This window comes from Candidatus Ozemobacteraceae bacterium, from assembly GCA_035373905.1.
Classification (GTDB): Bacteria; Muiribacteriota; Ozemobacteria; order Ozemobacterales; family Ozemobacteraceae; genus MWAR01.
Map to the genome: position 1 here is coordinate 1 of DAOSOK010000035.1, position 52576 is coordinate 52576.

A 52576-nucleotide genomic window follows, 5' to 3' on the forward strand; every position below is an offset into this window, starting at 1 on the left:
CTTGCCGACCAGGTCGGCGCCGACGTCCGCGGCCTTGGTGAAGATGCCGCCGCCGACGCGGGCGAACAGCGCCTGGGAGCTCGCGCCCATGCCGAAGGTCAGCATGATCGTGGTGATCTCGATGTAGTCATGCACGACGAAGATCGACATCCAGGAGTCTTTCAGGCTGTCCTTGATCGACATGACGTAGTTCAGGATCTTCCACCAGATCGAGATGTCGAGGAGGCCGAGACCGACGACCACGAAGCCCATGACGGCGCCGCTGCGGAACGCGACGGTCAGGCCTTGGTTCAGCGACTTTGCCGCAGCGGCGGTGGTTCTGCTGCTGGCGTTCGTCGCGGTCTTCATGCCGAGGTAGCCCGATAGGCCGCTGAAGAAGCCGCCGGTCAGGAAGGCGATCGGCGTCCAGGGGCTCTGCACCTTCAGAACGAAGGCCAGGAACGCGAAAAAGGCGAACGCCACGACGAAGAACATGGCGACGATCCGGTACTGCTGCCACAGGTAGGACATGGCGCCTTCGCGAACGTAACCGGCGATTTCCTGCGACCGCTCGGACCCTGAATCAGACGCCATCATCTGCGAATAGAAAATGTAGGCGAACGTCAGGGCCAGAACCGCTCCGACAGGAGCAAACCAGAACAACAATTGGATGTCCACAGAACCTCCTCAGATATTCCCCGGATTCGGGGAGATGCGTTTACCCTCTGATCACGAAAGCAAAGAATTATCCCAAAGCTATCGATACTTGTCAATTTTCCCGTGTCGGAGGTAGCATCCCGTACCATGCCGCTATCGACAGAAATCAAGCCCGCGTCGTTTCTTCGCGATGCCGTGATGGCCGGCGTCATGCTCGCTCTCGCCCTGGCGCTGCAGAACCTGCGGCTTCCCAACCTTGTGACCGGGGCCCTAGTCAATGCCATTTTCACCGTGACCCTGTCGGTTGCCGGCCTCAGGAGCGCCCTGCTGCTCGCGGGACTGACCCCCGTCGGGGCGTTCCTCACCGGTCATCTTCCCCCGCCCCTGATCCTCTTGATGCCCGTCATCATTCCTGGAAATATTGTGTATGTTATAATTACAGGAATGCTGCGGAGGCGAACGCTCGCGGGAGAGGCCGTCTGCGCCGCCGCCGCGAAGGCTCTCTTCATCGGGGTGGGGGGGGGGCTCCTGGCCCGCTGGACGGCCATGCCGCACGAAACGCAGGCCCTTCTCTGGGGAATCGTCGGGATCCAGTTCTTCACGGCCGTCGCCGGAACGCTTCTCGGGGAAGTCGTCGTCTCGCGCGTGACCCGCGAAAATCAGCCGGCCTGATCGCTGGCGTCTTCCTTCCGGTGATCGCCGCGCGCCTCGATGGCGAGTTCCTCGATCCGTCCGGTCACGGCGTAGGAAAGGCTGAAGGCGACGAACAGGGCGATGAGAAGGAACGCCAGTCCGAGGCAGAAGTTCAGGATCAGCAGCTTGCGGATATTCTCGAACTCGCGCTGCAGAGGAAATCCGAGCCTGATCGAGCCGAAACGTTCCTCGCCGATGATAATGGGAACGGCCGCTTCGTAGATCTGCTCTCCGCGATACAGGGCGCGTCGCATCATCAGGTCCGTCGCCGTCAGGCTCTCGAAACTCCACTTGTCGTTCAGATACTTGCCGTTGAGGCCGCTGTCGGTTCCGGCGATGATCTTGCCCGTTTTCGACGTGATGACGCAGTACCGCAGAAGGCCCATGCCGGCGTATTCCCTGAGGGCGAACTCGATGCCCTGGAAGTTGTTCCGCGCGAGCTGTTCGGCCATGCCGACCGCGATGACCTTGCCGAGCATCCGTCCTTCGCCTTTCGCTCGCTCCAGGCCTGCGTCCCACTCGACCCGGGTGATGATGTAGATGCTCAGCAGCATCAACAGGATGATCAGCAGACCGAAGGCCGCCGCAAGCTTCTGACGGATTTCCCGGGCTTCGGTCTGCATCTGGATCGCGGATTGTCCGTTATTCTCCACTGTCGATCGCCTCTTCGAGGATGTCGTAGTCGGAAGGATTCGGCGTTTTCACCTGGAAAAGCCCCGCCAGCGGCTCGGTTGCCAGAACCGTCTCCCCGTATCGGCGAAACTCGGCGAGGAAAGCCGGCAGGATCGCCGGTTGCGACGCGGCGGCGGCAATGTACACCCCGCCCGGGATCGGCTTCGAGGCGTGAATGATTTTCAACTTTTGCCGCCGCTCCTCATCGAGCTCTTCGTAAAACGTGTTCGACAGGACGATGACGTCGAATTCGTCGCTGAGCAGCCCCAGCGTCGAATTCGTCAGATTGTCGTTGTAGCTGATCTGACGGAAGAACAGGCTGGGATCCTCGACCCCGGCAGCCTTCAGCTCCTGCAGGGGAACGAAGTATCCGCTCATCGAGTCTTTCGCCCGGAAGCAGATGCGCGTATCCCGAAGGTCCGCGATGGAAGATGCGACGCTGTTGGCACGAACGACGAACAGCGACGTCTTCGGCGTCGCCCCGGCCCGCTCGAAGACCGCGGTGATCGGGTATTGCCTGCGGAGCTTGGCGTAGGCCACGGCCGAGATCGAGCCCATCACCGCTTTGCCCGTCAGCACCCGCTGAATGACGTCGGATGCGTCGGATCCGATGTCCAGCTTTGCCTGGGACGCGAGGCGCGAGGCGATTTTCTGGAGCCGGGGCCCGACCAGGACGAAGAACCGGAACAGATCTCCCTGCGGAATCGTGAAACAGACCGGAATTTCCCGGCGGTTCCCGATCGCGGCGTTCGAAAACACCTCGTTCTGGGTGTTCGACAGGTTGGAAAAAACTTCGTCAAGCCCCTGGGGAGTGGTGAAAAAGATGAAATCCTTCCAGAGAATGCCGCTCATGGCGAGAACACCCGCCAGCAGCAGCAGGAGGATTCCCGAAAAAATCGAATTGCGCTTCGATGTGCTCATAGCCCGATGTCGCCACTATACCATGAACGACAACGCCCCCCGCAACCGGGCAACGCAAAAACCCGTCCGACGGCATCCCGAAAAAACGCAGGGGCGGGTTCGAAACCCGCCCCGCGACGCGCATGCGATGAAAATATATCTGTTGTTATATGAGCAAAAACGTCAGTTCCCGTGCAGGGTGTTGAAGGAATCCTGCGCGTCGAGATTCTTCTCGATGCTCAGGAACGCCTCGGTGCCGGCCGAGTTCTTCTTGAAGCTGTCGCGCAGCTGCGGGTTGTCCCGAAGCAGGTTCGTGATCGACGTTTCGGTGCTTTCGACGAACATCATCAGCGAGTCGTCCGAGGCGGCCCGCAGTCTCCGGTCGGCCGACCGAAGATCGGACATCATCGCGTTGAGGCGCGCGGCGGGGGTCGAAGCGGCGGGCGAGAGGATCCATTTCACGGTGTTGCGCGCCAGCACGTCGTGCTGGAACTTCGGGTTGGTGAATCCGTTGTGGAGCTTATCGCGGGGATCGCCGGTGCCGTCGTCGTAGGGCGAGCTGTCACCCATCGCGACGACCCGGCCGCCCTTCGTGCCGACGATGGCGGTCGCTATGAATGCTCCGCCGCCGTTCTTCGCGCTGAAGAAAATGTGGCCTTCGGCGCTGCCGCTGAGGCAGCGGACGGAGGTGCCGCCCCACGTGCCGACGGCCCTGACGCCTTGGGTGAGCGGGGTCTTGCGATACTCGCCGCCCGCCGGCGCTTCGGTGAAATACCGGATCTCGAGCTCGAGGCCGAGCTTGGGAAGGAACCGGTTCAGCACGCCGACCGAGTCGATGCCGTCGCCGTTCCGGTCGGAGTTGTTATGGTCGCCGATGGCGTAGAGGGCGCCGCCGTTGTTCACGAAATCGACGATCGCCTTTTCCTCGGTCGGGGTGTAGGCCGAATTGGGCTCGGGGAGCACGATGACGGAGGCCCCGCGCAGGACGTCGGGAGTGAGCGCCTTGACGCTCTTCACGGTGCAGCCGGCGCTCTTGAAGGTGTCGGCGAAATCGGAAAAGCCTCCATCGATGGTCCAGTCGGCATTGCCGGCGGTCTGGGCATGGCCTTCGTCGAACAGCACCAGCGGCCCGGCGAGCGCGGAAGAGGTGATGCCGGCGGCCAGCACGAGGCTCAGAAGCGTTCTCAATCGTGTCGGGATGATCATACTCGTTCCTTTTCTACGTTTTCCCATCAAAGCCGTGCGATCGGTGTCGAAAAAGGGTGAAAACGGCAGAGAACCATACTCACATACACTGAAATTATACGTGTTCTCCGTCGGAACTGTCAAATTCCGAGTCCCGCCGGAAGGGTACGCTGCCGGAAACCCCTTCGCGATGGAATTTTCCCTGCTCCCCGTCTTCATCTGATATACTTTTGAAAGTTCAGCGACTCCATGGCGGTCGAGTGCCGCCTTGATAAACGAAGGGACGTCACCATGGTTCTCCACGACAGACGCGGAATCGTCGGATTCATGCTCACCGTGGCTCTCGGCGTCGCGATCGGCGCCGCAACGCTCGTCGTCGGTACCGAAGTTGCCAAGGGCGTGAAGGAGAAGTTGTCGAAAGACGGCAAGACGACGAAGGGCGCGATGTCCGATCCCGTCGTCGCCGGGGCCTGGGATTCCTACCAGAAGGCGAAAAAGGCGTATGACGAGGCCGTCGCGGCGAAGAAATCCGACGTCCGGCAGCTGAAGGAGGAAATGGACCGCCGCCGCGAAACCTGGAAGCAGGCCGTGCTCGAGCGCACCGGCAAAACCGGCGACAGCCCGTCGACCGGTTCCCGGAAAAATCCCTTCACCGGCGGAAACGTGCAGGTCGAACCGACTGGGGGCTCGAAGGGCAAAGCCGAGGCCCTGCCGACGGCTCCCGCGATGAACCAGACGTCGGGAGGCTCTTCCTCCGGCACCGCTTCGGACAAGGTCAGCCTCCAGTATTACACGGTCAAGGCGGGCGACTCGCTGTCCGCCATCTGCCAGCGCTATTACGGCGACAAGGGCATGTGGACCCACATCCTGCAATATCAGATTCCCAGCATCGCCGCGACGCCGAACCTGATTTTCCCCGGCCAGATCATTGCCCTGCCGCGCAATCTCACGACATCCTCCACGAACCCCTCCGCCACCCGCACGACGGGAACGACGACTCCGCCGGCATCGACGGGGAAATACCCGATCGAGCCCGCGGGCGACGAGTCATGGGATGACACCTTCCAGAAGGACTACGTGATCTCGGATCATACGCTGACCGACACAAACACGATGACGGTGGCCCAGATCCAGAGCTTCCTCGATGCGAAGGGCTCCTGCCTGGCCAAGCCCTACAACGGATCGACGCCCGCGCAGATGATCTATAACGCCGCGAAGAAATACGGCATCAACCCGCAAGTGCTGCTGACCCGTCTCCAGTGCGAACAGGGCCTGATTTCGAAAAAGACGGCCACCCAGAAAGAGCTCGACTGGGCCCTCGGCGTCGGCTGTTACGACTCGGGCAACTGGAACCAGAACTACAAGGGGTTCGACAAGCAGATCGAAGGCGCGGCCCAGACCTATCGCCGCCATTACGACAAGGCCAAAGCCGAGCTCGCCAAAGGCGAAAAGGTCTCCATGACCATCGACGGCGAATCTGTCACCATGAAGAACGCCGCGACCTACGCGTTCTACAAATACTGCCCGCATTTTCAGGGAAACAAGCTGTTCTTCGACGTCTGGCGCGGATACAAAAAATACTGGCCCTGACCGTTCGCGTATCCTGTCGATCCCTGCGAAATGAAAGCCAACCGTTCGCCCTGAGCTTGTCGAAGAGCGCGAGGCCTTTCGTGCTCGACCAGGCTCAGCACGAATGAATGTGACGAATTCAGGCAGACTCTGAGACCGCGAGCCGCTCCTCGTCGATGATCTGCGACAGGATTTTTCCGTCCCGGGAAAGCGCGTTCGGATCCGTTCCGGTCAGCAGGGCTGCCGCATACCGGCCGACCGAGGCATACCGGTTCGTGCCGATCTTTGCCGCCGAGGCGGGAAGAGTCTCCGGAAACCGCGACGTTTTGTCGGGATTCCGGAAAAACTGGAGGCGCCCGATGACTTCCGGCGGCTTGACGGGCGCAGGCGCCGGTGGTGTGAAAAGATGCCGTGCCAGGGGCTGGACCCCCGCCGATTCGCACCAGCCGGGATAATACTCGATGCGGTTGGCGCAGCAGCTGACCGAGAGCAGGACCGCCCGCTTGTCCTCCGTCAGGGCGATCGTGAAGCGGAGCAGGGTTCCCTTGCGGTTCAGCATGGGGGCGAAGGCCGTGAGGATGTTCTCCACGCCGGCTTTGTAGGCCTGGGGAAGCCTGAGGGGAAACATGCGCCAGGACCAGCGCGCCGACAGCGTTCGGTCGAGGCCGACCTGGGTCATCAGCGTCAGACCGCTTCCGGCGACGCTCACTTCGATCAGCGCCCGGGGTTCGATCCACTCCTCGACGAGAACCGGACCGGCTTCGAACGCCTGGATTTTTTCGTAGAACCCTGTCAGTTCCCTGAACCCCTCCATGCGGAAGATGCCGGCGCCGTTCGATGCGTTCCGGCAGCTTTTCAGAGCCAGCGGGAACTTTTGCCGCCGGACGATCCAAGCGCTGAGCTGATCGAACGTGGCGGCCGCCGCGCCTTCGGGAGTCGGCAGGTTTTTCGACCGCGTGAAGGCGCGGAGGCTCGACCGGTCGGTCAGGCAGGCGAGCAGGTCGCCGCCCAGGGAAAGCCAGGGGGAGCCTGGCTCGCCCGTTTCCCGGTCGTCGAGCAGGAGCGTTTCCTCGCCGTCGTCTCCCATGGCCGCCTGCATGACGGGGAGAAAAGGATCATCGCCTGTGAAGTGCGCCATCAGCCTCTATATCGGGCGAAGGGGCGGATGTACAAAGGGGTGTTGACGGAAAAGAGGGATTCTGCGTACCCTGAGGCGGTTTGAATATAATCACGAAAGGGAGAGAGACGCATGACTCTGATCCGACCCGACATCCACTGGGTGGGCGCCATCGAATGGGGCCTCGAGCATTTTCACGGCCACGAACTGTCGATCCGCAAGGGCTCCAGCTACAACGCCTACCTGATCAGGGACGAAAAGACCGTCCTGATCGACTCGGTGAAATACACGCATGCCAATGCCTTCATCGCCGACGTCGAGAAGATCGTTCCGATAGATAAAATTGACTATATCATCGTGAACCACGCCGAACCCGATCATGGAAGCGCGCTTCCGATCCTGCTCGCGAAGAATCCGAACGCCACCGTCGTCTGCAGCAAGGGCGGCGAGATCTCGATCAAACGGTTCTATCCGGGCAACTGGAACCTGAAGGTCGTCAAGACCGGCGAGACCCTGAATATCGGAAAGCGCAGTCTGAAGTTCTTCGAGGCACAGATGCTCCACTGGCCCGACTCGATGTTCACCTACTGCCCCGAGGAGAAGATCCTCTTCCCGAACGACGCGTTCGGCCAGCATTACGCCCATTCGTCGCGGTTCGCCGACGAGGCCGACCAATGCTCGCTCTGGCAGGAGGCGGAAAAGTATTTCGCCAACATCCTCACGCCGTATTCCGGCCAGATCACCCGCAAGGTGAACGAATTCCTCGCCCTGAACTGGCCGATCGAGATGATCTGCCCGAGTCATGGCCTGATCTGGCGGAAGGATCCGGTCCAGATCGTGAAAAAATACATGGAGTGGTCGTCAGGCAACTGCGAAAAATCCGCCATCGTATTGTATGACTCGATATGGAAAAACACCGAGAAGATGGCTCTGGCGGTCTGCGAAGGTCTCGCGCAGGAAGGCGTCACCTATCGGCTCTTCTCGGCCGGCGTATCCGACTTCAACGACGTCATGACAGAGATTCTTCGGTCGAAAGCTCTGATCGTCGGCTCGCCGACCTTGAACAACGGGCTGATGCCGACGATCATGCCGCACCTCGAGATGATCCGGGGCCTCCGGTTCCAGAAAAAGCTGTGCGCCGCGTTCGGCACCTACGGCTGGAGCGGCGAAGCCGTGAAGCGGATCGAGGAAATTCTCGGCGGCGCCGGATTCACGGTCGCCGCGCCGGCGGTCCGCGCCCAGTTCGCCCCGCACGCGGCCGAGCTCGATGCCTGCCGCGCGCTCGGCCGGGAAATCGCCGCGAAGATCAAGGCCGCCGGCTGATCGCGAACGCCTCTCTCGCAGGCGGCCGTCTCCGACGGCCGCCTGTCCGGCGTCCGGCGATCATATATCGGATCGTATGTGCGGCCGTGCTCATCGCTGCGCTCGCCTCGGCGGAAACGTGGCATGGCCCGTTTCCGACGGTCCCGCAGCCGCCCGTGCGGGCCGTCGCCGTGGCGGACAGCCTGGACCTCGGCGACGGCCGCTTCATCGTCCGCGAGTATCTCGACGTTCATAACGACGATTTCCGCCTGCCCCTCGTCGTGAGCAACGTGACGGCCGACACCTGGACCGGCCACCGACTCGACGCGGCCGGCGAGAAATGGCTGGAGAACGACGAGCCGCTCGTGATTCCTCCCGGCCAGGCGCGCAGGTGCGCCGAACGCCAGCGCCAGGTTGCCGGCAGGCACGTCCGCAACTGGCGGGTGCGCTGGATCCGGTTTCGGATCGAGACAGACCGCGGCGAATTCCTCTCGAACTTCGTCTCGTCCCCTCAGCGTCCGTCCTGCGCCGTCGAAGAAATCAGGCTGCAGCCGAGAATCGATTCCCTCTCCGCGCCGGCAAAAACACAGCCGCAGCCGTCTCCCCGAGAAAAGCCGGTCAGCGGATTCGGTGGACGCTGAACTCTCGGTAGGGGGCCGAGACCTCGAAGCCCAGCTTGCGGTAGCAGGCGACGGCGGCGTGGTTGTCGGCCGCGACGTTCAGACCGACGTAATCGACCTTTCGCATGAGCGAAAGGCAGAGTTCGCGGGTGACGGCCGTGGCCAGACCCTGCTTGCGATGGGATGACGCGGTGGTGATGTTGCCGAGGGCCGCGACCTTGAGAACGGGCGAATAGACATGGATTCCCGCGATGCTCACGAGGCGTCCTTCCTCGCGGATACCGAAATACTCACGGGTTTCCAGCATGCGCGGGTCGAACCAGTTGCCCGGATAGCTTTCGCGATACAACTGGAGGATTTCGGGGAGGTGCTCGGGGCCCAACCGCTCCGAGCGCGGAGGAGAGGTGTCCAGGAGCTTCGTCGGGTAGTTCAGGCTCATCTTCAGATGGTCTCCGTGAGGCTCGAGCTGGAACGCCCCGTCGAACGCGGCTTCGACGCCGGGTGAGACGTGGGCGTAGAACCACCCGGGAAGCAGATCGGAGATGTCCCGGAGAAGCGTGACGAGCGGAGGAACGTCGCCGAGGGCAAGCAGGGTGGGCTGTGACTGGCCGAGATACAGCAGGCAGATGGCCGACAGAGGGGGCGCCTTCGCATCCGCGAACCAGATCGTGCGCGGCCAGAAAAAATCGTCCAGGTCGCCGAGCTCGTAGAGGTGCAGCTCCGTCTTCCGGCGCAGGAATCCTTCGATCACCGCTTTGTCGTGAAGACTGTAATAATTCGACGCCATATCGCCCCTCCTTCGATGAACCGTGAATCGCGTCAATGGTATACTGAAACCCGATGATCGATCAGCATAACCATACCCGATTTTCATCGGACGGGACAGCCCACCCGGAAACCATGCTCGAAGCCGCGGGGGCGGTCGGTATCCGCTATCTCGCCATCACGGATCACGCCGATTTCGCTCCCTCCGACCCCTGTATCGATCCCGCCGCGTATCTGCCCGCTCTCGAGCGATATCGCGACAACCCATGGGGCATCCGCCTCGGCATCGGCGTCGAGCTCGGGATTCAGGTCTGCCATGCGCCGCAGGTGGCCGCGTTTCTCCGGGGCCGGAACTTCGACTTCGTGATCGCCTCGATGCACCGCGCCTGCGGGCTCGACATCGCCGACGGCTCGTTTCACCGCGGTCGAAGTGTCGAAACGGCCTGGAGCGATTTTCTCGACGATACGCTCGCGAGCATGAACGCGTGCCCCGATTTCGACACGCTCGGCCATTTCGACATCCTTTCCCGATACGACGCCACGCGCGGCACGGCGCCGTCCGAAGCCCATGCGGAAAAACTCGATGCGGTGCTGGCCTGGCTGATCGCGCACGGCAAATGCCTCGAGCTCAACACCTCGGCGAGGCGATACGAGGTGGGCCACATGCACCCCTCGGAGAAGATTCTGAAACGGTACGTCGAACTTGGCGGAACGCGGGTGACGATCGGCTCGGACGCCCATCGTCCAAACAGCGTCGGAACGGGCGTCTTCGAGATGCTCCGGCTCCTGCGAGACAGCGGAATCGAGACGCTTCCGTTTTTCCTGCAACGTCGGGCGACGATGATTCCTATCGGGAAACTCATGGATGAAGCCGGTCGAGACGGCCGGCGCCGGGAAGGAGCGGACTCATGACATCGGGCGTGTGCAGCGGGCCCCATCCGCCGGACTTTCTCGCGGGCCGGTCGATCTTCGACCTGACCATGCCGACACCGCCCGAGGAGCCGAAGATCGATGGATACCGGTTCCCGGCCCTGATCGACCTGCATATCCACGGCGGGTTCGGCTGGGATTTCAGTTTCGGCGATCCCGACCGCATCGACGCTATGCTCGACGCGTTCATTCCCACGGGCCTGACCGGCGTCGTCGCGACGCTGATCACGTGTTCCGAGGAACAGCGGATGAAAGCGCTCGCCGACATCGCGACCGTCGCGGCCAGCCGGAAAAAGCCGCCTGCAATCCTGGGAATCTACCTCGAAGGCCCATTTCTCTCGCCCGCCCGCCGCGGCTCGCATCCGGAAAGCCTTTTGATGAAACCGGACATCGACGCCGTGCGTCGATGGCAGCGACAGGCATGCGGGCTGATCCGGCTCGTGACGATCGCCCCCGAACTGCCCGGCGCGGCCGAGCTGATCTCGGAGCTGCCCCGGCACGGCATTCGCGCGGCGCTCGGCCACACCGACGCCGACCACCGGACGGCGCTCTGGGCTCTCGAGGCGGGCGTCGACCACGTCACGCACCTGTTCAACGCGATGAAACCCTTCACCCATCGCGATCCATCGCCCGTATCGGCGGTGTTCACCTATCGCGACGTCATGGCCGAGTTGATCGCAGACGGGATTCACGTGTCGCCCGATATCGTCGCCATGACCAGCAGTATTCTCGGCCCCGAACGCCTCGTCTTCGTCTCCGACGGCGTCTGCCCGCTCGGACTCCCGAACGGGGAATACGACGCCTACGGCACGCGCCTGGAGATTCGGGACGGCCGCTGCACCTACGTCGGCGGCCATCTGTTCGGCGGCGGAAGGAGCCTCGTCGACTGCATTCCCGTCCTGTACGAGAAGGCGCACCTCCCGCTCGACGAGATCGCCGACGGCGTCGGAGCAAACCCCTGCCGCGTGCTTCGCACCGATCTGCCGTCCGGCGACGTCATCCTGGATCGGAATCTCCGGTGGATGGCGACCCGTTTCAACGACGCCTGGTACTGGAACCCGGACGATTCATAGGAATACCCCCCGGAAAAGATCGTTTGCATGAGGAAAACATGAGTGGAAGATATATATTCATAATGATATATCTATTGATCTCTTTTAGTTCGGCGATTCCCGCCGTCGCCGAGGTCGCCACCTTGGCCGAAGAAGTCGAGACGGCGGGCGGTTGCGCATCGGATACGCCGTGGTACCGGACCTGGAACGTCGCTTCTTTCACCGACGAATGGGGGACGCAGACGGCCTCGGCATCGACGATGTCCCGGTGGGGCGAGCGGATCGCCTCGTGGGCGCTTCCCGTGAAGGACGGAATCGCCTCGGGAGCCGGCGGGATTCAGGACTGGGCGAGCCGTACCTGGACGGACCTCGGAGAAAGCGTTCGGAACGGGCGTTGTCGGGAGTGCGGCGCGCCGACCCTGCTGGGCCGTGACCGCTGCTTCCATTGCATGCAGAAGGAAAAATCCGATCAGTTCGTGAATTGGATCGACCGAAGCGGCCAGTCGGCCCGGGAGATGCTGAAGGGGTTGCGCGACCCGAAACTGACCGCGCCCGTCATCGAGCGACTCGTTCAGGCGCGAGACTATTTCCGGAGCCGCCAGAAACGGGACCCGGCCATGGAGCGCGAAGGGCATCGCCAGATGATCGAGATGCTCGGCCGGATGCGGCTCGCGAACGACGGGCGCACGATCAACGAGATCGCGAGAGACGCCTTGAAGACGTATGCGCCGGCCCTCGAAGGGACGGATTACATCGAAGACCCGGCCCGGGCCATCTCGTATTTTCTCATCCTCGACGCGAAAGGATTTCTCGAAAAGGTGAAATGCATCCGGCTGAAGGACGGCCGGATCCTCACCCCCATCGAAGCCTATCAGGAGTATACGCAGACCGACCCTGCGAAGGCGAAGGACATGCTTGAGATCATCGAGGACATCCGCCAGCTCTCGAGCCCCCTCGAATCCGACGAGAACCGCATTCCCGCGGCTCTTGACGCTCTCGCCCGCCTTCTGCGCCTCACGACGCAATGATCCGGAAGAGGAGGAGTGGATAAATGAATATCATTAGATATATTGCGGCGCTCGTTCTCGTTCTCTGCTCGCTGATCGCGCAGGCCCAGGAGCCTGCCGGGGACGGCATCGATCCGAAACGGCAGAAGACCCGGCGGGGATTGACGTGGGTGCTGAAAAAGAAGGACGGCGATCTGTCGTGCGTCGGCATCCACGATGCGTCCAACGCCTACAAGGGCGATACGCCCTGTACTGCTTCTCTCCCCATTCTCGCCATCAAGCGCAAGAAGCTGCCCAAACCCGAGAAGCTGACGATCGAAAGCGAGTATTACCAATGGTCGGGCGGCGTGATCGCCCTGACGAAGCCCGTTGAGGGAACGAGGCTGACGTCTCTCGAGGAAGCCATTCGGATCATCCAGGCCCAGCTCGGGCCGGGCTGGGAAATGGCCGAGTTCCACGACGGCTGGGGCTGGAACTTCTGGGCCTACGGCGACATTCCGCCCGATCAGCATTTCTGGGTCTTCATCAACGACAAACCCGCCAACCCCTGGAACTCAGAGCCGGAATAACCTCTCTCCTCATCCCAGGCGCGTGTCGGGCGCATCGTGGTACGTCCGGGAGCCCCCCTGCGACTCGGGGCTCCTATGATGAGGCGATCGGGGGAGGGGAGGCTTCTCGAAGAAACCGGGCGCTGGTTTCCGGGATGCTCGGGTTCACATACATCCCCGTGCCGAGCTCGAAACCGGCGGCTTTGCCGACGCGCGGAATGATCGATATATACCAGTGAAAATAGGTGGCGCCGGCGTCCTTCACGGCGAGAGATCGGACGACGAAGTTGAACGACGGGTTGTTGAGCGACGTGTAGATCTTGCCGAGGATCGTCTGGAGGATCTGCGTGAGCGGCCGCAGATGGGCGTCTTCGAGGGTCGCGAAACAGGCCGCGTGCGCTTTCGGAAAGATCCAGATGTGAAAGGGGGAGAGGGCTGCGAAGGGAATGAAGGCGGTGAATACGTCATTTTCCTCGACCATGCGCGAGCCGGCGCGCTGCTCCTCGGCGATCATGCGGCAGACCAGACAGTCGCCGTTCGCCATCTGGTAATGCAGGGCCGCGTCGGCCCGCTCGTGGACCTGGCCGGGAACGATCGGCAGACCGACCACCTGCGAGTGCGGGTGCTGGAGCGACGCGCCGGATTCGTCGCCGTGGTTCTTGAACAGGATCACGTGGCGGATCCTCGGGTCGGCGTAAAAGGCCCGGAAGCGTTCCCGATACGTCCAGATCAGCTTTTCCGCGTGCTCGGGCGGGAACAGGGCCAAGGGCCGGTTGTGCAGCGGCGTCTCGATGATCACCTCGTGAAGGCCGACGCCGCTCACGGTCTCTCCCAGCGGCTCGTTGCGCGGGGCGACCTCTCCGACCGGCGACAGCACGGAAAACTTGTTCGGCACCGACCGAACCAGCCAGTTCCCGTCGTCGGAACACAGCCTGAACCGCTCTTCCGTCGTCAGGTGCTCGTTGCCCCGGCAGAACGGGCACGACTCCTGATAGGCCGGGATCTCCGCCTGCTGTTTCGGCTTCGCCAGATCGCCCGGCCGCTTCGCCCGCTCGGGGGCGATCACCGCCCACTCCCCCGTCAACAGATTATGCCGAATCTCCGACATGCGCCTGCTCCTCTCAAACGTGCATACGCTCTTTTTTCAAGCTCATTTCTCCGTGTTGCGATGGAGGGGCGGGGTTCAAACCCGCACCTGTGCCCTATTTTACATAACTATACTACCACGGGCAGGGTGGGGCAAATGCAGAACCTCTGTTTTGCCGGGCACTTGGAGTTTTGGCATGCGGAAGGGATTTCGGGTATACTGGGGTCAGAGATAAGCCGTCGTTGCGGGCGGTTATTGTGTGAGAAGGGTTTTTCAGACGGGTTTCACCCACCGGCCGGCGCTGAAATCGTTCATGCGTCCATGCGCCGTTGGCTGGGGCGTCGGGATGTTCGCCTGAAAATCCGCATCTGGTCGGGAGGATCGTATGTGGGAAAAATTGACGCAGGCCATCGAACACGGGGATGTCGAGGCTGTCCGGATGTATCTTACGCAGGATCCGGAGTGCGCCAAAAAGCGCAATTATCACGATGAGAGCCTGCTTCATTTTGCCGCGAACGTCGGCTCGTTCGAGATCGCTGTCGAACTGCTTCGGCGAGGAGCCAGAGCCGATGTTCCCGACGAGTTCGGCTGGACGCCCCTGCACCAGGCCTGCGCGCGCGGGGACGTCGATATCGTGAAGCTGTTCATCGATTCCGGCGCCAATATCGAGGGAATTTCCAAGAAGCATGAAACGCCCCTGCACCTGGCGGCGCACGACGGCAAAGAGGACGTCGTCAAACTCCTGCTGGAAGCCGGAGCGAACCGGGAAGCTCGAAACGAACATGGCGAAACCCCCCTCCACATGGCGGCCGCCGACGGCCACACGGCGATCATGCGGCTGCTCATCGAGGCGAAAGCCGATGTGAATGCGAAAACCCTTGCCGGAGAAACCCCGCTGCACCTGGCCGCCCGGGAAGGCGATATCGAAGTTGCCGACCTGTGCCTGGCCCATGGAGCCAACCCGGAAATCGAAGACAATCAGGGCAACAATTTCCTCGAAATCGCGGTTCGGGCGGGAAAACGTGATTTTCTCGAGCATTTTTCGGGGCTCGAACTCCACGGCCCCGAATCCCGGGACCCATCACCCCAGGCCGGGAAAGACGTTCGGCGGACGACGGCCATGCCGGCGGTCGATCTCCGGGATGCACGACGGTGCCAGGGAGGCCGTTCGCAGCCTGTCAAGCCCGAGGCCTACAAAAAGCCCGAGGCGAACCTGGAAGACCATGTCTGGACGAAGCTGGTCCAGGCGATCGAGCGCAACGATCTCGAGGCCGTGCAGCTGCTGCTGTCCCAGGAGCCCGACTCGGCCCTGAGACACAATTATCATCACGAGACCCTTCTGCATTTTGCGGCCGGCATCGGCTCGCTCGGGATCGTAAACGCGTTCCTCGAACATGGCGCGAAAGCCGATGCGCCCGACGATTACGGCTGGACGCCCTTGCACGAGGCCTGTGCCCAAGGCCATGCCGAGATCGTGGCGCGCTTCATCGCGACGCATGCCAATCTCGAAGCGGTTTCCAAAAAGCATGAGACGGCATTGCATCTGGCGGCCAGACATGAGGTGGAACCCGTCGTGAAGCTTCTCCTGGAAGCCGGTGCGAATCTCGAGGCGCGGAACGACCGCGGCGAAACCCCTCTCCATGCGGCGACCGCGATCGGGAACAGGTCGATCATGCAGCTGCTCCTCGAAGCGGGCGCCGACGTGAACGCGAGAAACCTCGCCGGAGAGACCCCGTTGCACCTCGCCGCCCAGGACGGCGACGTCGATGTGGCAGACCTGTGTCTGAGCTTCGGCGCGAACCCGAAAGAAGAGGACAAACAGGGAAAAAACTTCATTCAGGTCGCGATCCGGGCCGGAAAACGGCCGTTTCTCGAGCATTTCGCGAACCTCGATCTGAAGGGCTATGAACCCCAGCCGGGGACAGCTGCGCCGACGGCCGAAGCAGCTGACGGGCAGCAGCACAGGATCGCCAGATCCCGGAACATCAGGCCCAGCATCATCATGAAGGTCCAGGACGTCGTCGCCGGTATGATGGATCCGAAACGGGGAATGCTGAACGTGTTTTTTCTCGGTTCGGAAAAGCCGGACAGCTGGTTTCTGCTCGAACTGCTCGACACGCTGCTCTGGTTCTTCGTTTTTCCCCTCCTGATCTTCGTCATCTGGATGGGCTTCCATCAGAAGATCATCCCCGGTTTGGTGACGTTCTCCGGCGCAGGCCAGGCCGAATCACTGATGCTCCTGCTTCAGACGGCTCTGAACACCCTGATCGTGCTCGTCGCAACGTCGCTTCTCGTCGAGACGGGCAAGGACTCGGTGCCCCTGCCGCATTACCTGCATTACCTGCGAGAGAACGTGCGCATCCGGGTCATCCAGTTTGCCGTGATCGATGCGTTCATCATCAGCCGGATAACGGTGAACGATCTCTTCTGGCAGGCGTTTTTCCCGTTCTGGGCCGGTTTCATGGCCCTCTACGGCGTTTCCTTCCTGGCCTGGTGGGCGGAGACGGGCGGAACGGCGCCCGCTCAGAAGCCTCGCCACAACGGACTGCACAAGTCCGCCTGACGCGAAAACCGATACTGCTTCGGCGTTGCTCCGCCTATCTCGTGACGGACAGATGGGAGAGCCCGATCTCGAGCAGGACGGCGTTGATGACCGCCAAATCGTCGTCGAAGCCGAACGGGTCGTCGAGATCGTTCGCCGCGTCCTCGTTCTCGACGAAATACCGTATCGCGCCGACGAGGAGCGCGCGCTGCGTCTCCGAAAGCGAACCGTACGCGTTGAGGGCCGTGTCGAGGGCCTCCGTCATCCGCCTGATCAGCGGAAGGTTCAGCGGGGCCGGGCCCAGGTGACGTTCGGCGCTTTGCAGGTGCAGTCGCATCGCCTCGCGAAGTTCCTCCAGATGTTCCTCGGGAACGGGCTGTGCCAGCTTTGCAAGCAGCTCCCGGCATTTTTTCGGCACCATTGCCGGGATCGCCGCTGAAATGGGATTGTCGTTCGGGGTCATGATCGCTCTCCTCGTCAGAATTTCGGCCGCTTATCGCCCTGCCGGCGGCCTGCTCTGCCCGTTCGAACGGTGCGTGCCACCGGCATCTCGATCCCCGGCTGGATGACCGTGATGTCGCAGGGATATGTATCGATATTTTGTTCACGCCGCTTCGCCGCCGTATCCGATACGACCGGCACGGGTTCCCAGGCTGAATCCGCTTTCGTCGCGGGAGTCTCGGCGGGCCCGAGCGAGCCGAGGAACTCCCCGGTCATCTCGACGAGCTCGTCGCCCTCTTCCCCGGAAAGTTGCAGCAGCACGGCCTGCGGGTCGGCCGGGTTCAGCGCGATTCTCCGGTAGAACATCGCGTTCGCGTTCAGCAGGGCGCCGATATCCGGGCGCCTGGCCGGGTCGAACTCGAATCGCAGGCGGTTCAGCACGCGGGACACCTTGCGGACGCCTGCCTGGCCGGCGAGAAGCCGCAGACGCGTGACGGCGAACAGCCGCCTGCCTTCGACCGGCAGTTCGCCGAACCGATCCGTGACCTCTTCGCGCAACAGTTCCAGCAGGCCGAGATCCGCGCATCGCGCCAGCCGGGCATACATTTCGATGCGCGTTTCCTCGTCGGGGATGTAATGGGCGGGGAACAATGCCGAAACGGGAATCTCGATCGAAACTTCGGGCGCACGCACGATTCCGCCGCCCCGCAGACGCGTGACGGCCTCCTCGAGCAACTCGATGTATAAGGCGAAGCCGACCGCCGCGATGTGGCCGCTCTGCTCCTCGCCGAGCACGTTGCCGGCGCCGCGGATCTGCAGGTCGCGCATCGCGATCCGGAACCCCGACCCGAGCGCCGTGTGCTCCTCGATCGTGGCCAGCCGCTCGGCGGCTTCCTGCGTCAGCCGTTTCCCCTTCGAGTAGAAGAAGAACGCGAACGCCTGGCGGCTCGACCGGCCGACGCGGCCGCGTAACTGGTACATCTGGGAAAGGCCCAGCCGCTCGGATTCGTCGACGATCAGCGTGTTCGCGTTCGGGATATCGAGGCCCGACTCGACGATCGTCGAGGCGAGAAGCACGTCGAACTCACCCCTGATGAAGGCGAGCATCGTCCGCTCGACCTCCTCCTCGGCCATCTGGCCGTGCGCGACGCCGACCCGCGCCTCGGGGACGAGATCTCGCAGAAATGCGGCTTTTCTATCTATAGTTTCAACTCTATTATAAACGTAGAACACCTGGCCGCCGCGCTTCAGTTCCTCGATGATCGCCCGTTTCGCCCAGGTCGGGTCGAACGGGGCCACGTAGGTCTGCACCGGACGCCGTTGCTCGGGCGGGGTATCGATGACGCTGATCTGGCGGATGCCCGACAGCGCCATCTGAAGCGTGCGCGGAATCGGCGTCGCGGCGAGAGTCAGCACGTCGATGCTCGACTTGAACTGTTTGAGCTTCTCCTTGTGTTTGACCCCGAACCGCTGTTCCTCGTCGACGATCAGCAGGCCGAGATCCTTGAACCGCACGTCCGACGACAGGATACGATGCGTGCCGATCAGCACGTCGAGCTTGCCGCTCGAGGCTTTCTTCAGGGTCTCCTTCTGGTCGGCTGGCTTGCGGAGCCTGCACACGAGGTCGACCGAGACGGGGAAGCCGTCGAATCGGTTCAGAAACGTCTGGTGGTGCTGAAACGCGAGCAGGGTGGTAGGGGCGAGGACGGCGACCTGCTTGCCGGCGCACACGGCCTTGAATGCGGCCCGCATCGCCACTTCCGTCTTGCCGTAGCCGACGTCGCCGCAGATCAGCCGGTCCATCGGCGTATCCGCCTCCATGTCGTTTTTGACCGACACGATCGCCTTGTCCTGGTCGGGGGTTTCGGTGTGGGGGAATCGCTCCTCCATCTGCATCTGCAGCTCGCCGTCGGGCGGGAATGCGAAGCCGGGGCCGGCGTGGCGCTTCGCATACAGGTCGAGCAGCTCGCGTGCGATCAGTTCGACGTTTTTCTGCACCCGTCGCTTCTGGCCTTCCCAGACCTTCGAGTTCAGGCTGTGGACCGCGGGTCGCGCGCCTTCCATGCCGATGTATTTCTGGACCTTGTGGACCTGGTCCGTCGGCACGTACAGCTTGTCGGAGCCGGCATACTGCAGAAGCAGGTATTCGCGCGTCGTGCCGGCCGCCGTCATCGTCTGGATGCCGCGATACTCGGCGATGCCGTGTTCGGAATGAACCACCAGGTCGCCCGGAACGAGCTGGGAAATGAACGCCTGCGCCTTGTCGGCCGTCGCGTGCCGCCTGACCGACGGTTTGGCCTGGTTCGGGTAGATGTCGTCCTCGCCGAGCACGATCACCTTTTCGGCGCGGGCCATGAAGCCGCGCCTGCCGGGGCCTTCGAGCAGGACGATCTTCCCGTAGGCCAGCTGCCAGGGAAAGCGAGGGTTGATGAGCGGCAGCTTCCGCTCGCCGAGCAGACCGCGCAGATTGTGATACCGCTCGGAGTCGGCGATGACGATCGCGACCGCCCAGTTCTCTCGGACGAGCTTCTGAAGTTCTTTCAACAGGGATTCGCGCGTCGGGTCCGCGGCGGGCGGCAGGGGCTCGACGTCGAAGGCGAGGCCGGCCGGATCCGGCTGGCGGAACCGGCTGAACGCCGCCGCATGTCTCGCCTTGAGCGACTCGAGAACCGGCCCGACGTCGTGGTAATACGCGTCCGGCGGCAGGAGCGGCACCAGATCGCGCGCTGCCGAATACCGGATTCGCTGGTCGGAGATGAAGATTTCGAGCTCCTCGGCGAACTGGTCGTGGTTCTCGATCAGCAGGCGGGCGGTGGGCCAGGCGTCCCAGAGGAACGAATGTCCGGGTGCGAGGAAGGGGGCCAGTTCCCGGATGTCGCGGCTGTCGGGGCGGCCCGTGAACCGCTCGAGGCGCCGATGCAGCAGTTCTGCTTTCGTGGCGTCGAGACCGGCGATCGCCGACTCGACGGCGGCTGCCGCGGAACGGAGCGTCTCCTCTTCGAGCGGGTGTTCGAGAGCCGGCGTGAGCACGGCTCGTCCGATCTTTTCGAGCGTGCGCTGGGTGTCGGGCGAGAAGCTTTTCACGGTTTCGAGCTCGTCCCCGAAGAAATCAAGCCGCACCGGCAGTTCGGCATGCGGCGAGAAGACGTCGACGATGCCGCCGCGAACAGCGAACTGGCCCGGCTCGTTCACGAGGTTCGACCGCTCGTACCCGAGCCTGGTGAGTTTCGCAGCCAGTTCGCCCGGCTTCGCGACATCGCCGACCGCGAGGCGTATCGTCGCATCGCGCCAGGCGCGCGGGCTCATGAACCGCTCGGCCGCGGCGCAGACAGGGGCGATGACGAGGCCTCCGCCCGCCGTTTCCATGGCGAACGCGGCCAGACGCCCGCGGGTGACCTCGGCTTCGGCGGCGGTCTGGTCGTAGACGGACGCCCGATCCGGCAGGAACGTCGCGACGCGCCCGCCCCGCGAACCGAGCCAGGTTCGGGTTTCCTGGGCGAGCCGCACGGCGCGCTCGGGGGTGGGAACGAGGACGAGCGTGACCCGCGCCTGGTGGGCTAGCCAGGCGAGCAGCATCGGGGCCAGGGTGCCGGATAGGCCGGTGAACGGCCCGTCGGGGCATCGCTCCAGCCCCGCGAAAAGCGCGAGCACCGGACGTCCTTCGCCGGTCGTTACGTTCTCAGAGAGTGTCGTCATGCCATTCGTCGCGCGCCGCCTGCGCTGATTGGAAGAAGGTTTGCACCTGCCCTGACGGGTGTGTATAATACCGGTGCAGAGCATACGTCATGCTTCGCCGGGCCGTCAAGAAGCCGCTCCCGGCCGTGCCGCCGGGGCATGCCGAATAGCAGGGAAAGGAACCGCCGTGAAACGCACGCCGACCGATCTGAACGCACATCTGCTGACGAACCTGGTCCTCGTCGGGGTTCTGCTGATATCCGTCTGGCGCGGTCAGGCGCCGTTCGACACCGTCATCCGCCTGCCGAGCCTTCTGTTCGTCCTCGTCATCATCAACACGGTTCTCCTGTTCCGCGACTCCCTCTTCGGCGTCGAATTCGGCGAGCGCTCGGCCCGCAGAGCCGGACGCCGGGCAGGTCATGGATCGAAAGACGAGATCGCGACGCTGCGGAACATCCTTCAGACACGAACGGTTGACCGCGACGCCTCCCTTCCCGCCGACGCTCTCGGGGGCCTCCTCGGCGTCTCAGGCCAGGCCGGCATGTGCCTGTACATGCTCGATGAAGGCGGTGCCTTCACGCAGCTCGCCGCGTGCGGAACCCTCTCGCCCCAACTCACGGCGGCCCGGTTCGCCCTGCAGAACGGCGAGTTGCGGCTCCTCCATCCGGCCGGCCTGGGCGACGAAATGCTCTGCCGCTGGGAAACCGCGCCGCGTTGCTTCCGCCACGCCTCCGCGGTCACCATGCTCGCCGTCGAGGTGATGCCGCTTTCCTTCTACGGCAACCAGCGCGCCCTCCTCGTAGCCCTCCCGGGCGACGGCGGAAGAACGATCGAGCACCATATCGACCCGGAATCGGCCGCCCTGTTCCTCGAAAGCGCGCTCGCACGCTGGCAGGCTTCCATCCGGGCCTCCGAGGGCCGGGCGCTCGACGCCCAGACGGGCCTCCAACGGGCCGAGTGGTTCAAGGAGTCGTTCGAGATCGAAGTCGAGCGCTCCGAGCGGTATCACCAGAACCTCACGCTCATGCTCCTCGACCTGGCGCCGTGCGACGACCTGCCGGCCGCCCAGCGCGACGCCCTGCGCATCGCCGTCTCGACGGCCCTGCGCGACTCGCTGCGACGACTCGACCAGGCCTTCGTCGGCAGCCGCCCCAACCGGTTCGCGGCCATCCTGACCGAGACGAACATCGAGGTCGCGAACCGCGTGACCGAGCGCGTGCGCCAGGCGTTCGCCGCCGGCACCGCGACGCTTCGCGGCCTGAACCCCCGCCTCGCCGTCGGAATCGCCACCTACCCGGTCGATGCGACCCACGGCGACGGGCTTCGCGAGATGGCTGAGGAGGCCCTGAACGAAGCCGTCAGAACCGGAAAGCCCGTTGTGGCATACGGTGAAATATATATGAACGCCGGAGCGAACCCACCCCATCCAGGAGAAAAGAAATGAGCGGCTCTCACCTCGTACAGATCCGGTTCCAGCTCAACGGCAGAAACGCCGAGGCCGAGGTGGAACCGGCCACGACCCTGCTGGAACTCCTCCGCCGGACCTTCCGGCTCACCGCGGCGAAGGAAGGCTGCGGGAAGGGCGAGTGCGGCGCCTGCACGGTGCTCCTCAACGGCGAGCCCGTCAACAGCTGCCTCAAGCTCGCGGCGACTCTCCGCCCGGAAGACCGCGTGGAAACCCTCGAAGGGCTCGAAACAGATCCCCTCATGACGACCGTCCAGCAGGCCTACGTCGACGCCGGGGCCGTCCAGTGCGGCTTCTGCATCCCGGGGATGGTCATGTCCTCCTACTCGCTGCTCAAGCGGGTTCCCCAGCCGATCGAACACCAGATCAAGGAGGCCCTGTCCGGCAACATCTGCCGATGCACCGGTTACCGGAAGATCGTCGCGGCCGTCAGGCAGGCCGGAAACATCGCCCCGATCGGGGCGAAGGGAGGCAGACCATGAATGCCGCATCATCCCCCATCCGTTACCATCGACCCGCTGACGCCGCCGCCGCATCCGCGCTGCTCGCGGAAAACGCCGGCGCTCTCGTCGTCGCCGGCGGCACCGACCTCATCGTGAAATGGAAAAATGGGCTCCTGCCCGGTCTGACCGACCTGGTCGATCTCGGCGCTCTCAGCCTCAACCGGATCTCCGCCGAAGGCGGAAAACTCCGCATCGGAAGCAGCTGCACGATGGAACAGATCCGGAACAACCCGCTCGTGCTCGGGCGCTTTCCGACGCTGGTCTCGGCCGTCGGCCAGATCGGCGCGCTCCAGATCCGCCACGCGGCGACGCTCGGCGGCAACGTGGCGAACGCCTCGCCGGCCGGCGACTCGATTCCCGCGCTGATGGTGCTCGAAGCGGCGGTGGTGCTCGGCGGCCCGAACGGTCGTCGTACCGTCGCGATCGGCGACTTTTTCACCGGGCCCGGGAAAACCGTCATGCAGAAGGGCGAGTTCATCGAGGCGTTCGAACTGCCCGACCGCGTCACGAAAGGCTGCTTCCTCAAGCTCGGCGAGCGCCTCGCCCATGCGATTTCCAAGGTGTCCCTCGCCCTCGCGACCTGGGACGGGCCCGGCGGAAAACGCACCGTCCGTATCGCCATGGGCGCCGTGGCCCCAAAGGTCATCCGGGCGACGGCCGCGGAGCAACTGCTCGAATCGCAGGCCTGGCCGCTTCCGGCCGAACTTCTCGACAAGGCCGCCCAGGCCGCGTCCGACGCCGCGACCCCGATCGACGACATCCGGTCGGTGAAGGGATACCGCAAGAAGATGGCGGGCGTTCTGCTGGCGAAAGCGGTTCGTGGTATAGAATGAAATATCTGTCAATCCTGCTCCATCTGTACCAGCCGCCGACGCAGATCGGCTTCGTGGTCGACGACATCTGCCGGGAGTGCTACGAGCCGCTGGTCGACATCTTCACCTGCGAACTGAAGCCGCGCTTCACGCTGAACATCAACTATAGCCTCACCGAACAGCTCGAGGCGCGCGGTCACACGCACATCCTCGACTCGATCCGCTCGGCGGGCGAGCACGGAAACCTCGAGTTCGTCGACTCGGGCGCCTACCACCCGATCTTCCCTTTGATCCCCGAAGACGAGGTAAAGCGCCAACTTCGCATCAACAAAGAGGGAAACGCCCGCGTGTTCGGCCCCTCCTACGCGCCGAAGGGCGTCTTCCCGCCCGAAATGTGCTTCTCGGGCAACGTCGCCCAGTTGTTCGGCGAGATGGGATACGACTGGTGCATCACCGACGATCTGCCGTATTCCCACTACAATGGAACGCCGCCCTACTGCTCGATCCCTTCCATGCACGGGGTGAAAGTGTTTCTTCGAAGCAACAAATGGTCGAACGAACTGTCGTTCCACACCTGGAAAGGCTCCGAATTCATCCGCCAGATCAAGGAGCGGATGCATGAGTGGTTCGGCGATCAGGATGGATATATCATACTAGCTATGGACGGCGAGACGTTCGGGCATCACCACAAGTATTACGAGGAAAAATTCCTGCGAAGCCTGCTGTATGCCCTGGTGAACGATCCCGAAATGAAACTCGTCTCCATCAGCGAGCTGGCGGCGAAGTTTCCGGCGTTCCCCGCCTTCGTGCCGCCCTCGACCTGGTCGGCCTCGGACACCGACATGTGCAACGACGACCCGTATCCGCTCTGGCACAGCAAGTTCAACCCCATTCACCATAACCAGTGGCTGCTCACGAACCACGTCATGGCTTGCGCAAAAAAAGTCGCCGGCGTCGATTCCCTCTCGCGGGAACTCCTCGACAAGGCGCTCTACAGTTGTCAATACTGGTGGGCATCCGCCTGGAACTTCGACGCGTCGCAGGTGTTCCGAGGAGCATACCTGCTGCTCGATACGCTCGAACAGGCGGTGCGCGTGAGCGGTGACCGGGAGGCGCTGCGGATCGGCCGCGACCTGTACAACAACCTCGTGTTCTCCCTTGCGGAGCGTGCCAGACAGCAAAAATGACGGCGGGAAGGAAAAGAGGAAGACCGAGTGCGTAACACCCTTGCAGCGTGCATTTTCGCGGCGGTCGTCGGGATGGCCGGCCTGCCGGCCCGGGCGCTCGCGATCGAGCCGGAAGACGTCTTCCAGACTGGTCGTCGGGCATTTCTACTCGGCCATTGGAACGAGGCGGTCGACGCGTTTTCGAGGTTTCTCGACCGGTGGCCGGGCCACCCCTCGTGTCCCGAGGCCGTGCTGTTCCGGTTGCTCGGTGAATCCCGTTCCGGGTTCGACCGCGTCAGGCATGACTACGACGAGCGGCGGGTGGCGTCGCTGACCGCGGGCCTGGCGTTCGTCCGGCAGAAACTGCCGGATGCCGATCTCACCGAACTCGAAGTCGAGCTCGACTGCGCGCGGATGCGGCTCGATCCCTCTGCGCGCCTTGCCTCGAGCGTCGCGAACCTTTCTTCCGACCGGCTCGCCCATCTCCTGAAGCGAAACGTCCTTCCCGCCCCCGCCGATGACCCCCGCGGGACTCTCGACTGGATCGGCGAATGGAAAAAGAAGCATGGGGGAACGGCTTCGGGAACGACTCGCGCGACCCTCGAGCTCTGGAAGGCAAAAGCCCTGTGGCAGATCGTCCTGTCGCCGTTTCCGGCTGCGGCCATGGAAGAGCGGCTGAAGCGGGACGGAGATTTTCCGCCTGCCCTGGCCCTGGTTCGTTCGATTCGAGAGGCCTTCAAAAACGGCGATCCCGATACGAAGCGGGAGGCGGCCCTTCTGGGCGTCTGCGCCGCGCGCCTGCCTGCGGTTGCCCGACACGCCAGGACCGAACTCGACGCATGGGAAACGAGCCTCGACGACCGTGGGACGTTCCGGGACGAGGCCTGGTGTCCCCGATGAAGGAGTGGCTCAAGCCCAAATATATCGCGATCGGCGTCGTTCTTCTCGGAGGGCTGGCGCTCATCATACCGAGTTGTACCACCATCGATTTCACCTATATCAAACAGGGGCTCAAACCCCTGACCTTCGAGCCGAAGGTCGAACTCGCCTCCGGGCCGATCGGAAGCGACTACCCGGAGAAATCGCGCGATCTCGTCATGAATGCGAACCGGGCGATATCCTACCTGGCCTCGGCGAAGCGCGACTATTTCAACGGCCGCTACGATGACGCCCTCAGGCGTATCGAACGTGGCAAGTGGTACGACTCGTCCAACTTCGCTCTGTTCAAACTCGCCGGCCAGATCTACTTCGAGCGGTCGCAGTATCGCAAGGCATACGACGAGTGGATGCTGGCGACTCTGTTGCCGAACGACGACCAGTTGATCGTTCGTGACCTGGACGTGCTCAAGCGGCTCATTCGCTACGCTCGCAACGAGATCGACCGGCTTCAGCGACAGATTTTCAGAAATCCCGACGACGCTCTCTCTGCGGCGAAACTTCGCGAGCTCGAAAAACAGGTTGGTGACTGATCGTCTGTCGCTCCGTCAAAAATATCTGTAACGAAACGCCTCCTTCCTGCGTATTCAATTTGACACTCCATGGAAAGGCCCTGTAACATGGAACCAGAGTTCCAGTGGAGGGGAGATCGAATGGGTCAGATCATCGTTGCGGGTCTCGTCAGTCTTTCGGTGCTCGTGTTTCTCGTTGTACTCTCGTTTTTCCCGTTCGGTACCTGGCTCCGCTGTGTTTCTGCCAGCGTGCCCGCGAATCCGATTTCTCTGATCGCGATGGGGCTTCGCAAGGTGCCGAGTGACATGATTGTCGACACGTATATCAAGGGCACGAAGGCTGGCCTGACGCTGTATCTCGATCGTATCGAGGCGCACTTTCTCTCGGGCGGCGACATCAATAACGTCGTCAACGCCCTGATCGCCGCGGGCCGGGCCCAGCTGAATCTGAGTTTTGAGCGCGCCGCCGCCATCGACCTTGCCGGCCGCGACGTGCTGGACGCCGTGCGCATGAGCGTCGAACCCCGGGTCATCTCGACCGGCGACATTTCCGGCATGGCCAAGAACGGCATCGAGGTCATCGCTCGCGCGAAGATCACCGTCCGGGCCAACCTCGAAACGATGGTGGGCGGCGCCGGCGAGGAAACGGTTCTGGCGCGCGTCGCCGAGGGCATCGTCTCGGCCATCGGCTCGGTCGATACCCACACCGACGTTCTCAAAAAGCCCGAAATCATCACTCAGCGTATCATGAACGCCGGCCTCGACGCGGGAACCGCGTTCAGCATCGTGTCATTCGATATCGCCGACATCGACGTCGGCCGCAACATCGGCGCGATGCTCCAGAACGACCAGGCGGAGGCCGACAAAAAGGTTGCACAGGCGAAGGCGGAAGGCCGCCGCGCCCTCGCATTTGCTCAACTCCAGGAGAACAAGGCCATCGAGCAGGAAATGAAGGCGAAACTCGTGGAATCCGAGATGCGTGTTCCCAAAGCTCTTGCCGAGAGTTATAAGAAAGGCAAGCTCCTCGTTCCGCGCAAGGCTCGCAAGAATACCGTTCCCCGCCTCGGCTTGGGTGCGGATCATGGGTGACGAAAAAAACATAAACGCCGTTGTCGCGAACGACGTCCTGTATACGAGATGTCAGAAAATCAACTCCGTTCGTTCGGGATACAACGGACCGGAGGATGATGGTGGCAGTTCGAAGATCTGAGATCGCCCTCCTGGTTTTCGCGGGGGCCCTCATGTTGACGGTGGCTTTCGATTCGGCGCACGCCCTCGGCTCTTTGACAAACGCAGGGTCGGTACTCAGAAAAACCGCATACGCATGTGTGATTCGCTCGTTCGCCGAAGACCGCACCGGAAGACTCTGGGCGGGAACGTTCGGCTCCGGCCTGATCTGCATCGATGGTGCTTCCGGCACGATCGTCGCCTCCGGAACGGACGGACTGCCGGACTCCCGCATCAGCAAGCTCCTCGTCGATGACGATGGCACCCTGCTGGTCGCGACGGCCGGTGGTGGAGCGGTGCGGTACGCTCCCGAGGCCGGCCGGTGCAACCCGCTGGTCGAAGGTTCCGAGCCGGCATCGAAGCATTTTCACGCGTTCGCCCGGTTGTCACCCGGTTCGTGGCTGCTCGGCGCCGTGGGCGAGGGCGTTTTCGTCTTCCGCAACGCGGCCTGGATCAACCTCACGGAAAGCGACGGCCTTCCCAGCGCGTGGGTGAACGATGCGCTGGCCGGGGACGACGGCAGCGCCTGGCTTGCGACGTGGGACGGCATTGCGCACATGACCGCATCGGCTACGATCGATCGGGTCGAACTCCCCGAAGCGGGCTGGTCGGACGGAAACGTGAACGCGATCGCCTCGTTTGCGGGCGCCCTCTGGATCGGCACGGGATCCGGCGGCCTCGTCCGGCGGGACGGCCCGGTGCCCCCCTCCAGGAAGCCACGCTACCGGAAGATCGCCGAGGTTCCCGCGCAGGTGCATGCCCTGACGTCATTCGAAGGCAGACTGTGGATCGCCACCGAGAACGGGTTGTTCTCGATCGGCCCGGAGCCTGAAGCGGCGGCCGTCGCGGGAGGGCTTGCGGAAGCGACGGCCGTCACGGCGCTCGGTGTCTGGAAGTCGAGGCTTGTCGCCGGTACCGATCTTGGCGTGATCTGGATGCGTGATGCAGGTCGAGAGTGGAAAAAAATTTTTGCATATTATGAAAGAAGAACCATCTGTCGGAGGTCTGGTTCGATGATAGGGAACCGAGGATTACTCGCGCTGGGAATGGCGCTCACCATGAGCGTGGCCGTATGGGCGTCGCCGATCGACGAACGTCTGTCGGCGGCGAAAGCGCTGTTCGACCAGGGAAAGTTCAAGGAGTCGGCCGAAGCGTACAAGACGATCCTGATCGAGAATAAAGAGCTGATCAAGACCGACCACGCGCTTGCCGGCGACGTCTGGCAGGGCTTTGGCGAAGCGCTCGAGAAGGGCGGCTGGAAAGCCAGGGCCGACGACGCGTTCAAACGCGCCGCGGACCATCGCGCGCTTGGCGGCGACAAGGCCGCTTCGGCGAAGCCGACCGCCGATGTGCCGGTCGCCGCTCCCGATTCGAAACTGATGGACAAGTACAGCCTCGCCTCGATCAAGTCTGACAAGGCGCAGGAATTGTACCGACGCGGTGCCGCCTACCTCGAGGAGGGGCGGTTTCTGTATGCCATCCAGGAGTTCGTGAAAGCCCTCGAGGTCGAGCCTGCCAACGCCGACCTGATGGATATCGCGGCATCCGCGATGGTCGCCTACGGCGAGCCGTGGTTCGACAAGGCGAAGATGCTCATGGACGAGTACAGGAAGAACCGCGGCGATGCGGCGATGACCCATGACCAGTGGATAAATCTCGGCCGCGCCGCGACTCGCGCGAAAAAGTACGACTTCAAGGTTGCCGAGACGGCCCTGCAGGCGGCCCTGAAACTCAGTGCTCAAAGTTATCCCGCGCACGTGGCGATGGGCGAGCTGCTCCTCCTCCGGGGGGAATACAAGAAGGCCATCGAATGGTTCGAGAAGGCCCGGAAGATCAAAGACGGCGATCTCCGCCTCCTTTGGGGCATCGGCGACGCCTACACCGGTCTTTCCGACCTGCACAAGGCGCTCGACTTCTACGCGACGGCGCTCGAACTGGCGCCGCAGGATCCCGAGGCCGTGTACAAATACGCGGGCGGCCTGAAGAACGTCGGCCGAATCGACGAGGCGATTCTCTACTTCGAGCGTGCGATCGCTCTCGACCCGTCCAAAGCGAAGTATCACCTCGGGCTCGTCGATATCTATCTGCCCCGGACCATGGACTTCTCCGCAAAGAAGCATCTCGACGCCGCTCTCAGTCTCGAGCCCGAGAATCCGTGGTGCCATTACTATAACGGCCTGTTCATGGAAATGCGGCGCCGGATCGACGACGCCGTCATGGAATACAGCCTGGCCGCGCAGATGGGCCCGGACATGCTCGACGTGAAATATCAGCTTGCAAATATATTTGCAGCTGTAGGAAATCGGTTCCCGGGAAACAACTTCTCCTGCGAGAACCCTTCCGATCGACTCGAATACCTCCCGTTCAAGGACGTGAAACAGGCCTACCGACTGTATTCCGAGATCCTGTCGATCAACCCGAAATACAGGCACGCCCAGGAAATTCAGGGCCAGATTGCCGGTATCGAGGAGCTTCTCGATATCGACAAAAAGCTCCAGAAGTCCATCGATTCCGTCGTCAGATAGCGATATAAGAATTTTCACCAAGGAGGAGATATGGAAAAGAAACTTTGGGGGGTCCTCGCAGCTGCATTGATCTGGGGAGGCGCCGCGTTCGCCGTCGATGTCGGCTCCGTGGCGACCGAGTCGCGGTACGACATCAACGACCGGGTGTCGAACGTGACGGGGATCATGTCGATTCCGCAGAACGAGATCCGGCGCATTCCCGACATGATCGACAAGCCCGAGTCGCAGATCGGCATGTGGGTTCCGATGATCGAGCCGGAGCCGGTCGTCCGCGGCTTCGACAACCGGATCAAGGACAACGTCCGGATTTTCCGCAACACCGGCTCCACGAAGGACAAGTATCCCTACCTCGTGAAAGAGAAAGACACGGGAAAGTGGTATGCATACCGGAACGTATACTACAAATGGTCATTCGAAGACGCTGGCGATGACGGCAAATCCGGTGGCGTCAACGGGAAGTCCGGCGGCGAAGTCTGGTCGCCCTTCTACAAGGCGTCCGGCTCCGAGCGCGCGATCGAGTACATGAAGAACATCGTGAACGGCTCGGGCGACACGACCTGGGATCCCAAGGTCTACCCGAACACCCACAAGAAGCCTTTCGACTCCGGTATCTCCGGCGACGCCGACACCCGCGGCTCGACGGTGCTCCAGGAAGTCGGCATGCTCATGACCTACGAGCGCGCGACGGTGAACCCGACCGTGGTCGGCGCCGCCGAGGGCTACTACGGCAATGCCGATATTTCCGTCATCGACCCGTCCTCGATTCCCGAGGCGAAACTCGACGCCGAACCCTCCGGCTGGGAAACGAAGAAAACCGTGAAGTCAAATCCCGACGGCTGGAAACTGAAAAACCTCGACGGGGGCAACGAGTTCACCGCCTTCAACCGCGTTTACGTGGAAGACTACACCCCGCCGACCTTGAAAGGCACCGAGGTGAGGATCTACAGCGGAAACGTCGGCGGCTTCGTCGAGAAAATCTATAACAAGTCGACCAACAAATGGGAACCCTGCAAGGGCATCATGTTCGAGTACGAAGACGACAACCCGAATGCCGCGGCTTCGTCAGACCGCCTCAAGGCCAGTCTCAACTACGAGTGCGGCAACATGGACCTGTACAAGCTCGACAATCCATCCTACAATCGAGACGATCCCACGTCTGAGCCCTACCTGTATTTCGTTTACCTTCCTCCGACCTATCGCATGACCTGGAACGACCACGAGCAGCGCTGGCAGCGGGTCAAGGTTTCCGAAAACCCGGTCAGGCTCGACGAGACGGTCGTGTACGGCCCCTACCTCGGGCCGGCAAAGAAGGCCGAGGAATACTACTATTACAAGAACGTCGATCCGAACTGGAAGAGCCGCTCCGAAGCAGAGGTCGAAGAATACATCAAGGCCCGCTACGCGAATGCCTACGCGACCAAAAACCTCGCTCCCTGGATCCGCGGCCTCGCCTACTTCATCCTTGATGAGCGCAACAGCGGTCTTCTGAAGACCAAGCTCCTGAACGGCTGGATCAACAAGGCGAAGAACACCAAGAACGAAGGCCTCGAAGCCAAGGTTCCCGAACTCGCCATGATGATCGCCGAATACGAAGCCCTGGGTGACAACGGCAAGAAGGCCGCCGCCGACATGCGGGCGTTCGTCGACCACCTCAACGCGTCCGGCATGAGCGACGTGAACCGCTTCTCTTACATCGAGTTCAAGGACGGCGGCCGCTACTGCGTCGGCCCGATCGAGTTCGAGAAGATCGGCGGCATTCACTCTGAGTCGAACGACGGGCAGAAGATGACCGGTTCCTGGTTCGTTCCGGGGCCGCGCATCCTCCTTCCGAAACATTACGCCAACACCTCTCTCGAATGGGACGGCGGCAACGTTGCGAGGATGACGGGCGACCAGATGGATAAAGATGCCCAGAACTTCGTTCTCGGAGCCGACGGGCGCTGGAAGCGCGCCAACTCCGCCGAGGACGCCGGGGTTCCGGATGAACTCCAGGTGGCCGGCACGAACTCCAACTTCATCAAGAAATACGGCGACACCTGGATGCAGAAGGTGCCTGACCTGATGTTCAAGGTCGACATGGCCGACTGCTGCGGCAACACCACCAACCAGGTCGGCTTCCTCAAGGTGAACGACTCGGGCGAAGGCGCCCTGCCGGTCACCGAAGTCGAGATTTCCGACTCCCGCAGCGGGAACGACATCAAGGTCGGCGTGCCTCCGTCCGACGAGCTCGCCAGTGACCGCGAGATCGCCATCCAGGACAGCGGCTCCAAAGTCCAGGTGCCCGGCGGCGAATTCTCGGACAATGACATGGCGACCAAGAAGTGGATGGTCGTCGACAAGAGCGGCAACCCCGTCGACGATCCGCTGAACGCGCAGATGAAGCTCGACGACAAGGTCATCTTCGAAGACACCCGCCTCAACCTCACGGCCCAGGCCTACGACAACATCGACCGTGCGTATCCTGGCCGCGGCATCGCGTATCAGCGCATCCAGATCCGCGAGCTCGACAAGAACGGCAACCCGACCGACAAGTTCGAACCCCTCGAGGACGCCTCGGGCAACAAGAGCGACAAGATCGAGCGCATCGTTCCGAGAGAGCGCTTCGTGCGAAACGACAAGACCGAGCCGGTGCTGAAGTTCTATCACATCTTCAGAAACCCCGGCCAGTATCGCGTCGAATATCTCGCCGAAGACTTCGAGGCCAACAAGCAGAATCTGTCCTTCAACGTCACGGTGAAGGACATGAGCTTCCAGGATCGCACGATCCGCGACGAATCCCAGAGAACGAACACGCAGGGCCAGTGACGGCCGCATGAACACCCGGGGCGCCCAAAGCCCCGCGCGTGACGGGAAACCCCGGGGGAGCGCTTGATTCCCCCGGGGTTTTGTTTTATCGTGATGTCGGCCGGTCCTGCGCGGCCGCACCCGCAGAACCTCCCGGCCGCATGCCTGCATGGGAGAGAATATATGATGAAAATTATATATGGCGCTCTGCGCCGCGTAGGAACCGCGCTGGCCGTCTCGGCCTTTCTTGCCGGTTGTTCCGGCGTCGCCTGGGCGGCGTTTCCCGCCGGTGTCACCCTGGAGCGGATCTATACCCCGGCCGACGGGTTGAGCCATGCGTCGGTGCTGGCCGTCTCCGTCGCGACGGACAACGTGTTCATCGGAACCGAGCGGAACCTGAGCGTGCTGAAGAAGGACGGCTCGTTCACCGTCTGGGGGCCCGCCAACTCACCGCTCAAGCTCCAGCGCGTTCCGGCCGTCATCGTGCGCGGCAACGGCGAGGTCTGGGCCGCCTGCCGTTCCCCCGTCGCGGGCGGCGGGACCTACAAGTGGGACGGCCTCCAGTGGTCGGTGTTCGAGGAGATCAAGGACGACATGCAGTCGAACTACGTGAGCTGCTTCGCCGTCGATGAGAAAGGCACCGTCTGGATCGGCACCGACGACCAGGGCGCGAACTACTACGTCTGGGAATCGAACCCCTACCGCAAGTTCGGCTACCTGGCGTCGAAGAAGGGCCTGCTCGACAACCGTATCACCTGCATGAGCACGAGGCCGGGCGAGGTCTGGATCGGGACCATGACCGGCGTCAGCGTCTACAGGGGCCGCGACGGCGAGAAATACCTGTTCACGAACTACACCCGGGTCGACGGCCTTCCCGCCGAGCATGTCACCGCCGTCTCCGCCTCTCCCGATCGCGTGCTCGCCGGCACGACGAAGGGCCTGGCCGTCTTCGAAGGCGGTTCGTGGAAGCTCCTCGACGCGTCCGCCGGCCTGGCCGACTCGTGGGTGACCGCCGTCCTGATCGACGGCGCCGACGCCTGGGTCGGCACGAAGAAAGGCCTCCAGCTGCTCCGCGGCGGCCGGTTCGAGCCCCCCGTCGATTACCGGGACGGCCTTCCTTCGGCGCACGTCCAGTGCCTGGCGACCGCACGGGGCGTCGACGGCGTCGCCCGCCTGTATGTGGGAACCGATCGCGGCCTGGTGGTGCTGAAACGACAGTGACGCCGGACGAATGAAAAAACAGATAGCGTATATAATTATAAGTATTATATGGGCCGCGGCCGTCGGCGCCGTGCTGGCACAGGACGCCGCCCGGGAAGTCCGGGCCATGGCATCCTTCGAGGGGCGGCTCTGGGGAGCTCCCCGGTATGGGACGGGGCTCGTCCGGTTCGAAGACGGCGGCTGGAAGCCCGTGACGGATGCGTCCGCCGGCCTTCCCGACCCGGCCGTGACGTCGCTCGCGGCCGCGCACGGCCGCCTCTACGCCGGGACGGCACGGGGGCTGGCTGTCCGGACCGGGGCCTCCTGGTCGCCGGTTTCCCTCCCGGTGTCCGGGACGATCGGCGTGACGGCCCTTTCCGTCGATGGCGAGGCGCTCATGGTCGCCACGCCGGCGGGCCTGTTCCGGCTCGATACGGCAGGCGGGCAGGTGCGGCTGTATCTCGGAACGGACCGCAACGCCGCTGCCGAGAACGTGTCGGGCGTGTCCGTCAGCAACGTCCGGGTGTTCCCTCTGCCGGAAGGCGCTCAGACGGCTCCGGTGCGCGTTGCCGATGCTTCTGAGAAGACGGCTGGAGCGGGAGCGGCTGCCTCGCAGAAAGAACCTGCCTGGTGGACGAAAGTGAAAAAGCCTGCCCGGCCACAGCCAACGTATTTCAAGGATATCCTGCCCGTGATGGTGAAAGAATGCCTTCCCTGCCATACCGACGGGGCCGGAAAATACTTCCCCCTGAACGATCCGCAGACCGTCATCCGGTATTTCAAACAGGGCGGCCTCGCCAGGTTCGAGCAGTTTCTCGAAGAGGGTGGCGGCATGGCCGGCAAGGTCGCGCCCCAGACCGCGAAACTGATCCACGTCTGGGTGGTCGACGGCTGCCGGGAGTGAGACCGGAGAGCCGCCGGCGGAACGTCAGCCTGGCGCCTGGAAGAGGATATACATGTATCCGAGGTAGGATGCGAGGAGGAGAAGTCCTTCCGCACGGACGATGCGATACCCGGTCCACATAATCGGCAGACACCCGAGGGTGACCACGACCATCAGCGGAATGTCGATTCCCAGCATGTGGTCCGAGACGGTGAGCGGGAGCAGAGACCCCGCCACGCCCAGAATGCCGAGAATGTTGAACATGTTGCTGCCGACGACGTTGCCGACCGCGATTTCCGATTGGCCTTTCCTCGCGGCGACGACCGACGTGGCGAGCTCGGGAAGCGACGTGCCGGCCGCGATCAGCGTCAGGCCGATGATTTCGTCCGAAACCCCGATCGACTTCGCGATGGCGACCGAGCCGAACAGCAGCAGTTTCGAGCCGCCCACCAGGCCGACGAGGCCGACGGCGATCTTGCCGAGATCTTTGCCGAGGGTGGTTGGTTCGGTGGCCTTCGCTTCGTCCGGAACGTCCGGCGTCGCTTCCTTTTTCCCGAGATAATAGCTGACGGCGGTATACAGAACCAGGAGACCAAGCAGGATCATGCACTCGGGCCGCGAAAACTGCCTGTCTGATGCGAACCACCAGCAGATCAGGGAAACGAGGATCATGATCGGGGTGTCGCGCTTGACGACGGCCCGGTTGCAGGCGATGGGATGGATCAGCGCCGCGATGCCCAGAATGGCGGCCGCGTTGAAGATGTTGCTTCCGACCACGTTGCCGACTGAAATGCCGGGATTGTTCTCGATGCTGGCCTGGACGCTGACGACGAGCTCGGGCGTCGATGTGCCCGCCGCGACAATAGTCAGCCCTATAAAAAGAGGGGAGACGCCCATCTTGTGGGCGAGGGCCACGGCGCCCGCGACGAGCCAGTCCGCGGCGATGGTGAGCAGTACGAGTCCGATGAGAACGGCGACGATGTTCGTAATCATGGGCAAGATGATACCTGCACTCCAATCGCCGTTCAAGCGACGGGAAAATTTCATTCGGATCACCGCTGAAACCTGATATCATGCCCCAGAGACCGAATACGCCGAGGAGGATTCCCATGATGAGATGGAAATGGTGTCTGGCGGTTCTGATCGGCGCCGTGCTGATGACGGCGACCGCGTTCGCGTCGAACGACGTGCGCAAGGATGGCAGCCTGTGGGCGGCGATCGAGGACGATGGCACGATCCGGATCGAGGGCAGTATCGCCGGTTCCTTCGAGAGCGACGGAACGGTGCGGAAAAACGGAAGCATCGTCGGCTCGATCGAGGCCGACGGCACGATCCGCATGAACGGTTCCCTGTTCGGCAGTGTCGAGAAGGACGGGACGCTTCGTAAGGGCGGTTCGTTGTACGGCAGCATCGAAGACAACGGGACGATCCGGAAAAACGGCTCGATCTGGGGCTCCGCCGAACAGGCCGACACGTTCGACCGGAAACGGGCTGTCGCGGCGCTGCTGTTCTTCTTCTGCGACGAGTTCTGAGCGGAAGCGTTTCCTGCGCGATACCTCTCCCGGAAAGATCCGGGAGGGGCTGGGGATGAAAGAACCCCGCGGCAACCCCGTGGGGAAAAACTTGAAGAGGAGCTTGCCATGCGCTTTTCCAACCTGTTTCTGAAAATCCTGGCGCTGACGGTGTTCTGTCTCGCCTCCGGAGCCCTGCTTGCCGTGCCTCCGTCCGAGAGCGCGAAGAAAGAGCTCCTGGATGCGGTCGCGAAACTCGAGAAGGACACGGCCGAGCCTCTCGCCCGGTACGAGTCGCTCAAGGCTGAAGGCAAGCTCGAGGAGATCGGCAACGAGCGAAACTGCGTCGAAATCGGAAGCCGGCTGCGCCGGCCGATGCTCGACGTTATCGAGGCCTATGACGCGGCGATCAACGGCGGCGGCGGGTATGATCCCTGGCCCGCTTCCGATCCCGATATCGCGAAGGCCCGCCAGGCCATCGACGCGATGCGCGCGAAACTCGAGGCAGCGGGGATGTTCACCATGCGGATGCCGGGAGAGCCGGCGACCACCCTCCAGGACCGTCTCGACAACATCTACGACGATGCCTGGAACGCAGCCCTGGATGCGAAGCACGGGAAGATCGACGACGCCCGCGCGACGTTCAAACAGCTCGATAGCCGCGTCGAAGGCGCGAAGGCCGAGGCGGGGAGTTCCGATCACCCCGGCATCAAGCGGTTCCTGACGGCATACGCGAAGCACAAGGCCGATGCCGAGACGTTTTTCGCGAAGAGCGATACTGAACGCGGCGGGGTCGACAAGGAAATCGCCGATCTGACCGCGACCTACGAGAAGGTCCAGAAGTGGTTCCAGGAGATCGAGACCCGCTCGGGCGGCGGAGGCACGGAAGAAAGCATCATGGCGTCGCTCAGCGAACTGGCCACGATGTCCGAGGCCTTCGAGACGAACGATCTGCCTGCGGTGACGAAGCAGATGGAGGCGTTCGCCGCGAAATACGGCAAGACGGACTCCGAGATCGACCAGAAAGTCACCGAGCTCCAGGGCAGGAACGATTACAACCCTTCGCCGGGCAGAGCCTATGCCCAGCTCGGGGAATACATCGCGAAGGCCCGGGAGATCAAGGTCGAGCGTGCTGCCTACCTGCTGCAGGACGTCAAGCAGACGATCGACATGCTGAGCAGCTTCGCCGAGGACATCCAGGTCAAGCGCATGCTGGTCTGCAAGACCAAGCTCGAACTTGCCGCCCGGCTCGACCCCGCAAACGCTCAGATCAAGGAGCGGCTGGCGGGTGTCGATGGCGAGATCGCTTCCCGCAGTGCGTTCATCGAGAAGGAGATCGACGCCCGGCAGTGGGAAGGCCATGCCGCGTCCTTCCAGGGCCCGGGCAATGCGGATGCCCTTGCCGCCGAGGCCGCGAAATACCTGAAGCTTGAAGGCTGGGAAAACAATCCTCCGAGAGAACTGCTCGCGGTGCGCATCGCCGGCCCCTGGCGGAACGGCGACAAGAACCTGCTCGGCGAGTACATCAACTATCAGCTCCCGTGCGAGGCGGCGTTCCGCCTCACCTCCGACAAGGCGGCCGGCAAGGACCTGGCCCGCGTCTACTTCATCTCCTTCTATACGCAGGACAAGGTCTACAACCCGCCGTTCGCGAAAACCGGCATCGGCGACAACTACTACCTGCGCGCCTCCAAGGTGAGCGGCGGCGGGGCAGGCGCGGGTGCCGGTGCGGGCCCGTCGGGCGGGTGGGGCCTGTTCTCGACGCTGTTCTGGCTGGCCCTCGCCCTCGTGAACCTCGCGGCCGGCCTGCTTGCCGCCGAGTCCTTCCTGGCCGGCAAACTGCCCCCGGCGGCCGGTCTCGTGAAAGCTCTCGCCCCCCTGAAGGGCACGATCGGTCTCGCCGCCATCGCGATCGGCGGCCTGGCCTTCCTGCGCGCGCTGGTCCTCTACTTCAGCCCGCTTGCCGACCTCCTGCCCCAGGCCGCGGCCATCCTCGCCGGCCTGCTGCTGGCGCGCGGGAAGATGGTCGAGACTGCCGCGATCCTTACACAAAAAGCCGCCGAAGCCGCCGCCGCCCAGGCCGCCGCAGCGCCCACGGCCGAAGGCGCACCCGCTCCTGCCAACGGAACCCCGGCCAAGCCGCCCGTCACCTTCGACGTCGCCGCCGCCAAGCTGACCGCCCTCGAACCCCTGTCGGTGCCGATCGGCCTTGCCTGCCTCGCCCTCGGCGTCCTCCACCTGGTGCTCGGCGGTTTCCCGCTGATCTGATCCCCGGTCTCAAGGCCGGCCGACCCGCCTGGGTTCGGCCGGCCTTTTGATTTCAAGCCGAGACGGGGCGTCAGGGGCGATTCAGATTCTTCGATGGCTGAGCGAATTCCGGGAGCGTGATACTGGATTCCGGGCCAACGCGGGAATCCGGCACCCTGTCTTTGCGGGGACTTGAATATCTGATTCTATAATATTGCGCGGGGCGGGTTTCTGACCTGCCCCGCGCACGTTGGAAAGGGGCGGTTGCATCGACGAGATGAGAACGACGCCGTCGGCTGAAAAAAATCCGGGAATAATTCGGGACATCCGGTGTTAGGATTTTCGGAACTTCAAAACGAGGAAGACCGAGCATCGTGCATCTCCAGGAACGATTCCGGAACGAAGTGAAGGCATACCAGGGGCTCGTCTACACGGTTGCCTTCGGCATCCTGCTCGACGTCCAGGAAGCCCTGGATGTCGTCCAGGAAACCTTCGTCAAAGCCTTCGAGGAACCCGGTTTTCTCGACGACGGCTTCCATCGGAAAGCCTGGCTGGCCCGCGTGGCGCGAAACCTGGCTCTCAATTCGCGACGAAGCCTCATCCGGAGGTTGAAATCGCTGATGCGGTATGCCGGCCTTTCGTGGGCGGCCGAAACCGTGAACGTCGAGGAGGAGATCATCCGCGCCGAAACCCGGCGGGAACTTGTGGGCGTGCTCGAAGCCCTCGACGAGGATGAACGCGAGATCATCAGCCTTCGATACGCGGCGGAACTTTCGTATGAGGAGATCGCCGCCGAACTGGGCATCAGGATCGGGACGGTCATGTCGCGGCTGTCCCGGGCCAAACGAAAAATCGGCATGGCACTCGAAGAAGGGGAAACATCGTGAACGAACAGAACCTGCGAAACACCTTCCAAAACGCCCGTGAAGAGGCTGCGGCCTCCGATTCCCTCACGAATGCCGTGATGACGCGTGTGGCCCTTCGCCGGTCGCCGGCCCCGAAGCCCCTCCTGCTCGCCATCGGTCGCAATTTCCTGCTGGCCCTGGCGGTGTTCCTCGCCTGCGCGGCAATCGGAGCCGTTCTGACGGAGCTTGCGCGTGAGGTCGGGGCGGCCATGCGGCCCGACTTCCCCCCCGAATCGTTGGTCGTGCGAATGAGGGCTGCCGATCTCCTTGCAGATCAGGAAGGTGCGGTTGTCTTCAGCGGTCTGCAGACCGTTTCTTTTCTGGAAATCCTGGCGCGCGCCGTTCTGCCCCTCTCGTTTTACCTTCTCGCCGCATGCTTCCTGCTGTCGACGGTTGGAATCAGCGTGCCGGCAATCGATCGACATGAGCAAAGGAGCGCCGTATGAATACGCTGTGGAGCCGCTTTCTGCAGGTTTCCCCCTGGATTCGCATGCTTCTGGCCGTTCTGGTTGTTCTTGGCCTCTCTCTCTGCATCGCCGGTGTCGGCCTCTACAATCTCAATCGGGTTTTCGAGAGTGAAAACATCTTCGAAAGCGAGCCGCCTGACGGGGTTCCCTTTCTCACGATGGGGCAGATGAAGCCATCGCCGGAGATCGAGGCCTTCATGGCCTCCGCGCGTCGGCTCAACGAGCTCTATGAACAGTCCTACTACCGCATTCTTCATGGGCCAGCCTCCCTCACGCCGGAGATCAGGGCTTCGATGCTGGAAGCGGTTTCGGGCATGGCAGGAACCAGCTGGATGGCGATCATGGACCAGGCCTTCAGGAGTTCTCATCAGGGCGATCGGTTCAACCTGGGCATGGCGCGTTCGCGCATGCGCTGCCTGGCGTCATTCTCGGTGACGCTCAAGGAAGATGATCCGCGGGCCGATCTTTCCCCGATTCTTCAGGCCTCCATCCGTGATGTGATCCTTGCTGAGCGGCTTGTTCCGAACCTGATGGGGAAAATGGTCAGCCTTGCCCTGAGCGGCCGGATGGTGATGGTGGTGCACCGGCTGATCCGTTCGGGATTGGTGCAACCCTCTGAAGCAGCTTCCCTTCGCAGCATCTTTGCGGATTATCAGCGTATGCGGATCTCCCTGAACGAGGCGCTGGCGTTCGAGATGGAGTTCATCGAGAACGCTTCTACGCGCCTCTATGCCAGGGCCCCCCTCGGATGCTGGCTGCTGGAACGCATCTTCGGTGACCCGGTGAGCGAATTCCGGAAGATGATGACCGGCTTCGACGTTCTGGATACAACCAGGTTCCAGGCGGCTGTGAGTGGAATCCGTCACCCTCTGGCGCAAATCATGATCCCCAATCTCGAGAGATCTCGGGAGATATATCTCCAGAAGATGGCACGAGAAGAAATCCTCATGCAGGAACTTCGCGACATCGAAAACGCCTCTGCAGTGAAATGTATCGATCCATATACGAAGAACCCGCTGCTGACGAGAACGATCGACGGCCGGACTCTCTACTACGCCGCAGGCCCGAACGGCCGCGACGACGAAATGTCCGGCGACGACGTCTTCCTGCATTGAACTGTCTTATTCCGCATGCAATAAAAAAAACCGCCGTTCAGGCGGTTTTCAACACACGCAGATAGAGTATAATATAATAACTGTTATAGAAACACTCTTCGTGATATCGTATGTTCAGTGGTAGCTAGACATTGCGTCCGGAAAGCTTTCATGTGCTCTTTCACCGCAGAAGCGGTTGTTCAGCCTGAGTTCTGTTCTGAATCCAGATTCAGAACCCCCGATAGCTTCAGATCTTCCAGGATCTGCCGAAGATCGGATTCGAGGGCGGAACCGGAGTCCTGCCCGGTTTCGACGGAAAGGCTCACCGTCAGCTTGAGATTGGAACCACTGCGAAGTTTGGGGAGAAGCTTCGTCCCCACGCGATTCCACGAGTCGGCTGGAATCTCACCACGGAGCCTGATCGTTCGTGCCCCGGAGGATTTCTTCGCAATGTCTTCTTCAGCAGGCGTTTCACCAGATGGAGGAGCGTTCCCGGTGTCAGGTTGCGCACCCTGTGCGGTCGGTGGAAAAACGGGCGGTTGAATGGGCGGGGCTTCCACGACGACGCTGGTTTTGAGCGAACTCGCCCGACTTTTCGTCAGAAGGAATACGCCCTGTTCGAAGGAAACCTCCGCAGGTGAAACGTGCTCCTTGAACCAGAGCCTCTCGAACGTGCCGTCCGCCTTCTGCCCGGAAGCCAGACCGAAATCCCCATGTTCGACGGCCTCGACGATCCTGTTGGTCAAGATCGTGTCCGGGTCGAGAAGCCGCGTGAGCGAGCCGTTCAGAAAGCACTGCCGCAACCCGGCAAGAGGCCAGATGCCCTCGGACTTCAACGCAGGGGGCCAGCTTCGGTCGAGATACCCCGTCCCGACGGATTCGTTGAGCAGAGCCTGTGATTTCAACGCAGAGATGATTCTTCCGCCAAGTGTTTCATGACTCGAGGAATGGCCGGCCCCGAGGTCGATGATCTTCAGCCCGTCCGGTTCTTTGGTATCAAGGAGTGCGACGTACCGATAGGAAGCCCAGACTTCATCTTCGGCTGCATCCCTGGCCATCTCCCGGCGCATCCTGGCTTCTTCCTGGTCCTCGGCGGAAAACTCCTTCTTTTTCATGCCGCGATAGATGTCGTCGGCAACCTTCTGCCAGGCAAGATGCGACTCGACCTTGTCACGCAGGTCTTTTCCAGGTTTGCGCAGGCACCAGACCAAGGCTCCGGGGTATAACCTCGGGGCCTTGCCCCGATTCCTCGTCCATTCCGAAATACTCTTCCGGAAAGAGCCGGTGCCGGTCCATTCGCTGACAGGGTCCGCAACCACGAGCGTCAGCCTTGGAGAATCGGGGATGGCTGTGCCGTCGGTCGGGAAGAACAACAGCGGGGCCTGGGGGTTTTCCTCGAAAGCCCGCTTCACAAACTCCCTGGCGGCCGGAAGGATTTCCTGCTCTTCATCGAGGCTCGCTTTCTTGTCATTCACGACTTTTTTCAGGGTCGCGTGATGGCTGATCATGAAAGCATCCGACCCCGACCGGCGCAAAAAATAGGATTTGTCCTCGAGCGCGGCGGCCGCGTTGTCGATCGTCGTCGTGTCCAGGCCCGGCTCGCCCAAGGCGACCCGAAGATCCGGTATCCGGGCGAGTTTGTTCGTCTGGCCGCCCGAAGACTCGAAGAAGATGGCTGAGCCGACCCGACGATGAATCCCCTTGAGCGGCCCCTTGGTGTCCGCGTCAAGAACCCGGGCATGGCTTTGCCGTCCGGAAATATCCGCATCGAGTGCCGCGATCAGACGACTTTCCCCGAGTTGCCCGAGAACCACCCCGCGGAAATCCGGGTTGTCGAGAGGGGCCGAGCCGAGGGTGATCAACGGCTCTTTCCTGGCCTCCTGAAAATCGGTGCGATAGGCCCACGAAACCCACTGCGCCAGCATCGCCAGGGTGCCGCGCGTCTGCTGGAATTGGCTCAGAGCCTGCCATTTCCGCTGAAAAACCGACAACGTCGACGGATGAAACGGATAACACGCTTCGAAGCGCTGTTTCAGGTATTCCCGGGCCTTGGCTTCGGTGGTGCCTGAATCCACGGTGGTCCATTCCGAGGGAAGTTGCGCTCGACGTTCGAAAACCCAGTCGGCATACGCCCTGGCCGTCGCACTGCGCTGTTTGTCGTTGCCCCGGTCCTCGAACAGGCGCCGGCATATGACCTCGCTGATCTCTGCCTCGTCGTTCGCGATCAGATCTTTGGAAACGCGCCGAACAACCTTCGTGATCTTCTCCTGCCATTCGAGGTCGTACTCCGTCATTTCGACCTGGCTTCGCGGAAGACTGATGACCGCCGCGCCGTGAGTCGTCCCGGTCATTGCCACCGTCAGGTTCTGGATGAAGGCGTGGAAAGACTCTGCCATGTCCCGATGCCGGTTGAGAAAATTCAACACCTCGTCGAACAGCACGAGAACAGGCCCGCCCGCCGCCGCGAAAACCCTCGACAGCGCTTCGGTTCCCGGCGGCTTCTGCAGGGCGCTCTTCCCCAGCTCCTGAACGCCCTTGTCGCCGGCGAGTTGCCGGGCGATATCGATCCACGGCGTTTCGTGACCGTCGCGGGGGTCCCAGGCGTTCCCGACGAAGACGGCTGTTTTCGCGCTTGGAACTGAGCCCAGGCTTGCATAGGCCAGCATATCCCGAACCCCGGTCAGCTCGTTGGCTTTCGCCCCCAGGGATGCAAGATGGAACAGGGTGGCGAGGGTGTGGGTCTTTCCGCCGCCGAACTGCGTGATCAGGGTCACGACGGGCGCGGTGTTGACCGTGCTTCCCGCGAGGCGACGCAGGATCATCCCGGTATGGTCGCGCAGGGCTCTGGTGAAGCAGGTGCGCGAGAAGAAGGCCGTCGGATCACGGTAGTCTTCGGGCGCTTTCCCGGTGACGACCTGTTCGAGATGGATGGCGAACTCGTCCGGGTTGAACGATCGGCCCTCCCGGACTTCTTTTCTGGGGACGGTTACCTTGTACCAGGGTTCGAGATTCATGACATGCTCTCCCATTGTTTCAGCGGCCATTCAGGTGATGTGACTCCGAAGGACCGGAGGAGTTTTCCCACGGCGGAAGTCAGCCTTCGGAATGAACGACAGGTGCGCCAGGCCTGGCCCAGATCGAACCTGGCCGAGAATTTCGGCTGGTCGACCCTCTCGGAATAGGCCCGCCCAGGCGGCAAGAGGCTTTCGATATACCCTTTTTTCCCCTTTCCCATTTCGGGTTGCGGGGGCGGCTCGAGATCTGCCGGAAGATCGCGGTACCCGCTGAGCGAGGAAATGCCGCCGACGAACCAGGCCTCGAACTCAGGGTTGGGAATGACGATCTCGCAACGATGGGCCAGCCCGAGGGAACTCACCAGTTCGTTCAATCGGGTGACGAGACTCCTGGGGCAATCGCCGTCACTGTCGAAAAGAACGAGAATGCCTCGGCAGTCACCCCGGCGGGCGGCAAGTGAAAGAACGCTTCGCAAGCCTGTCTCCGAACACAGTGCGCTTCTCTTCTGACGCATGGGCTTCAGGATGTCGACGCCCCGGACGCCGGCCTCATCGAGAATCCGCCGCAACAGAATCGGCACGGCCTCGATCTCGCCGTGCCCTTCGACGATCGGCTGAATGGCGGGAGTCATTTGTCGGAACTCCTTTTGGAAGCCTCTTTGCCGGCCGCTGAAGATTCCTCCGGAAGAAGAGCCCCCGCTCGCAACAGTTCTCCCGCCCCCATGATGTGATCGCGTATGGCGGACCGCGCCGCTGCGTCAACGGGGAGAATCGCGGACGCCCCGCGTTCCCAGACCCCGACGCGAAGATGCTCATCCGCGATCCACTTGGCATCGAGGAGTTCCGGACTGTGTGTCGTGACGATGACCTGCATCGACACGGCCGCCTGCCGGATCATGTCGAGGATCGCCGGCAGGGCGCCCGGATGGATCGTGGCTTCGGGCTCCTCGATGACCATCACCGTCGGGGTGGGTTTCTGGAAGACCGCCATCAACAGCCCGAGAGCCCGCAGGGTGCCGTCGGACATCGTGGACGATTCGAACTGGAGCCGCTTTCCCGGCGCCCATTCCTGGGTGAATTCCATCGTCAACTTGTTGCTGTGCTTCTTGGGGCGGACAGATAATGTATCTGGAACGATAGCGGCCAGGAACTCCTGCACGCGTTCGAAGGCCTGCCGGTCCGTGCGGCTCAACTCCTGGAGAACGCTTGCCGCGTTGCTGCCGTCCCGTTTCAACCCCATGCCGCTGTCGGGATCTTGCATGTCCCGAAGACGGGCCGGTTCGATGGAATACACGCGCATGCCGCTCAGGGTCCGCAGAAGGGGGGCAAAACGCGCGTCGCCGCCGACAACCGGAAGGCACAACGCGGCCGGCTCGAGAGCCGGATTGATTCCCTCGGCCTTGGTTTTGAACCCATGCCGGCTGGATCGATCGAAGGAACTGAGCGTGCCGTCATTCAGCTCCACTTCGGCCGTTTCACGGATGATCTCGAACCCATAGTTGGGAAGCGCCTTGATTTCGAGGGAGTATCGACCCCGCTTCGCTTCTCCGTTCATCGGGCCCAGCTCGAGGGTGAGGCCGAGGTTCGGCGAATAGCCGCTCCCGGTGCTTCGGTTGCGCACCGCACCGATGCCGCCTCGGCTGTCGAAAACCGCCTGCAGAGGGGATTTCATGGCATCGGCGACGAACGCGAAGATATCGGCGAAGTTGCTCTTGCCCGAGCCATTGCGACCGACGATGAACAGCGGATTGCCGAACGTGACTTCGGCTGCCGGATAACTGCGGAAGCGTTTGATGAAGAGCTTCTGAATGACCGGCATACGGATACGGGACATCGGCGATCCTCCGTTCAGCGGGGGACGGCGAGGAGCATGGCATCGAGCAGCCGCTTCTCGTCGGCGTTTTTCGGATACAGGGCGGAGAGGGCGTTCGCAAGCCGCAGGAACTCCGGACCGCGATCGATTTCCGCCTTGATGAGCGCCCGCAGGGCGTTGGCCTGGCCGTTGGCCTGGAGCAGCATCGCGGCATGGACGCGGTCGAGGGTGGTGGCGGAGGTGTCTTTCTTCCACTCGAGATCGGCCGCCGCCGCGTTTCCTTTGCGGCCGCGAACCCGGGGTGCCGTTTCCTCCTCGAAGAGGGAAAGCTGGAGCGGCTTGTCGGGATCGCGCTCGATGCTTTTGGCCATCGCGGAAGCCCCCGAGTCGCCGAAAAGCTGTTTGGCCCGTTCGGCGATGGGAAGAAGCCGCACGACGCCCTTCTCGACCTCGATGATGCGTTTTTCCCACCGGGGAAGCGCGATGCCGAGCGGCTGGGCGAACCGCCGGACGACGTCGAAGATCAGCGAATACCCGCCTTTCTTGCGTTTTCCCCCTGCGGACGGGGTTTCATCGGCATCCTCGTCCCCATCTTCCGGTTCTTCGGCGTCATCGGAGGCCTCTGCAGCGGGTGCGGAAGCCGTATCCGTGGCCTGCAGCGTCCAGAGGAAGAGGGCGGTCAGGCGCGCATCCTCTTCGAGGCCGCCCGGCGCGCCGGACTTGGCCTTGGCCGCGGCGGTGCCCAGGACCTGCTCCAGGGCTGCCCGGCCGACGACTTCCCAGACTTTTTCGAGATACTCCGCCAGTTTCACTTCCCGGCCCTCAGCCGTCTCGACCTTCTCGAACCGGCTGAAAATCTCGAGCGCCGGCCCGATGCAGGCAAAGACCAGGTCTGCACCCCGGATACCCTCTTTCTGCAAGCGGATCATCCAGTCGCTGACCTTCTTCGGAAGCTCTCGAAGAACCTCGCCCCAATCCCCGACGCCGGCATCCTCCGGCCGCGGCCGGCAAATGAGGTGGATGCTGGTCTCGAGAGCCGCAGAATCAAGGGAGCGGAGTCGACCTGGTCTTTCGGTTGCAATAGGCCACGAACACATGATCATCCACCCGCCTGCAATCATTCCTGTCAGGAGAGCTTCCCACCCCTCTGTGGTTTTGTGGGCAAATACAACACTTCCGATCCCGTCATCTGAAAGGACACGCCTTCCCTCGGTAAAAGCCGATCCCATCGCCCTCTCAAAAAATGCACGATCTTTCTTCTTGCCATCGAAGAATCGTGTCTCGTCCTGAACTGCCTCACTAATTTTGGGGGAAAGTTGGTTTGTTCCGTCAAACGGATCGGGTTTTTCAAGATGATTGAAAGGCAAGCGTTTTTGCCATGCCAAAAAAAAGTCTGATAAATCTGAATACGGTATCGCGTCATAATACGGCGGATCGGTGAACCAGACGTGAGATGCCGAATCGGGGAGGGGTGATTCCATTGCATTTGCTTGTTGAACCTGCCCAACCCGTGGAAGCAAGGGGATATTTCCAAGCGCAAGAGCTGACCATTCAACAGCACCATCGAAGTTCCCTGAACCATCAGCAAGGGGAGCGCATTCCGCAAAATCCCAGATCATGGGCAAAGCATGCCGGCCGAACGTGCTTCGGATAAACTCGCCATTGCTCACCCATGAAGCAAGCGAGGACAAGTAATCACAAGCCCTTCCAAAAGGCATTCCTAAAGAGCGAAGAGCTTCATTATCCCGACTCATAATTGAACGAGACAAGTTTACTAATGCAAGTCTTTGTCGATAAGTGAAAAGGTCTCCAAACTTCATCATGCCGTATTTCTGAACAGAGAAAGCCCGGCCTGCGCCTGAGCCACCACCAGCAGGTGTTGGTTCGTCAGGGACAGGGCAGAGGCCTTTTCTGCCGCCCTGTTCCCAGGTTTCAAGGATAGTTTGCAGTCGTTGTTGGGCTTTCCAAGCCGATTGATAATCCTGCTCGTTCGGCAAACGATAGTGCCGCCCCGTTTCGTCTTGGCGTAATGTAACCACCGCCAGCAGTCGTGCGCCTCCGAGGCGCTTGCCGCGCTCATCGAAAATCACGTCTGCTCCGCCTTTTTGCGCGGACAACTGGAACCGAACCCGGTCGGGCGGCAGGACCGTTCCGCAGGACGGACACGTGGCCTTGGCCCTGGCGACCGTTCCTTTCGGCACTTCAGATTCGCTCTTTGGATGAAATATTTCAAAGCCTATATACGGGGTCGATGTTCCCGTTCGAATGACCTTCCATCGCAAAGCCCGACGACGATTTGCCTTCTTGCACAGCCAGAAGGAGCGGGCGAGGGGAATCTCGGCGCCGCAGTTGGGCGACTCGCAGCGGACGGTTCGCGCCCAGAGATAGGCGATGGGCCGTGCGCCGTCGGGATCGACGGGATAATATTCGGCCAGCTCTTTTTCGGCGGCGTCCTTGATCTCGGCGCCGGCTTTTCGCAGATCCTCCGCCAATTGCGGCCCATGTCGGGGAATATCTTCCAGGAGGACCTTCAATATCAAACACGCCACCGGGTTCAGGTCGCTGGCGAAGGCCTCGCACTCCAACCGCAGGGCTTCGAGCGGGATCGAGCCGCCGCCCGCGAAGGGGTCGACCACCAGCGGGGTTTCCTCGGGATGCGCGGCCTGGACCAGCCCGCGGCCGATCTTCAGATACTGCTGATCCGAAGCGGCATCCCAATTGGCGAACTCGCCGATGAACTTCAACAGCTGTCGCCGCAGATCCTCGTCCTTCGGTCCGACGTTTCTGAGGGCCTTCAGCAGCTCCCGCGCCTTGGTTTTGAACTCCTTGGGACAGTGAGCGTCGCAGGGATCGGGCAGGAGAAGACCCAGCAGAACCGCGCGGCACGAGGCCAGCGGTCGGCGCGCCCACCACAGGTGGAGCGTCGAGGGATGTCCGTGCCGGATTGATTTTTCGCGCGCCGCATGCTGTGACACGACGGCGATCGGGAAATCAACCTCTGCCAGGCGTTTGCATTCCTTGGGTATCATCGATCAATCCTTCTTCTCGGGAAACTTGGGCGCGGGCTCCCGCACGGAAACAGGTGTGCTCATGGCATTCACTTCGAGCCAGTAGTGCTGCACCTTCTTCACTTCGTGCCAGTCGAAACTGATCGGATCTCGAATCACGTTCAGTTTCGGCGTCGCGGCGCACTCGGTGACGACGTACAGCCAGTAGCAGTCCCGGCGGTCCTCCGCCACGCGCTTTTCGTTCGGGGTGAGAAGGATCGTGCCGCTCTTCGCGGAGAGCCCCTTCACCTCGATCAGGCGCAGTTCCCCGGTCGTCGTGTCGAGGCTGGTCAGGTCGTATCCCAGGTCCTTTTCGTGGACATCGTAGACCTGGCGCCCCTGGGCCGTTTCATACTCCATGGCAACCCGCATCGCGATCGCTTCGGTCTCGAGATTCTGGCGGAGGCCGGTGACCTCGGGGGCGGCCCGTTCGGGGTGGGGCAGGACGAGAAAACTCGTGAGCCGCTCGACGCCTTGCAGGGTGAGCGACCGTTGCGCCTCGAGCTCGCGGCGACGCCGGTCACGGCGGTCGACCAGCCGCTGATGCGTGTTCTCGGCCATGGCAAGACGGCCTTCCGCCCCGACGACCCGCTTTTCGACTTCCTCGGCGGCGCGCCCGATATCCAGGTCGGCGCGGATCAGCAGTTCGGACAGCGACAGCTCGATGTGCTCGGCGATCCGATCGATCTCCCCCGCGCGTTCCGTGCGGATCTGTTCCAGAAACGGCGACAGGGCTTCCGTCTGAAGCCATTCCATCGGCTCGGGCAGGAACGCGACCGGCGGCAGGGCCTCGGGGAGATGGCCGGGGGAAAGATTGCCGATGAGCGAAGCCTCGCGCAAAAGCGGCTCCCGACCCTCGCCGTTCTCGACGGCGAACAGCCGTTCATGGATGGTCTGGCCCAGGCCGTCGACCACCCGCGCCCGGAAAAGATCGATGCGGACCGGGTTTTCATGCGCGAGTGAATGGTAGCAGGCGCCTTTGGCGAAGGTGCCGATCGCTCGTTCCCCGACTTCGCGTCGGACGGCTTCGAACAGCGGGTGCCCGGGGGTGACCCATTCCAGGCGGTTCTTGTCCGAGGTTTCGCGATCGGTGGAGAACCGCGGGTAGCGGGAAGCCAGCCCGGGGAGTTTCCAGTCTGGCGCCTGCTCGTGGCGCCGCAACTCGTCAGGGGTGCGGCCGGGGTCGAATGCGTGAAGAAACGTCTTGACCGGTTTCAGGTCGAGCCGCACCACGGCGCCGGCATCCCGGAGAAACCGGGCGATGGTCTCGGGAACGACCCGTCGTTCCTGGGCCAGGGCACGGCGTTCTACCAGCATGGCGAGGTTCAGTTTCTTGGACGCCAGACCTTCGAGCGCGTTCTGGCAGATATTCCGGAAATCCCGTTCATCGACGTTCCTGAGAAGCCGGTCTTCGAGATCGAGCTCTCCGAGCTTGCCGGCGTAATAGTCTCGCAGCACTCGCTCGATATGGGCCGCCGGCAGGACCTCGCCGACAACGTTGAAGACGGCGTCGTCCTCGAGCGCGTCACGAATCTCCTGGAGTTTCTCGAGAAGCTTCTGCAGCACCCGGCCCTCGATGGTGTTGCCCGCGACGAAATTGAAGATCAGGCAGTCCTTCTGCTGGCCGTACCGGTGAATGCGGCCCATCCGCTGTTCCAGCCGGTTCGGGTTCCAGGGGATGTCGTAGTTGAAAAGGATGTGGCAGACCTGGAGGTTGATGCCTTCACCGGCCGCCTCGGTGGCGACGAGAACCTGGATCGCGCCTTCCCGGAACTGCTGTTCGGCATGGAGCCTCGTCCCGGGCTCGTCGCGGGAGCCCGGTTTCATGCCGCCGTGGATGCACCCGACGGTGAATCCCCATTCCTTTAGTCGTTTCATAAGATAGTCGAGAGTATCTTTGAACTCGGTGAAGATGAGGAGGCGCTTATCCTGGTGATCGAAAAAGCCCTGTTCCTCGAGAAGGGCTTTCAACCGTTTCAGCTTGGCTTCCTGGCCGTTGTCTTCGACTGTCTTGGCCTGTATGACCAGTTCCTGAAGGGCGGCGATCTCGGAACGGACCTGGTCCGCGTTGTTGGCGAGCGTGACGGCTTCCAGATACGCCTCGATCCGCTCCCGTTCGGTGTCTTCCATCTCGTCGAGATCGTCGGGATCGGGGATGCTGCCCGGCGCGAATCGGAGAACGTCTTCCGCCCGCTTCAGGCCTTCCGCCAGGCGTTTCGCCCTCTTTTCGAGGCTGGTCCTGACCGCGAAGGTGCTCGACGCGAGACGGCGCTGGTAGAGGGCCATCAGGAAGCCGACGGCCCGCGCCCGCAGATCGTCGCCGGCGGCCGCGGCCCGCGCGCACTGGTGTTTCACCATCTTCGTGATGTCCAGATACAGGGCGTATTCCGGGCCGTCGATCGCGAACTCGACCGTTTTCGGTATGCGCTTGGTGAAGATTTTGCGGGCCGCCCAGGTGCCGTCGGGCTGGCGCTCGGGGAAAAACACCATCGCTTCCTTCGTCCGGCGAAGGTAGAACGGCGCCCGTTTCCGGTCCATGGCCTGCTTGATGGACGTGACGTCGGCGAATGCGTCTTCATCGAGAAGCTGGAGGAAGAGCGAGAAATTCGCCGGGTCGCCCTTGTGAGGCGTCGCCGTCAGCAGGAGGATATGATCGGTGGTGTCGCGGAGCAGTTCTCCGAGCCGATAGCGCTGGCTCTTGTGAGCCTCGTCGGAGGCGGACATGCGATGGGCTTCGTCGACGATGACCAGGTCCCAGCGAACCTGTTTGAGCCCGGGAAGGATGTCCTCCCGCTTCGCGAGGTCGAGGCTGGTGATCACGCGCTTTTCCTCGAGCCACTGGTTCATCCCGAACTGTTCCCGGAGGTCATGCCCTTTCATGACCTTGAAGTTCACCCCGAACTTCTCGAACAGTTCGCGCTGCCATTGGAAGGCAAGGTTGGCCGGGCAGACGACCATGATCCGCTCCGCAAGGCCCCGCAGTTCGAGTTCCTTGATGAGAAGACCCGACATGATGGTCTTGCCCGCGCCGGCGTCGTCCGCGAGCAGGAACCGGACGCGCCCGAGCTTGAGGAGATAGTCGTAGACGGCTTCCAGTTGGTGCGGAAGGGGATCGACCCGGGAAATCGACAAGCCGAAATACGGGTCGAACTCGTAAGCGATTCCCAGCGAATACGCCTGGATTCCCAATCGCAAAAGATTCGGATCACTATCGAATGTGAACGTCGGATCATGGATGACCAGACTCGCGAGCTGGCCGGAAGAAAGCGCGACTTTCCGAAACTGCTCGGTCTTCGTCCCGACAAGCCCCACCAGCCAGGTATCGGGCCCGGCGGAACGGATAGTTTCGACCCTCATCGGCTCCTGGAACAGAGGCCCGGTGATGATGACCCCTTCCCGCAGAGGTTCTGTCTTGTTCATGAGGTTTGCCTGCCCGACGTGCCTTTGAGATAAACGATTATCCACGATTCTACACGCCGGAAAATAGATCTTCAATACGAAAATACTGAAGACCCTGAGTCAGAAGCTGAAAACATGATGTTCCCTGAACAGATCCGTTCCAGTGGTTCAAATTGGCGAACACAGGTAGAATCAGGGGGGAACTACCCTGCAACCTCGAGCATTCCTCACAGGAGTTCAGCATGAAGCCAGTCACGTGTGAGATTCATCGTAAGCGGATAAACAACCCCAGTATTTCAGGCGATCTCCAGGCGTGCGCGGTCGA

Annotated in this window: 40 protein-coding genes; 25 read left to right on the plus strand and 15 right to left on the minus strand. The window is 62.2% G+C overall.

The window, feature by feature from the left end; translation table 11 throughout:
• Positions 1-657, minus strand: a 657-nt coding sequence (locus PLU72_15765) for a sodium/proton-translocating pyrophosphatase (protein ID HOT29632.1), incomplete at its 3' end; no start/stop codon positions are given.
• Positions 658-783: 126 nt separating this feature from the next.
• On the opposite strand from PLU72_15765, the gene PLU72_15770 reads away from it, so the two are divergent.
• A complete protein-coding gene (locus PLU72_15770; GenBank protein HOT29633.1) occupies positions 784-1308 on the plus strand; it encodes a hypothetical protein in 525 nt (174 codons plus the stop codon).
• Here PLU72_15770 and PLU72_15775 read toward each other — a convergent pair.
• The 3 genes from PLU72_15775 to PLU72_15785 form a co-directional block, all read right to left on the minus strand.
• Positions 1296-1982, minus strand: a complete 687-nt coding sequence (locus tag PLU72_15775; protein ID HOT29634.1) for a hypothetical protein — start codon at positions 1980-1982, stop codon at positions 1296-1298. The two genes, PLU72_15770 and PLU72_15775, sit on opposite strands and share 13 nt — an antisense overlap.
• Positions 1972-2922, minus strand: coding sequence for a PhnD/SsuA/transferrin family substrate-binding protein (locus PLU72_15780; protein HOT29635.1), 951 nt, complete (start codon positions 2920-2922; stop codon positions 1972-1974). Before PLU72_15780 ends, PLU72_15775 begins: the two co-directional genes overlap by 11 nt.
• Before the next feature lie 162 nt (positions 2923-3084).
• Positions 3085-4107 (minus strand): hypothetical protein, encoded by a 1023-nt coding sequence (locus PLU72_15785; GenBank protein ID HOT29636.1) that lies wholly within the window; start codon positions 4105-4107, stop codon positions 3085-3087.
• A 270-nt stretch (positions 4108-4377) separates the two neighbouring features.
• Between PLU72_15785 and PLU72_15790 the strand changes: the two genes are divergently transcribed.
• Positions 4378-5676, plus strand: a complete 1299-nt coding sequence (locus tag PLU72_15790; GenBank protein HOT29637.1) for a LysM peptidoglycan-binding domain-containing protein — start codon at positions 4378-4380, stop codon at positions 5674-5676.
• Between the two features lie 118 nt (positions 5677-5794).
• Here the strand turns inward: PLU72_15790 and PLU72_15795 are convergent, their stop codons facing one another.
• A complete protein-coding gene (locus PLU72_15795) occupies positions 5795-6793 on the minus strand; it encodes a hypothetical protein (protein ID HOT29638.1) in 999 nt (332 codons plus the stop codon).
• A 111-nt stretch (positions 6794-6904) separates the two neighbouring features.
• On the opposite strand from PLU72_15795, the gene PLU72_15800 reads away from it, so the two are divergent.
• Both PLU72_15800 and PLU72_15805 read left to right on the plus strand, forming a co-directional pair.
• A complete protein-coding gene (locus PLU72_15800) occupies positions 6905-8095 on the plus strand; it encodes a flavodoxin domain-containing protein (GenBank protein HOT29639.1) in 1191 nt (396 codons plus the stop codon).
• Between the two features lie 86 nt (positions 8096-8181).
• Entirely contained in the window at positions 8182-8715 is a 534-nt protein-coding gene (locus tag PLU72_15805; GenBank protein HOT29640.1) for a hypothetical protein, read from the plus strand.
• Here PLU72_15805 and PLU72_15810 read toward each other — a convergent pair.
• Positions 8693-9481 carry a GNAT family N-acetyltransferase gene (locus tag PLU72_15810; protein ID HOT29641.1) on the minus strand — a complete coding sequence of 263 codons (789 nt, stop codon included), beginning with the start codon at positions 9479-9481 and terminating at the stop codon, positions 8693-8695. The two genes, PLU72_15805 and PLU72_15810, sit on opposite strands and share 23 nt — an antisense overlap.
• Before the next feature lie 53 nt (positions 9482-9534).
• Here PLU72_15810 and PLU72_15815 point away from each other — a divergent pair, with 53 nt between their 5' ends.
• From PLU72_15815 to PLU72_15830, 4 genes are all read left to right on the plus strand, one after another.
• The gene (locus PLU72_15815) at positions 9535-10371 is read left to right on the plus strand and encodes a histidinol-phosphatase HisJ family protein (protein HOT29642.1); all 837 of its coding nucleotides are present in this window, start codon (positions 9535-9537) and stop codon (positions 10369-10371) included.
• On the plus strand, positions 10368-11462 hold the full coding sequence (locus PLU72_15820; GenBank protein HOT29643.1) for an amidohydrolase family protein: 1095 nt from the start codon (positions 10368-10370) through the stop codon (positions 11460-11462). The genes PLU72_15815 and PLU72_15820 overlap by 4 nt, the downstream gene beginning before the upstream one ends.
• 62 nt (positions 11463-11524) lie before the next feature.
• Positions 11525-12469, plus strand: coding sequence for a hypothetical protein (locus PLU72_15825; GenBank protein HOT29644.1), 945 nt, complete (start codon positions 11525-11527; stop codon positions 12467-12469).
• A gap of 23 nt (positions 12470-12492) precedes the next feature.
• The gene (locus tag PLU72_15830; GenBank protein ID HOT29645.1) at positions 12493-13017 is read left to right on the plus strand and encodes a flagellar hook-length control protein; all 525 of its coding nucleotides are present in this window, start codon (positions 12493-12495) and stop codon (positions 13015-13017) included.
• Positions 13018-13090: 73 nt separating this feature from the next.
• On the opposite strand, the gene PLU72_15835 is transcribed toward PLU72_15830, so the two are convergent.
• On the minus strand, positions 13091-14104 hold the full coding sequence (locus tag PLU72_15835) for a DUF4931 domain-containing protein (GenBank protein ID HOT29646.1): 1014 nt from the start codon (positions 14102-14104) through the stop codon (positions 13091-13093).
• A 364-nt stretch (positions 14105-14468) separates the two neighbouring features.
• Between PLU72_15835 and PLU72_15840 the strand changes: the two genes are divergently transcribed.
• A complete protein-coding gene (locus PLU72_15840) occupies positions 14469-16646 on the plus strand; it encodes an ankyrin repeat domain-containing protein (protein ID HOT29647.1) in 2178 nt (725 codons plus the stop codon).
• Positions 16647-16680: 34 nt separating this feature from the next.
• On the opposite strand, the gene PLU72_15845 is transcribed toward PLU72_15840, so the two are convergent.
• Entirely contained in the window at positions 16681-17088 is a 408-nt protein-coding gene (locus PLU72_15845) for a hypothetical protein (GenBank protein HOT29648.1), read from the minus strand.
• Positions 17089-17102: 14 nt separating this feature from the next.
• A complete protein-coding gene (mfd, locus tag PLU72_15850) occupies positions 17103-20762 on the minus strand; it encodes a transcription-repair coupling factor (GenBank protein HOT29649.1) in 3660 nt (1219 codons plus the stop codon).
• Between the two features lie 166 nt (positions 20763-20928).
• Here mfd and PLU72_15855 point away from each other — a divergent pair, with 166 nt between their 5' ends.
• The 11 genes from PLU72_15855 (at position 20929) to PLU72_15905 (ending at position 34775) form a co-directional block, all read left to right on the plus strand.
• Complete coding sequence (locus PLU72_15855; GenBank protein ID HOT29650.1) at positions 20929-22185, plus strand: diguanylate cyclase; 1257 nt, start codon at positions 20929-20931, stop codon at positions 22183-22185.
• Entirely contained in the window at positions 22182-22688 is a 507-nt protein-coding gene (locus PLU72_15860) for a (2Fe-2S)-binding protein (GenBank protein ID HOT29651.1), read from the plus strand. Before PLU72_15855 ends, PLU72_15860 begins: the two co-directional genes overlap by 4 nt.
• A complete protein-coding gene (locus PLU72_15865) occupies positions 22685-23542 on the plus strand; it encodes a xanthine dehydrogenase family protein subunit M (GenBank protein HOT29652.1) in 858 nt (285 codons plus the stop codon). The genes PLU72_15860 and PLU72_15865 overlap by 4 nt, the downstream gene beginning before the upstream one ends.
• Positions 23539-24708 (plus strand): hypothetical protein, encoded by a 1170-nt coding sequence (locus PLU72_15870; protein HOT29653.1) that lies wholly within the window; start codon positions 23539-23541, stop codon positions 24706-24708. The genes PLU72_15865 and PLU72_15870 overlap by 4 nt, the downstream gene beginning before the upstream one ends.
• Before the next feature lie 27 nt (positions 24709-24735).
• Complete coding sequence (locus PLU72_15875; protein HOT29654.1) at positions 24736-25587, plus strand: hypothetical protein; 852 nt, start codon at positions 24736-24738, stop codon at positions 25585-25587.
• The gene (locus PLU72_15880) at positions 25575-26156 is read left to right on the plus strand and encodes a hypothetical protein (protein HOT29655.1); all 582 of its coding nucleotides are present in this window, start codon (positions 25575-25577) and stop codon (positions 26154-26156) included. The genes PLU72_15875 and PLU72_15880 overlap by 13 nt, the downstream gene beginning before the upstream one ends.
• 120 nt (positions 26157-26276) lie before the next feature.
• Positions 26277-27224, plus strand: a complete 948-nt coding sequence (floA, locus tag PLU72_15885) for a flotillin-like protein FloA (protein HOT29656.1) — start codon at positions 26277-26279, stop codon at positions 27222-27224.
• A gap of 239 nt (positions 27225-27463) precedes the next feature.
• Positions 27464-29887 carry a tetratricopeptide repeat protein gene (locus PLU72_15890; GenBank protein ID HOT29657.1) on the plus strand — a complete coding sequence of 808 codons (2424 nt, stop codon included), beginning with the start codon at positions 27464-27466 and terminating at the stop codon, positions 29885-29887.
• Between the two features lie 30 nt (positions 29888-29917).
• Positions 29918-32692 (plus strand): hypothetical protein, encoded by a 2775-nt coding sequence (locus PLU72_15895; protein HOT29658.1) that lies wholly within the window; start codon positions 29918-29920, stop codon positions 32690-32692.
• A 162-nt stretch (positions 32693-32854) separates the two neighbouring features.
• Positions 32855-33892 (plus strand): two-component regulator propeller domain-containing protein, encoded by a 1038-nt coding sequence (locus PLU72_15900; protein HOT29659.1) that lies wholly within the window; start codon positions 32855-32857, stop codon positions 33890-33892.
• Positions 33893-33902: 10 nt separating this feature from the next.
• A complete protein-coding gene (locus tag PLU72_15905) occupies positions 33903-34775 on the plus strand; it encodes a hypothetical protein (GenBank protein HOT29660.1) in 873 nt (290 codons plus the stop codon).
• Positions 34776-34799: 24 nt separating this feature from the next.
• Here the strand turns inward: PLU72_15905 and PLU72_15910 are convergent, their stop codons facing one another.
• Positions 34800-35747 (minus strand): calcium/sodium antiporter, encoded by a 948-nt coding sequence (locus tag PLU72_15910; GenBank protein HOT29661.1) that lies wholly within the window; start codon positions 35745-35747, stop codon positions 34800-34802.
• Positions 35748-35863: 116 nt separating this feature from the next.
• On the opposite strand from PLU72_15910, the gene PLU72_15915 reads away from it, so the two are divergent.
• The 5 genes from PLU72_15915 (at position 35864) to PLU72_15935 (ending at position 40999) form a co-directional block, all read left to right on the plus strand.
• Positions 35864-36286 carry a polymer-forming cytoskeletal protein gene (locus PLU72_15915; protein ID HOT29662.1) on the plus strand — a complete coding sequence of 141 codons (423 nt, stop codon included), beginning with the start codon at positions 35864-35866 and terminating at the stop codon, positions 36284-36286.
• 108 nt (positions 36287-36394) lie between these two features.
• Positions 36395-38533 carry a hypothetical protein gene (locus PLU72_15920; protein ID HOT29663.1) on the plus strand — a complete coding sequence of 713 codons (2139 nt, stop codon included), beginning with the start codon at positions 36395-36397 and terminating at the stop codon, positions 38531-38533.
• Between the two features lie 353 nt (positions 38534-38886).
• Positions 38887-39399 carry an RNA polymerase sigma factor gene (locus PLU72_15925; GenBank protein HOT29664.1) on the plus strand — a complete coding sequence of 171 codons (513 nt, stop codon included), beginning with the start codon at positions 38887-38889 and terminating at the stop codon, positions 39397-39399.
• On the plus strand, positions 39396-39863 hold the full coding sequence (locus PLU72_15930; GenBank protein HOT29665.1) for a hypothetical protein: 468 nt from the start codon (positions 39396-39398) through the stop codon (positions 39861-39863). The genes PLU72_15925 and PLU72_15930 overlap by 4 nt, the downstream gene beginning before the upstream one ends.
• A complete protein-coding gene (locus PLU72_15935) occupies positions 39860-40999 on the plus strand; it encodes a hypothetical protein (GenBank protein ID HOT29666.1) in 1140 nt (379 codons plus the stop codon). The genes PLU72_15930 and PLU72_15935 overlap by 4 nt, the downstream gene beginning before the upstream one ends.
• A 179-nt stretch (positions 41000-41178) precedes the next feature.
• Here PLU72_15935 and PLU72_15940 read toward each other — a convergent pair whose 3' ends face one another.
• The 5 genes from PLU72_15940 to PLU72_15960 are packed head-to-tail and all read right to left on the minus strand — an operon-like array spanning position 41179 to position 52272.
• Entirely contained in the window at positions 41179-43992 is a 2814-nt protein-coding gene (locus tag PLU72_15940; protein HOT29667.1) for a DUF499 domain-containing protein, read from the minus strand.
• Positions 43989-44624, minus strand: coding sequence for a DUF4276 family protein (locus tag PLU72_15945; protein ID HOT29668.1), 636 nt, complete (start codon positions 44622-44624; stop codon positions 43989-43991). The genes PLU72_15940 and PLU72_15945 overlap by 4 nt, the downstream gene beginning before the upstream one ends.
• Positions 44621-45826, minus strand: coding sequence for an AAA family ATPase (locus PLU72_15950; protein ID HOT29669.1), 1206 nt, complete (start codon positions 45824-45826; stop codon positions 44621-44623). Before PLU72_15950 ends, PLU72_15945 begins: the two co-directional genes overlap by 4 nt.
• Before the next feature lie 14 nt (positions 45827-45840).
• Positions 45841-48834 (minus strand): DUF1156 domain-containing protein, encoded by a 2994-nt coding sequence (locus tag PLU72_15955; protein ID HOT29670.1) that lies wholly within the window; start codon positions 48832-48834, stop codon positions 45841-45843.
• Positions 48835-48837: 3 nt separating this feature from the next.
• A complete protein-coding gene (locus PLU72_15960) occupies positions 48838-52272 on the minus strand; it encodes a helicase-related protein (GenBank protein HOT29671.1) in 3435 nt (1144 codons plus the stop codon).
• Between the last annotated feature and the right edge of the window lie 304 nt (positions 52273-52576).

Coding starts and splice junctions, on each gene's coding strand:
- PLU72_15845 (HOT29648.1), bottom strand. CDS start 17,088: ATGACCCCGAACGACAATCCCATTTCAGCGGCGATCCCGGCAATGGTG.
- PLU72_15905 (HOT29660.1), top strand. CDS start 33,903: ATGAAAAAACAGATAGCGTATATAATTATAAGTATTATATGGGCCGCG.
- PLU72_15940 (HOT29667.1), bottom strand. CDS start 43,992: ATGAATCTCGAACCCTGGTACAAGGTAACCGTCCCCAGAAAAGAAGTC.
- PLU72_15910 (HOT29661.1), bottom strand. CDS start 35,747: ATGATTACGAACATCGTCGCCGTTCTCATCGGACTCGTACTGCTCACC.
- PLU72_15915 (HOT29662.1), top strand. CDS start 35,864: ATGATGAGATGGAAATGGTGTCTGGCGGTTCTGATCGGCGCCGTGCTG.
- PLU72_15780 (HOT29635.1), bottom strand. CDS start 2,922: ATGAGCACATCGAAGCGCAATTCGATTTTTTCGGGAATCCTCCTGCTG.
- PLU72_15800 (HOT29639.1), top strand. CDS start 6,905: ATGACTCTGATCCGACCCGACATCCACTGGGTGGGCGCCATCGAATGG.
- PLU72_15860 (HOT29651.1), top strand. CDS start 22,182: ATGAGCGGCTCTCACCTCGTACAGATCCGGTTCCAGCTCAACGGCAGA.
- PLU72_15790 (HOT29637.1), top strand. CDS start 4,378: ATGGTTCTCCACGACAGACGCGGAATCGTCGGATTCATGCTCACCGTG.
- floA (HOT29656.1), top strand. CDS start 26,277: ATGGGTCAGATCATCGTTGCGGGTCTCGTCAGTCTTTCGGTGCTCGTG.
- PLU72_15870 (HOT29653.1), top strand. CDS start 23,539: ATGAAATATCTGTCAATCCTGCTCCATCTGTACCAGCCGCCGACGCAG.
- PLU72_15920 (HOT29663.1), top strand. CDS start 36,395: ATGCGCTTTTCCAACCTGTTTCTGAAAATCCTGGCGCTGACGGTGTTC.
- PLU72_15895 (HOT29658.1), top strand. CDS start 29,918: ATGGAAAAGAAACTTTGGGGGGTCCTCGCAGCTGCATTGATCTGGGGA.
- PLU72_15795 (HOT29638.1), bottom strand. CDS start 6,793: ATGGCGCACTTCACAGGCGATGATCCTTTTCTCCCCGTCATGCAGGCG.
- PLU72_15785 (HOT29636.1), bottom strand. CDS start 4,107: ATGATCATCCCGACACGATTGAGAACGCTTCTGAGCCTCGTGCTGGCC.
- PLU72_15945 (HOT29668.1), bottom strand. CDS start 44,624: ATGACTCCCGCCATTCAGCCGATCGTCGAAGGGCACGGCGAGATCGAG.
- PLU72_15840 (HOT29647.1), top strand. CDS start 14,469: ATGTGGGAAAAATTGACGCAGGCCATCGAACACGGGGATGTCGAGGCT.
- PLU72_15820 (HOT29643.1), top strand. CDS start 10,368: ATGACATCGGGCGTGTGCAGCGGGCCCCATCCGCCGGACTTTCTCGCG.
- PLU72_15835 (HOT29646.1), bottom strand. CDS start 14,104: ATGTCGGAGATTCGGCATAATCTGTTGACGGGGGAGTGGGCGGTGATC.
- PLU72_15935 (HOT29666.1), top strand. CDS start 39,860: ATGAATACGCTGTGGAGCCGCTTTCTGCAGGTTTCCCCCTGGATTCGC.
- PLU72_15815 (HOT29642.1), top strand. CDS start 9,535: ATGATCGATCAGCATAACCATACCCGATTTTCATCGGACGGGACAGCC.
- mfd (HOT29649.1), bottom strand. CDS start 20,762: ATGACGACACTCTCTGAGAACGTAACGACCGGCGAAGGACGTCCGGTG.
- PLU72_15900 (HOT29659.1), top strand. CDS start 32,855: ATGATGAAAATTATATATGGCGCTCTGCGCCGCGTAGGAACCGCGCTG.
- PLU72_15770 (HOT29633.1), top strand. CDS start 784: ATGCCGCTATCGACAGAAATCAAGCCCGCGTCGTTTCTTCGCGATGCC.
- PLU72_15825 (HOT29644.1), top strand. CDS start 11,525: ATGATATATCTATTGATCTCTTTTAGTTCGGCGATTCCCGCCGTCGCC.
- PLU72_15810 (HOT29641.1), bottom strand. CDS start 9,481: ATGGCGTCGAATTATTACAGTCTTCACGACAAAGCGGTGATCGAAGGA.
- PLU72_15955 (HOT29670.1), bottom strand. CDS start 48,834: ATGATACCCAAGGAATGCAAACGCCTGGCAGAGGTTGATTTCCCGATC.
- PLU72_15950 (HOT29669.1), bottom strand. CDS start 45,826: ATGTCCCGTATCCGTATGCCGGTCATTCAGAAGCTCTTCATCAAACGC.
- PLU72_15960 (HOT29671.1), bottom strand. CDS start 52,272: ATGAACAAGACAGAACCTCTGCGGGAAGGGGTCATCATCACCGGGCCT.
- PLU72_15830 (HOT29645.1), top strand. CDS start 12,493: ATGAATATCATTAGATATATTGCGGCGCTCGTTCTCGTTCTCTGCTCG.
- PLU72_15865 (HOT29652.1), top strand. CDS start 22,685: ATGAATGCCGCATCATCCCCCATCCGTTACCATCGACCCGCTGACGCC.